We start from the raw sequence: 57671 nt of genomic DNA, 5'->3' as shown, positions 1-57671 counted from the left end.
CCGCACGGGGCCTGGCGCCAGTCGTAGCCGAGCCGGCGCTCCTCCGCGACATGGGCCGCCAGCCGGCTTTCCTGCTCCGCCGCGGGCAGGCCGCGCAGGTCGGACACGGACAGGGGCGACGGCACCTCCCGGCGGACCAGCTGGAGCGGGCGGGAGAAGCTTTCCAGGTCGAAGCCGGTGCGCAGCGCCGGGTGGGCCGCGACGGTCTCGGCCAGCGCCCGCTCCAGCGCCGGGATGTCCACCGGCAGGCGCAGGCGGAACAGGAAGAGGTCCTGGTACAGGGACTGGGCGGCGTCGAAATCGCCGTGGAACAGCATGCCGGCCTGGAGCCGGGTCAGCGGGTAGGCGTCCTCCGCCCAGGCGGGCAGCAGGGCGCGGTCGGCTTCCGCGACCAGGGAGAAGGGGCCGGCGGGCTCCTTGTCTGCCGTGCCGGCGGCGGGTCCGGCGGCGTCCAGCACGGCTGCCAGGCGGCGGACGGTCGGGTTGCCGAACAGCTGCGGCAGGCTGGCGGTGACGCCCTTGTCGCGGGCCAGCGCCACCAGCCGGATGCTCCGGATGCTGTCGCCGCCCAGGGCGAAGTAATCGTCGTCGATGCCGACCCGCTCGACGCCCAGCGCCGCGGCCCAGGCCTCGCACAGGATGCGCTGGGTTTCCGTCTCCGGCGGGGCGTAGGCGCCGGCCACGCCGGTGCGCGCGGCGTCGGGGTCGGGCAGGGCGGCGCGGTCGATCTTCCCGTTGACCGTCAGCGGGAAGGCATCCAGCGGGACGAACGCCTCCGGCACCATGTGGTCGGGCAGGTGGCCGCGCAGGAAACCGCGCAGCGCGTCGGCGCCGGGACGCGCTTCGCCGGGGCGCATCGCCAGATAGGCCACGAGGCGCCGGCCGGCGGCCCCCTGCGGCGCCAGCACCAGAGCCTGGGCCACCTGCGGGTGCCGGGACAGCGCGGATTCGATCTCGCCCGTCTCGATCCGGAACCCGCGCACCTTCACCTGGTGGTCGCGCCGGCCGCAATACTCGATGTCGCCGTCGGGCAGCCGCCGCGCGAGGTCGCCGGAGCGGTAGAGCCGGACGGTGCCGGCGGGCGAGGCACGCTCGACGAAGCGCTCGGCCGTCAGCTCCGGCCGGCCGAGATAGCCGCGGGCGACGCCGGCGCCGAGCACGCAGATCTCCCCGATCGCGCCGGGGGGCACGGGATGGCCGTGCTGGTCCAGGATCTCGATGCCCAGGTCGGGGATCGGCCGGCCGATCACGCTGTGGCCGCCGGCCTCGATGTCGGCGCTCCGGATCGGGCGGTAGGTGACATGCACCGTCGTCTCGGTGATGCCGTACATGTTGACCAGTTCGGGCATCCTGTCGCCGCGCCGGGCGACCCAGGGGGCGAGCATCGCCGGCTCCAGCGCCTCGCCGCCGAACACCACGGTGCGCAGCGCCAGGCCGGGCTTCGAGGGCCGCGCCGCGTCGGCGGCCATGAGCTGGGCGAAGGCCGACGGCGTCTGGTTCAGCACCGTGACCCGCTCCCGCTCCAGCAGGGTCAGGAAGGCGTCGGGATCGCGGGAGACCAGCCAGGGAACCATCACCAGGGTGCCGCCGTGGAGCAGCGCGCCCCAAGTCTCCCAAACCGAGAAGTCGAAGGCGAAGCTGTGGAACATGCACCACACGTCGCGCTCGCCGAAGCCGAACCAGGGCTGCGTCGCGGCGAACAGGCGCAGCACGTTGCGGTGGGTCACCACCACGCCCTTCGGCGTCCCGGTCGAGCCGGAGGTGTAGATGACGTAGGCCGCATCGTCCGGGCCGGCGGGGCGGGTCGCGGCGGCGTCGGGAACGTCCGACGGCCGGTCGATCAGGACCAGCGCGGGGGACTGGGGCAGCCGGCCGGCAAGCTCGGCGGTGGTCACGACGATCGCGGCGCCGCTGTCGGCGACCAGGAACGCCAGCCGCTCCTCCGGATAGGCCGGGTCGAGCGGCAGGTAGGCGCCGCCGGCCTCGACCACCGCCAGCATGGCGACGATCAGGTCGGCGGACTTCTCCAGGCAGATGCCCACGGGCCGGTCTGGTCCGGCCCCGGCCGCGCGCAGGCGGCGGGCCAGAGGGGCGGCGCGGGCCGCCAGCTCGGCATAGGTCAGGCGCGCTTTCCCGTCCACCACGGCGGTGCGGTCGGGAAAGCGCGCGGCAGTGGCGGCGAAGGCCTCGGCCAGGGAGTTGGCGGGCAGCGCCACGTCCTCGATGCCGGCCGGGACCAGGGGATCGGGCAGCAGGCCGATGGAGGCGACCAAGCGGGCCGCGTCGGCGGCCATGGCGTCCAGCACCTGGGCCAGGTGGCGGAACACGCCTTCCGCGGCTTCGGCCGGGATGCGCGCGGTGTCGACCGCGACCTTGACGGTCAGCGTCGCGCCGGGGACGACGATCAGGGTCAGCGGATAGTGGGTCTTCTCGATCAGGGTAGCGTCGCGGACGGCGATCTCGGGCACCGCCTCGCCCAGCCTGTCGCCGAGCGGGAAGTTCTCGAACGCGAACAGGCTTTCGAACAGCGGCTCGCCGCGCGGCACCGGCGACCAGCCCTGGATGTCGGTCAAGCCGCAATGGTCGAAGCGCTGGAGCTGGAGCTGCCGCTCCTGGACCTGCCGCAGCAGGTCGGCCACCGGCTTCGCCGCGTCGATCGCGATCCGCAGGGGCAGGGAATTGACGAACAGCCCGACCATCCGCTCGGACCCGGGCAGGTCGGCCGGGCGGCTGCTGAGCGTGACGCCGAAGGTCACGTCGTCGGTGCCGGCGTAGCGGCTCAGCACGATCGCCCAGGCGGATTCCACCACGCTCGCCTGGGTCACCCGGCAGCGCCGGGCGAGCTCGGCCACGGCCGCCGTCGCGGCCGCGTCCAGGGCGAACACCCTCTGCTCGATCCCGCCGGCCCCGCCGCGCTTCCCGGCGATGTCGATGCCGAGGGGGGTCGGACCTTCCAGCCCGGCCAGGTGGTCGCGCCAGAACGCCTCCGCCGCCGCGCGGTCCTGGCGGCCGAGCCAGGCGACGTAGTCGCCGTAGGCGGCGGGTGTCGGCAGGGCGGCCAGGGTGCCGTCCCGCTCGGAGCGGTAGAGGGCGAACAGCTCGCCCATCAGGATCGGCAGCGACCAGCCGTCCAGCAGCAGGTGATGGTGGCTCCACACCATGCGGAACAGGCCCGGACCCAGCCGGACCAGGGCGATCCGCATCAGCGGCGGGCGGTTGAAGGCGAAGCCCCGGCGGCGGTCCTCCTCCAGGAAGGCGTCCAGCCGCGCCCGCCGCGACGCCTCGTCCAGGCCGCTCCAGTCCTCCTGCGAGATCGCGAAGGGGACCTGGTCGAACACGACCTGCACCGGCTCCCGCTGGCCCTTGGTCACGAAGGCGGAGCGCAGGATGGCGTGGCGGTCGATCAGCCGGCGCCACGCCCGCTCGAAGGCGCCCGCGTCCAGGTCGCCCTCCAGGGTGACGCAGAGCTGCTCGAAATAGACCGCGGAGTCCGGCTCGTACAGGGCGTGGAACAGCAGGCCCTTCTGCAGCGGGGTCAGCGGATAGATGTCCGCGACCGCCGGCTTGGCGGCGGGCTTGCGGGCGGGGCCGGTCGAAGAGGCGGCGGAGGGATTCGCGGTCATCCGGTCAATCGTCGAAGCTGTCGGCCAGGTCGGCCATAAGGGCGTCAAGTTCGTGTTCGGCGAGGTCGATCTTGTCGAACCGGGCCGAGGCGGGTCCGGCGGCGGCGTCCACCAGGGCTTCCAGCCCCTCGGCCATGCCGGCGACGAGGCGATCGGCGGTATCGGCCGAAAGCCGGCCGGCGCCGTAGGCGAGGTCCAGGATCAGCGTCCCGCCTTGGACGCGGGCGTTGAAGGCGAGCGCGTGGCTGCGCGGCTGGCGCGGGTCGCGCTCCCCGCCATAGGCGGCGGCGAGCGGGGCGAAGCCGTCGAGCCCGGCCGTCCCGGCGTCGGTCTGGCCCAGGTAATTGAGCGCCACGGACGCCGGCGGCGCCGAGGACAGGCTCCCGTCCCCGGCGAGGTGGCGGAGCACGCCCCAGCCGAGTCCCCTGGACGGGCCGGTGGACGGGACGGCGGAGAGGGCGGCCCGGGCGGCGGCGAAGGCGGCGGCGGGGTCGGCCGTCCCGGCGATCTCCAGCCGAACCGGGTGCAGCACGGTGAACCAGCCGCAGGTGCCGGCCAGGTCGATGCCGGGCCAGGGGGAGTCGCGGCCGTGGCTCTCCAGGTCGATGACGGCGGCCCCGGCGCCGCACCACCGTCCCAGGGCCAGGGCCAGGGCGGCCAGCAGCGCCTCCGGCATCGGGCCGGCGGCGCCGTCGAGCAGGGTCCGGGTGCGGGCGACGCCGAGCGAGGTGCGGGCGACCCGCTCCCCGGCCACCGGGTCCGGCCCGGAGGGGTCGGGACCGTCGAACGGCAGCGGGACGGTTCCCGGCGCCGCCACCGAGCGCCAATGGTCAAGCTCGGCCCCGAACTCCCCGGCATGGGCGGCCAGCGCCTCCGACCAGCGGCGGAAGCTGGTGCCGCCAGGGGCGGGCGGGCGCGGAGAGCCGCCGGCCTCCGCCCGGTAGAGCGCGTGCAGGTCGGACAGCAGCACCCGCCAGGATACGGCGTCCACCGCCAGATGATGGGCGCACAGCAGCAGGATGCGCGGGCGCCGCGCCCCCATCTCGGCCAGCAGCCCGGCGATCAGGCAGCCGGAACCCAGGTCGAAGCCGGCCTGGAGGCGGTCGGCCGCCCGGGCCAGCAGGGTGTCGGGGTCGGCCTCGCCGGTCAGGTCCAGGCGTTCCAGCCGGGGCGGCTCGCCGGGGCCGTCGTAGAATTGGCGCCAGCCGCCGTCCGCGCGGGCGAAGCGCAGGCGCAGCGTGTCGTGGCGGGCGTGCAGGGCCCGGAGCGCCCGGCCGAAGGCGGCGGCGTCGAACCCGGCGTCCACCGCGAAGGCCAGCGACTGGTTCCAGTGGTGCGGCGCCGGCAGGTCCTGGTCGAAGAACCAGCGCTGGATCGGCGTCAGCGGGATCTCGGCGGTCGCCGGCTCGGGCTCCGCCGGGGCCGCGGCCAGGGGGATCGCCAGCGCGGCGAGGGCGGCGACGGTCTGGGCCTCCAGCACCTGTCGGGGGGAGATTTCCAGCCCGGCGGCCCGGGCGCGGGCGGCGATCTGGAGGCTGATGATGCTGTCGCCGCCCAGGTCGAAATAATTGTCGCGGCGGCCGATCGCCCGGCCGTTGAACACCTCGCGCCAGACCGCGGCCAGGATCTCCTCCGCGGCGCCGGCCGGGGCCTCGGCCCGGGAGGAGAGGGTGACGGGCTCGCGCTCATCGGCCCGGGCGAGCAGGGCGGCGCGGTCGATCTTGCCGTTGGGAGTCAGCGGCCACCAGTCGAGCACCAGCACGGCGGAGGGGACGGCATGGCCGGGCAGCCGCCCGGCGGCGTGGGCGCGGAGTTCCGCCGGGTCGGGAGCGGTGCCGGCACCCGTGACGAAGGCCAGCAGTTCGGGCGGCCCGGCGGCGGGGCGACGGACCAGCGCCAACGCGGAGGCTACGGCGGGATGGTCGGCCAGCACCGCCTCCACCTCCCCCAGCTCGATGCGGAACCCGCGCAGCTTCACCTGGTGGTCGCGCCGGCCGAGATAGCGGATGCGCCCCTCCGCATCCCACAGGGCGAGGTCGCCGGTCAGGTACAGCCGGGCGCCCGCGACCGGACTGAACGGGTCGGGACGGAAGCGGTCGGCGGTCAGGCAGGGCAGGTCGCGGTAGCCCCGCGCGACGCCGATGCCGCCGATCGCGATCTCGCCCGGCACGCCGGGGGGCACCGGGTCGCCGCGCGCGTCGAGCAGGTAGAGCGCGCAGCCGGCCATGGCACGGCCGAGCGCCGGCTCCCCGGGCAGGTCCGTGCAGGTCTCGACCGAGGCGCAGACGGTCGCCTCGGTCGGGCCGTAGGCGTTGACCACGTGGCCGACCCGGCTCCAGGCGCGCAGCAGGGCGCCGGGCGCCGCCTCGCCGGCCACCACCACGGCGCGGAGGTCCGGCAGGGCGGCGGGGTCCAGGGCGGCCAGGACGGAGGGCGGCAGGGTGACGTGGGTCGCCCGCGCCTCCGCCAGGTGGCGGCCGACGTCGAGCGCATCGCCGGCGGGCGGCAGGCAGAGCGTGGCGCCGGTCCCCAGCGCGTGGAAGATCTCCGCCACCGCCGCGTCGAAGCTGGGCGAGGCGAACTGATAGACCCGGTCGCCCGGCCCGATCCGGAAGGCATCGGCCTGGGCCGCGACGAGGTTGGCGATGCCGGCATGGGGCACCAGCACGCCCTTGGGCCGCCCGGTCGTGCCGGAGGTGTAGATGACATAGGCGAGGCCGGACGGATCGACCGCGGGGAGCGGCAGGCCGGCATCCGGTCCGGCGGGCGCGTCGAGGTCCAGGACGGGGCGGCCGCCGGCGAGGTCCGCGGGCACCGGGCCGCGCGCCAGGATCAGCCGGGCGTCGCCGTCCGACAGCATGTGCCCGACCCGGTCCGCCGGATAGGCGGGGTCGAGCGGCAGCCAGGCGCCGCCGGCCTTCAGGATCGCCAGCAGGGCGGTGATCAGGTCGGCGGAGCGCGGCAGCAGGGTCGCCACCACGGTTTCCGGCCCGACGCTCCGGGCGGCGAGATTGCGGGCGAGCCGGTCGGCGGCGGCGTCCAGGGCGCCATAGGTCACGACCGCGCCGGCGGTGTCCAGCGCCGGCGCGTCGGGCCGGCGGGCGGCGATCCGCTCGACCAGCCGGTGGGCGGGCTCCGGCTCGGCGGCGCCCTTGCCCACGGGGTTGGCGCGGGTGATCAGCCCGGCGGCCTCGGCCGGGGGCATGACCGCGAAACCGTCCACCGGGTCGTCCGGCCGCTCGGCCATCCGGGCCAGCAGGCCGGTCCAGCGGTCGAGCAGGGCCGACGCCTCCGCCACCCCGAAGCGCAGCCCGTCATAATTGATCTTCAGGATCAGCGCGTCGCCGGGGATCACGGCGGCGGTCAGCGGATAGTTGGTCCGCTCCACGAAGCGGATGTCGGAGAAGGCGATGCCGCCGGCCTGACGCTGGAGGGCCGCCGCCACGGGATAATTCTCGAACACGAACAGGCTGTCGAACGGCGCCTCGTCCGCCGGCAGCCCCGCCCAGCGCCGGACCTCGACCAGGCCCACGGCGTCGTGCTCCTGCACGGCGGCCAGCCGCCGCTGCACCTCCCCCAGCCAGCCGGAGAGCGGCAGGGCGCCGGGCACCGGGACCGCGCAGGGAAGGGTGTTGATGAACAATCCCACCATCCCGTCGGAGCCGGCGAGCTCCGGCGAGCGGCCGGACACGGTCAGCCCGAACATCGGGCGCGGGCCGGCGCCGTGGCGTTCCAGCAGGAGCGCCCAGGCGGCGGCGGCCACGACGTTGAGCGTGACCTGATGCCGTCGGGCCAGGACACGCAACGCCTCGGAGGCCGCCGGCCCCAGCGTGCGCTCGACCTCGCCGGGCAGTTCCTCGGCGGCGCCGGCGGGGCGCTGGAGGGCGAGGCGCGACGGTCCCTCGATCCCGGCCAGCTCCGCCTTCCAGAACCGCTCGTCGGCGGAGCCGTCGCGGCCGGCCAGGCGGGCGACATGGTCGCGGAACGGCCGCGCCGGGGCGGGCTCGGCGACGCGCCCCGCGATCCGGGCGGAATAGGATGCCAGCAGGTCGCCGAACAGGATCGGCAGCGACCAGCCGTCCACCAGCATGTGGTGGTGGGTCCAGACCCAGCGCCAGGCGGACTCCCCCGTACGGACCAGGGCGAAGCGCATCACCGGCGCCCGGCCGAGGTCGAGGCCCAGGCGTCGGTCGGCCGCCAGCAGCGCTTCCAGCCGAAGGTCCTGCTCGTCGTCCGGCAGGCCGCGCCAGTCCTCCCGCCGGACCGGCAGGGCGGCGCGGGCCAGCACGACCTGATGGGGCTCGGGCACGTCGCGCCAGACGAACAGGGTTCGAAGCGGCGGATGCCGGTCGATCACGTCCTGCCAGGCCTGGAGGAAGGCCGGCTCGTCCAGCTCGCCGGTCAGGCGGCCGGCGAGCTGCTCGACATAGACGCCGGCGTCCGGCCGCTCCACCGCGTGGAACAGCATGCCGAGCTGGAGCGGCGTCAGCGGATAGGCATCGGCGATCGGGGCCGGAACCGCGGCGGCAAGGGCCGCGAGGGCGGCGGCGTCCAGGCGGGCGAGCGGCAGGTCTTCCGGCTTCGGCGGCACGATGCGGCCGGCGGCGGCGCCGGCGACTTCCAGCAGGGCGGCCTTGAAGCGGACGGCCCAGCGCTCCGCCGTGGCGGCGTTGATCCCGGCGGCGAACAGCCAGGTCACTTCCAGCCGGCCGCCCGCGACCATTGCCACGAGATCGAGGGCGAAGGGGCGGCGGTTCTCCGGCGCGGAGACCGGCACCCCGGGTTCGCGGCGCAGCCGCCAGCCGGAACCGCCTGCGGCATCGGCGATGCGGCCGAGATAGTTGACGCTGACCTCCGGCCAGTCCGCCGGGTCGGCGGGCAGTCCGTCGGCGGCACCGGCCAGCGCCGCAGCGGCGTCATCGGATGTGGCCTCAAGTCCGAGCGGCAAGGCCAGGGTGCGGAACGCGGTGAACCAGCCGACCGTGCGGGACAGGTCGGCGTCCGGCACGTCGCGGCCGTGGCCCTCGACGACGACGGGGAGCAGGCCCCCGCCGAGGTCCGAGAGGGCGCGGGCCACGGCGGCGAGGACCAGGGCGTCCACCGGCTGGCGGGACGCGGCCGGGGCATCGACCGTGATCAGCGCCGTCTCGGCGGGATCGAACGCGGTGGAGATCCTGCCGGCGGTCCCGGTCAGGTCGGGAACGCCGCGGTCCATGGGCAGCCGGCACCGGCCGGCGGGGACCGGGGCCGCCGGGACCGGCCTGTCGCCGAGCGCGCGGGCATGGGCCGCGAAGCCGAAGGCGGTGGACGGCGGTTCCCCCGCCAGCGCGCCCGCAAGATCGTCGAGCAGGATGCGCCAGGAGACGCCGTCCACGATCAGGTGATGGACCGCGACCGCGAGAACGCCGCCGGTCCCCTCGCCGAACCAGGCGGCGCGCGCCAGCGGCCCCTCGCCGAGGTCCCAGCCTTCCTGGAGGGAGAGGGCGGCCCGGGGCAGTTCCGACCGGTCATGGACGGTCAGCGGCAGGGCCGCGGGGCCGGGCACCAGGGTCTGCACCCAGCCCGAGGGTTCCCGGCGGAAGCGCAGGCGGAACGCCTCGTGGGCGCCGGCCACCTGGTCGAGGGCGCGGGACAGGGCGGCGGGATCGACGGGACCGGCGGTCTCCAGCCACGCAATCTGGTTCCACCAGGACGGGCGCGCGAGGTCCAGGCCGAAGAACCAGCGCTGGATCGGGGTCAGGGGCACGGGGCCGTCGGACGTCCCGGCGACCGCTGCGGCGGCGGTTCCGGCCTCTACGGCGGCCAGGGCCAGTTCGCGCAGCGACGGCTGGAGGAAGACCTGCCGGGGGGTCAGCGTCAGGCCCCGCTTGCGGGCGCGGGCGACGACCTGGAGGGAGAGGATGCTGTCGCCGCCGAGCGCGAAGAAATTGTCGTCACGGCCGACCGCCGGCACGCCCAGCACGTCGGACCAGATCGCCGCCAGGGCGCGCTCCGCCGGAGTGGCCGGCGCCTCGCCCGCTTCCGAGCGCGAGCTTTCCGGCGCCGGCAGGGCGGCGCGGTCGATCTTGCCGTGATGGGTCAGCGGGAAGCGCTCCAGCACCACGAAGGCCGCCGGCACCATGTAGTCGGGCAGGGCCTCGGCCAGCGCCGCGCGCCATCCCGACACGTCGCCCCGGCCGCTCTCCGCCGCCACGTAGGCCACCAGCCGCGGGTCGCCGCCGGGACCGGGCAAGGCCAGCACCAGCGCCTCGCGTACCCCGGGCCGGCGCACCAAGGCCGCCTCGATCTCCCCCGGCTCGATCCGGAAGCCCCGCACCTTCACCTGCTGGTCGGCCCGGCCCAGATACTCCAGGCTGCCGTCGGCCAGGCGCCGCGCCAGGTCGCCCGAGCGGTACAGCCGCGAGCCCGGCAGGCCGAACGGGTCGGGCAGGAACCGCTCCGCCGTCAGGTCCGGACGGTTGCGGTAGCCCCGCGCCACCCCGCCGCCGCCCACGAAGATCTCGCCGACCACGCCGACCGGCACCGGCTCCAGCCGGTGGTCGAGCAGATGCACCTGGAGGTCCGAGAGCGGCCTTCCGATCTCGCTGCCCCGGCCGGCCTCGGCGTCCGCCGGCTCCAGCGCCCGGTAGGTCACGTGGACCGTGGTCTCGGTGATGCCGTACATGTTGACCAGCACCGCGGCGTCGCCCTGCGCCGCGTACCAGGGCGCCAGGCTCGCCAGCTCCAGCGCCTCGCCGCCGAACACCACCCGGCGCAGGGCAAACTTGCGCCCGGCGGCGGCCGGGATCAGCTGGCGGAAGGCGGACGGCGTCTGGTTCAGCACCGTGACGCCCTCGCGCTCCAGCAGGTCGGCCACGGCGTCCGGCGCCCGGCTGACCCAGTAGGGCACCACGACGAGCTTGCCGCCGTAGAGCAGGGCGCCCCAGATCTCCCAGACCGAGAAGTCGAAGGCGTAGGAGTGGAACAGGGTCCAGACATCGTCGGGGCCGAAGCCGAATTGCGGCTCGGTGGCGGCCATCAGGCGGGCGACGTTGCGGTGGCTGACCACGCAGCCCTTGGGCCTCCCGGTCGAGCCGGAGGTGTAGATCACGTAGGCCGCCTGCTCCGGGTCGATCGCCAGGGCGAGCGGCGCGGCGGGCAGGGCGGCGGCGTCCGCCTCGGCGTCGGCCAGATCGACCACGGGCAGGGCGCCGTCGCCCAGCGCGGCGGCGAGCGCCTTGCGGGCCGGCGCGTGGGTCAGCACCAGCTTCAGGCCGCCGTCCCCGGCCAGCCAGGACAGGCGGTCGGCCGGGTAGGCGGGATCGAGCGGGACGTAGCAGCCGCCGGCCTTGAGGATGGCGAGCAGGCCGACGATCAGCTCCGCGCCGCGCTCCAGGCACAGGCCGACCGGCGTCTCCGCCCCGACGCCCAGCCCGGCGAGGTGGCGGGCCAGCCGGTTGGACCGGGCATCCAGCTCGGCGTAGCTCAGCACCGCGCCCTCGAAGGACAGGGCGGGGCGGTCCGGATGGGCCGCCGCGGTCGCCTCGAACCAGCCGGCCAGGGTGCCGGTCGGCCGCACCTCGGCGCCCGCGTTGGCCTCCCGCACCAGCCAGTCGCGCTGCCCGGCGCCCAGCAGGTCGAGGGCGGCGACGGGCTCGTCGGGCCTGTCGGCCAAGGCCTCCATGACGCCGATATAGGCGCCGCCGAGATCCCCGATCTGCTCGGCCGAGTATTTGGCGTGGTCGTAGATCAGCGTCAGTTCCAGCTCGCCGCTGGTCGGGTGGCGGGCGAACTGGGCCAGGAACGGGAAGTCGGTTTCCTCGAAGATGGCGACGTCCAGGACCCGCAGTTCCGGCATGCCGAGGATGCCGGCATAGACATGGAAATGGATGAAATTGAAACCGGCCTCGTACAGGTCGATCCCGCCGGCCAGACGCTTGATGTCGGCGGTCGGCAGGCGCCGGTTGGTCAGCACCTCGGCCTCCTCGCGCAGCAGGTCCCGCACCAGGTCGCGCCAGGTGCCGGAACCCAGCTTCAGGCGCAGCGGCACCGTGTTGAGGAACAGCCCGGTGACCTCGGAGGCGCCGTCCAGCTCCGGCCTTCCGTGGGTGACATAGCCGGTCACCGCGTCGGGGCGCCCGGTCGCGAAGGCCAGCACCCGCAGGTGGGCCGCCAAGGCGAGGCTCTTGATCGGCGCGCCGAGCCGGTCGGCGCTCGCCGCCAGCCGGCCGGACAGGCTGGCCGGCAAGGCCACCAGATGGCGGCTGACCTTGCCGGCGGCATCGGCCGGGGGAGCCACCGCCAGCCGCGGCAGCCGGGGAACCTCCAGGCCGGCCACCCGTGCGGCCCAGAAGCGGCGCACGGCCTCGTCGGCGACCGCCGCCTTCTCCAGTGCCACGAAGCAGGCGGGAACGGCGGTGCCGCCGGCGCCGGCCTGGACCGGGCGGCCGAGATAGAGGCCGATCAGGCGGGTCAGCAGGGTCGCGACGCTCCAGCCGTCCAGGATCGCGTGATGGAAGCTGATGGTGACCTGGACGACGTCCTCCTCCAGCCGGTGCAGTCGGACGCGGAACAGGGGTGCCGCGGCGATGTCGAACCCGGTCCGCTTCTCCGCCGCCAGGAAGGCGGCGACACGGCTTTCCCGTTCGGCGGGATCGAGCGCCCTCAGGTCGTCCACCTCCAGCGGGACCCGAGCCCGCCCATGGACCACCTGGAGGGCCTCGCCGAAGCCGGTCCAGTGCAGGCTGGTGCGAAGCGCGGGATTGGCGTCGGCCAGGGATTCCAGCGCCCTGTCCCAGCCGTCGTCGCGCCAGGGCAGCTCGATGCGGTAGCTGAAGATGTCGTGGAAGATCGCCGTCCCGGCCTCCAGCTCGGCATGGAACAGCATCCCGGCCTGGAGCCTGGACATGGGAAAGGCATCGACGGCGCCGGCCGGCAGCAGGGCGCGGTCGGCCGGGGCGATCAGCGCGAAGGGTGCGGGAGCCTCGTCCCTGTCCAGGTCGGCCGGCCCGGTCTCGGCCGAAGCCGCGAGGCCGCGAAGCGTCTGGTGGCGGTAGAGGTCGCGCAGCCCGAAGCCGATGCCCTGCTTGCGGGCTCGTGCGACGACCTGGAGGGAGAGGATGCTGTCGCCGCCGAGCGCGAAGAAATTGTCGTCGCGGTTGACCGCCGGCACGCCCAGCACGTCGGACCAGATCGCCGCCAGGGCGCGCTCCGCCGCGGTGGCCGGCGCCTCGCCCGCTTCCGAGCGCGAGCTTTCCGGCGGCGGCAGGGCGGCGCGGTCGATCTTGCCGTGATGGGTCAGGGGGAAGCGCTCCAGCACCACGAAGGCCGCCGGCACCATGTAGTCGGGCAGGGCCTCGGCCAGCGCCGCGCGCCATCCCGCCACGTCGCCCCGGCCGTCCTCCGCCGCCACGTAGGCCACCAGCCGCGGGTCGCCGCCGGGACCGGGCAAGGCCAGCACCAGCGCCTCGCGTACCCCGGGCCGGCGCACCAAGGCCGCCTCGATCTCCCCCGGCTCGATCCGGAAGCCCCGGACCTTCACCTGCTGGTCGGCCCGGCCCAGATACTCCAGGCTGCCGTCGGCCAGGCGCCGCGCCAGGTCGCCCGAGCGGTACAGCCGCGAGCCCGGCGGGCCGAACGGGTCGGGAAGGAACCGCTCCGCCGTCAGGTCCGGACGGTTGCGGTAGCCCCGCGCCACCCCGCCGCCGCCCACGAAGATCTCGCCGACCACGCCGACCGGCACCGGCTCCAGCCGGTGGTCGAGCAGATGCACCTGGAGGTCCGAGAGCGGCCTTCCGATCTCGCTGCCCCGGCCGGCCTCGGCGTCCGCCGGCTCCAGCGCCCGGTAGGTCACGTGGACCGTGGTCTCGGTGATGCCGTACATGTTGACCAGCACCGCGGCGTCGCCCTGCGCCGCGTACCAGGGCGACAGGCTCGCCAGTTCCAGCGCCTCGCCGCCGAACACCACCCGGCGCAGGGCAAACTTGCGCCCGGCGGCGGCCGGGATCAGCTGGCGGAAGGCGGACGGCGTCTGGTTCAGCACCGTGACGCCCTCGCGCTCCAGCAGCTCGGCCACCGCGTCCGGCGCCCGGCTGACCCAGTAGGGCACCACGACGAGCTTGCCGCCGTAGAGCAGGGCGCCCCAGATCTCCCAGACCGAGAAGTCGAAGGCGTAGGAGTGGAACAGGGTCCAGACATCGTCCGGGCCGAAGCCGAACTGCGGCTCGGTGGCGGCCATCAGGCGGGCGACGTTGCGGTGGCTGACCACGCAGCCCTTGGGCCTTCCGGTCGAGCCGGAGGTGTAGATCACGTAGGCCGCCTGCTCCGGGTCGATCGCCAGGGCGAGCGGCGCGGCGGGCAGGGCGGCGGCGTCCGCCTCGGCGTCGGCCAGATCGACCACGGGCAGGGCGCCGTCGCCCAGCGCGGCGGCGAGCGCCTCGCGGGCCGGCGCGTGGGTCAGCACCAGCCTCAGGCCGCCGTCCCCGGCCAGCCAGGACAGGCGGTCGGCCGGATAGGCCGGGTCGAGCGGGACGTAGCAGCCGCCGGCCTTGAGGATGGCGAGCAGGCCGACGATCAGCTCCGCGCCGCGCTCCAGGCACAGGCCGACCGGCGTCTCCGCCCCGACGCCCAGCCCGGCGAGGTGGCGGGCCAGCCGGTTGGACCGGGCATCCAGCTCGGCGTAGCTCAGCACCGTGCCCTCGAAGGACAGGGCGGGGCGGTCCGGATGGGCCGCCGCGGTCGCCTCGAACCACCCGGCCAGGGTGCCGGTCGGACGCACCTCGGCGCCCGCGTTGGCCTGCCGCACCAGCCAGTCGCGGTCGGCCGGGGAGAGCCAGGGCAGGGTCGCGACCGGCCGGTCCGGCTGGTCCAGCGCGCTTTCCAGCAGACGGCGGAAGCGGCCGACCAGCGCCTCGGCGCCGGCCTGGTCGAAGTAGCTCTCGTTGAAGTCGAAATCGACCGCGATGTCGTCATGGTCGTCGAAGTCGCGCACGAAGACCTGGAGCGGCTGGTTCTGGTGGCCGCTCGACAGGACCACCGTCCGGTTCGTGCAGCCCGCGACCTGCTCGCCGTAATGGTGGCGCTCGTAGGACAGGCTGACCTCGTGCAGGCGGTTGCGCGCCGTTTCCTCCGGCAGGCCGGGCAGCCTGATCTCCCCGACCGGGAAGCGCTGATGCCGGTAGTCCCGGCGCAGCTGGGCGCGGATCTCGCCGACCAGGGCGCGCAGGCCGTGCAGCCCGTCGGGGCGCAGCCGCAGGGGCGAGACGCTGGCGAACAGCCCGATCGCCTGCTTCTCCACCGCGGTCCTGCGGTTGAGGATCGGCGCCGCGATCACCAGGTCGCGAGTCGCGCACTGGCGCGACAGGACGGTTCCGAGCGCCGCCAGGAGCACGTGGAACGGCGACGCCTTCTCCGCTTCGGCGAGATCGCGGATGCGACCGTATAGGGCGCCGTCCAGATGGATGGTGCGGCGCAGGGCGCGCGTGGTGAGGGGGCCGGCCTGCCGGAACAGCGGCTCGGGCAGGGCCGGGAACAGGCTTTCCCAATAGGCCCGACTCGCCTCGAACCCGGGCGAGGCGCGGTACCGCCGCTCCTCCGCGATCTGGTCGGCGACATGGCCGAGTTCCAGCGCCGGGAGCGTGCCGTCGGCCGTGAGCCGGTTGTAGGATCGCACCAGGTTGGCGTGGAACAGCGAGGTGCCCCAGCCGTCGGCGATGATGTGGTGGAACTTGCCGTACCAGAAGAACAGGTCGGGACCGCAGCGCAGCGCGGCGAATCGCGCCAGCGGGCCGGCAGGCCCGAACGGCAGCGGTTCCGCCATGTCGCCGTTCATGAAGCGCAGTGCCGCGCCTTCGGGGTCCCTCTCGCCGCTCAGGTCGATGAAGTCCACGGCCCCGGGAAACCTGTCCAGCACGCGCTGGCGCGGTCCGTCGTCGGTGTCGATCATGACCGTGCGGAAGGCCGCCGCGTTGTCCGCGACATGGCGGATCGCCGCGATCGAGCGGGCGCCGTCGGCCGGCCCGGCGATCCGGACCAGGGCGCCGATGTTGAACAGCGGGCTTTCCGGGTTGAATTTCTGCTCGACATAGATTTCGAGCTGGACGCGGGTCAGGGGCAGCATGGCCGCGTCGTCGGCCGGCCGCCTCTCGTCGCCGCCGTCGAGCATGCGACCAGGATCCGCATCATTCATGGCTAGCGCTCGCAAAGAAAATTAACCCGGATTAACAATCGCCGCGATCGGAAGCAAGAACACCCCGGCGCCCGGCAACGCCCTGAAAACTCAACCTGAAACAGAAAACATCCGCCTTCTTTTGATACTGTGATAATGACACTGTCATGCAGGGTTAACTATGTGCGACATTCTGTCATTCTATCGACAAGCATCTGTTCCTGTGTTACCACAACCAAAATTGCCGCACAATAGGATCATTCCCGAACTAGGGATATTGCCGGCATCGATGAAAATCCATGCATCATATCTTCGTATGCAACTTCCCAGGAGACGCTGAATGTTTGACGACGACTCCGTCGTTTTCACCGTCGTGATCAACGACGAGGAGCAGTATTCCATCTGGCCGGAGTTCAAGCCGGTGCCCCAGGGCTGGCGGGCGGTCGGCAAGACCGGCACCAAGGCCGAGTGCCTGGACCATATCCGCGAGGTATGGACCGACATGAGGCCGGCCAGCCTGCGGCGGCGCCTGGCCGAAGCCGGCGCCTGAACCCGCCGGTCATGGCGCCGGCCGCCCCGGCTGGGCGGCGGGCGCTCCCGGCCCGGCCTGGGGCGGAGCGCCCGCCGGCGCCGGGAGCGGCACCGCGATCCGCTTGTTGTCGTCCGGCGGCACCGCCAGGCGAAGCGGCGGCGGCTGGAGCTCGGTCAGCCCGCTCGGCTGGTTCAGCGCCCCGGGCAGCAGCACCGTTCCGCTGCCGGCGCCCGGTCCCGCTGCGGAGGCCCCGTCGATGTTGCCCAGGATCAGCGGCAGGCCGGAACTGCCGGAGCCGATGATCACGACCTTGGCGTTGGGCGACTGGGCGAGCTGGAGGGTCGCGTCGATTCCCTTCCATTGAAGGTAGGCCTGGGTGATGCCCTCGCCGATGATCTCCTGGAACTTGCGGATGCCGTTCGCCTCGATCTCGCGGCGCTGGGCCTCGCTGCGCTCCCGGTTCAGGCGGTGGACATATTCCAGCGACAGGTGGTACTGCTCGACCTTGCGGACGATGGAAGCCTGCACGTCGGCGGGCAGCTGGATCGACCGGATCAGGATGTCCTCCAGCTTGACATACTCGACGTCGATCAGCTTGTCCGGATTGAACTGGGTGATCAGGTTGTTGCGGACCTGGGCCTCGATCTTGTCCTGGATCTCCACACGCTTGGTATAGATCTCGTCCGGCATGTACGTGGCGAAGATGTCGCGCGCCTGGGACCCGATCTCCGGCAGCAGCAGGATGTCGGTGTAGCCTCTTCCCACGTATTTGTGCAGGATCGGGACATGTTCCGGCACGATCCGGTACCGGAACGCGATGTTGACCGTCATGTTCAGGCCGTCGCTGGACAGCACGTCGAAGTCGTGATGAACCTGGAGCAGGCGGGCGTCGTAGATGAACAGCTCGTCGAACGGCGCGATCAGGTGGATGCCTTCCTGCCAGACCGTCGTCGTGTCGGTGCCGCCGAAGAAGCGGCGCCACAGCACGCCGACATGACCCGACGGGATCGAGATGACCGACATGGGATAAAGCAGGCCGGCCAGGAAGGAGAGGATCAGCAGCATCATCGTCACCTTCATCAGGTGACGCCGGAAGAATGCCTTGATGTGCCCCCAGACGGAACTCACGCGTGGTCTCCTTGGTCAGGGGCGTGGCTGCCGGAGTCGTGCCCCTCGGGAGCGAAACGCCCTTCCTCCATGTGCAGGCGGCGGTCGGCCAGGCCGAAATAGCGGTCGTCGTGGGTGACCGCGACGACGGTCTTGCCCATGGCCTTGAACGCCGGCAGCAGCTCCTCGTAGAACTTGCGGCGGAAGATCGGGTCCTGGTCGGCCGCCCATTCGTCCAGGACGATGATCGGCCGGTCCTCCAGCAGCGCCACGATCAGCGCCAGGCGCTTCTTCTGGCCGGCCGAGAAGTCCAGGCTGTCGAAGTCGCGGCCGGTCATCGACACCTTGTGGTCGATCTCCATCTGCCGGAGCAGGGACGAGACGTCCGCCTCCGGCAGCCCGTATAGCCGGCGGAACAGATGGTAGTCGGTGAACACCGCCGAGATCAGGCTGCGGTAGGCCCCGTGGCGGCGCTGGTCGAGCTGCTTGCCGTCGAGCAGGATGCGGCCGCCGTCGGGCCGGTACAGCCCGGTGAACAGCTTCAGGAAGGTCGACTTGCCGGCGCCGTTGCCGCCGGTGATGAAGACCATCTCGCCCCTGTTCACGTCCACATTGAACGGGCCGACCGAGAACCGGGTGCCGTACCGGGGGTCCACGTAGGAGAAGGTGACGTCCTGGAACTCGATCCGGGCGAAGGACTCGACCTCGTCGTCCGTGGCCGTCGGGTCGATCCGCTCCGACAGGGTCTTGGACAGCCGCTCGATGTTGTCGGTCGCGGCGTTGGCCATGGTGATGGCCGGGATGGCCTGGACCAGGCTGGTGATCGGCCCGATCAGGAACAGCACCGCGGCGCTGGTCTTCAGGGCCACGTCGCTGAAGGTCGGGCTGAGGGCCGGCACCACGAACACCATCGCCGCCAGCATCAGGTAGAAGATCGACTGCGCGAACAGGAACTCGTTGCTGATGCCGATCTGCGTCTTGACCTTGGCCTCGGTGGAGGCGGACGAGACCTCGTCGAAATGCTCCTGCAGCTCCCGGCTGCGGCGGATGTTGAGCTTGACCTCCTTGTAGCCCGAGAGCAGGTCGGTCAGCCGCTCGAACAGCTGGTTCTCCAGCTGGAAGGACAGCTCGACCTCCCGCCGGAGCTGCCCGATCCGCGCCAGGTGGGTCGACGCCGCGATGGCGGTGATCGCGATCGTCAGCATGAAGGCGGTCGACGACAGGACGTAGATATAGGCGAGCGTGAACACCAGCAGGATGCCGGACTGGCAGCCGTTGACCAGCATCGGCACGCTGGACGAGATCGCCTGCGTCTCCTTCGTGATCATCGCGTAGATCTCGGAGCGGCCGATCCCCTCCAGCGCCGTCAGGTCGGTCTGGCGGATCAGCGAGATCAGCCGCTTGCGCAGGCGGTGGATGATCTCCTCGACCTCGCGGGTGGTGGTGCGGGAGACGTAGCGCTGCGCCAGCACCTGGATGCCCATGGTGGCGGCGAACAGGATCATGTCGGCGACCTGGGCGCCGCCGTCGTTGGCGAGGTCCGCGGACCGGTTGATGATCGCCAGGATCATGGCGTTGCCGAGACCGGCCAGCATCGCCATGACCGCGACCTTGTAGGGGGACGAGCGGCTTTCCCGGAGAACCAGCCTGATGAACGTCATTCAGCCCGGATCCCGGCAAGGGGCGCATCGGGCGGGGCCATCCCCGCCGCGACCGCGTTCGAGCAGACAAGATTGGTCACGACCGGGCAACCTCATCCGCCGGGGGCGACGTCGCGGAGCAGGGCGGCGATCCGCGCGATCACCGCGTCCCGGGCCGACGAGAGATAGAAATGGCCGCCGGGGAAAAGGGTGACGGAGCCGGCGCCGGCGCCGTGGTCCCGCCACTCGCCCAGCTCCTCCACCACCACATGGTCGTCCCGCTCCCCGCACAGCACGTGGATGGGCAGGGCCAGCGGCGGCGCCAGGGTCGGCCGGTAGGTCTCGCAGGCGCGGAAGTCGGCGCGCAGGATGGGAATCACCAACTCCAGCAGTTCCGGATGGGCCGCCACTTCCGCCGGGGTGCCGCCCAGGGCCACGATCCGGTCGATCAGCGCCCGGTCGTCCAGGTGCGACACCGGCTCCAGCAGCCGGGGACGGTGGGGCGGCTCGCGCCCCGACACGAAGAGGGCGCAGGGCTGGGGCACGTCCCGGCCGCGCAGCCGCTGGGCCAGCTCGTAGGCGACCATGGCGCCCATGCTGTGGCCGAACAGCGCGTAGCGGCCTCCCCCGACCTGGTCGAGGACGCGCCGCTCGACATGCGCGGCCAGGGCGCCGATGTCGGAGAAGGGTTCCTCCGCGATCCGGTCCTCGCGGCCGGGATACTGCACCGGAACGACCCGGAAAGGCGCCGCGGAGACCCAGGACCGGTATGCCGACGCGCCGGCGCCGGCATGGGCGAAGCAGAACAGGGTGATCCGACCCGTACCCGTCATGCGGCCCCCGGGCGGCCGAGGCCGCCGACACGCCTGACATACTGCTCCGCCAGGGCGACGGAATAATAGGCCCCCACCGCGGCGCCGAGCCCCATCATGAGGAACCCGCCGCCCACGAAGGCCGCCAGCCCGAGGCCCGTCACGCTGCCGAGGGCGCTGGCCGACGCCGTGACGGCGTCCGGCGCCGGCTGCGGCGCGACGTCCGGCCCGGCGGCGGGAAGGGCTCCGGTCGGGGCGGCCGGCGATTCGGCCAGGGACTCGGCCGGCGCCGCGTCGGCGGGCACCGCGTCGGGGAGCGGCGCCGGGGCCGGGAACATCGGGGCCGGGAACATCGGGGCCGACTCGCAGGGGATGCCGTAGGCCGCGGGGGCCGGGTCGGGAGGCCCGGCCGGGGAAGCCGGTCCGGAGAGCATCGAGTCGGCTTCGGACGGCGCGCCGGAGTCGGTTCCGCCGGACTCCGGGTCGTCGGACCGGGAGATCGAGCCGGCCGGGGGCTCGAAAGACCCAGCCATTCCACCGCGTTTTCTGGGTGCCATCACAAGCCTCGCATCTTTGTCGGAGGACCGGCTTCCATCGCCGCCGGTCGCCGCGGACCGGCGGAGGCGCTTCGCGACCAGCCGCCGGACATATAACCATACCACGCATGGATTAGCCATATTAGCTTACCTATCCAAACCGAATCGGGTAAGCTCCAGGCCGGAACAGGCGCAGCCGACTCCACCAAAAGCTTCACCTTTGGCTTAGATCATATGGTGTAACCAAAACGTGACCGAGATGAAAGCGCCTTGAACGGCACGTGGCGAAACAACCCAAATTGTCACTTTTACATAACAGTGGAACAGGCAAACTTACCTGGGAGTTTCGATCGCGAGTAAACGACTCGGCCGTACGTTACGGCGCATACGCGAATAAACCTTCATGCAGGTATTTTTCAGAACCTATAACTCTTATGCGCGAGTTTATGCTTGCAGTAACCCGAAAACCGTTTATACACTCTCGTCAGTTGCATTGGCGCAAGGTGTGGCCCATTGCTGTTGAGCGCTACCCGACGATCTGCGCCGAGGCGGTACCCAGGCCACGGAGAGAGTTATGAGCAACGAACGTATCACTGACGCCAACAAGCTGGTTTCGCGCTACGCCCTGTGGGCCGCCGGCGGCGGGCTGATCCCCGTCCCGACGCTGGACATCGCCGCGATCGTGGCGGTCCAGATCAAGATGGTCTCGGACCTGTCCAAGCTGTACGGCGTCCCCTTCAGCCAGGACCGCGCCAAGACCGTGGTCAGCGCGCTGATCGGCGGCGTCCTGCCCGGCGCCCTGGCGGGCGGCTCGCTGGCCGTCCTCGGCACCGTGATCAAGCTCATCCCGATCGTCGGCACCGCGGTCGGCATGGCCGTCAGCTCGGGCTTCGCCTACGCCCTGACCCAGGCGGTCGGCAAGGTCTTCGTCCTGCACTACGAGACCGGCGGATCGCTGCTGAACTTCGAGCCGGAGAAGGTGCGCAGCCACTTCGAGAAGGAGTTCAAGGGCGCCCAGGCCGCTCCGGAGACCCCGGTCGCCGCCTGAGCCCGACTTAGGGCCGCTTCGGCCGCCGTGGAACGATTTCCATGGCGGCCGACCCGGCCGGTTCGTCCTGCGCGGGCTTGACCCGGGTATCTCCCTGCATGGCGGCGCCGATGAAGCCTGCAAGCGATGACCGGGTCAAGCCCACAGCTGTCCGGCACGGTTGTTGCTAACTGCTCACAAGCCTGAATTCAAGGCGGAACTACCCCTTTTTCGTCATGGCCGGACTTGATCCGGCCATCTTTCACGGGAAGCATCGGAGCCTCCGTGCCTTGAGATCCGCGGGTCAAGCCCGCGGATGACGAACCGGAAGAGAAAACGATCGTTAGTAACGTTCCCAATGGTTGCTTAGCAATCGCCGTGCCGGAAGATCCGTTTCAGGGAACCAGGAATGCCGCCCCTTCTTTTCACGTTCCTCTACGTCTTCCTATCGATAGTCGTCGGCTTCGTCGGCAGCGGCCGCCGTTGCCGTTTCGTCGGCGCCTTCGTGCTCAGCCTGCTCTTCACGCCGCTGGTCACCTTCCTGGTTCTCTACATGACCGAGCCGGTCAAGCGGACAGCGGCCAAGGCACGCTGAGTCACCCGCACCGGCCGTCGCCTGCGGTGCCGCGCTCCATCTTTCGAACTCGAAGCTGTCCCGCGCGATGACCCGCCCGGGGATCCGCGACAGGGGCGTCCCCATCCGGTCCAGGGTGGCCATGTTGTCGATGTGCAGCCGCACCGGCGCCGCCGCGTTCCCCTCGTCCAGCCATAGCCTGCCGAACAGCCGCTTGGAATATCCTGGCGACCCCACCGCGGTCGCCAGGGTGGCCCCTTCCACCAGTTCGAGCGCCGTGAAGGTCGGCTCGGCCAGTTCGACCTCCACATCCACCAGATAGGATCCCTCGGCATCGGCCGGGACGGGCGCCCTGACATGCAGGGTGCGGACGCGCCAGGGATGGCCGATCCGCTGCTCTATGGCCGCGCTGACGGCATCCCGGATCGGAGTGGCCCTTGCGGGTTCCCGCGCCGGGTACCACCAGGCGGCGCCGGCCGCGATCAGGGCCGCGAAAGCCAATGCGTATCCCGCCGGTGATGCCATGCCCATCTCCCCACAAGTCCTATCCAGGATAGCAGGGCAGGAAGACACGTCCGGCAGTGGCAAAAGCGTTAATCTATGATCTTCGGTTGATCAGAAGCTTGCCTGAAGGCCGAAGAAATATTGCGGACGCTTCGTCGGGAGGTTGCCTGACGTGTAGTAGGCACGGGTCAGGGGTTGCGCCACGACCAGTTCGCCCGACAGCCACTGGGTCAGCAGGAAACGGGCGCCGCCGACCACCGACGCCGCGTCGTCCATCGGCTTCTCCCCCGGCAGCAGGTCGCGCCGCCAGGTGCGGCCGAAATCGTACCCGGCGAAGAGCTGGTAGCCCTGGAAATAGGGAAGGCCGACGGCGCCGTTGTATTGCAGCTCCGTCTTGGTCGCCACGCCGTGGTCGCCCATGATGATGGTGTTGTTGTAGCCGCGCCCGTACTCCTTGCCGCCGACGCTGAACTGCTCGGGTCCCAGCAGGGGGTCGAAGGCATACTGCCCGGTCACGCCCAGCACCAGGGCCAGCCCGCTGGCGCCGAGCGGCTGGGTGCGGGTGATCTCGGCATTGACCTTCCGGTAGTCGCTGACGCCATTCCGCCGGGTCGAGTACTCGGCGCCGGTCTTGCGCGCGCCGAAGATGTCGAGTCCCTGGCTGAATTTCGCGCTGAAGGCCGTCAGCCCGTGCAGCCCGTCGACGAAATCGAACCGGCCGCCGACCCGCAGGCTGCGCGTGCGCGAGTTGGACAGGATGAAGGTCTGGCTGCCGAAGAACGGGGCGGTCAGCGGGGTCGCCTGGGCCAGGCTGTTCAGATAGTCGAACTGCGCCGACACGGTCAGGTTCTCGACCGACGACCGGATCACCGGGTAGGACAGGCTGGCGGTGAACAGCGAGCCGAAGCTTTCGCCCTGCTGGTCCTTCAGGTTGGCGCCGGGCTTGGCCAGCGTCCTGCTGTAGTAGGTGGACAGCTTGAGGCCGTCGGACGTCAGCGGCTGGTCGTAGCCGATCCCGAGGATCCTGACTTCCTCCGGATCGATCATGGTGATGTGGCTGAGCGACAGCCGCTCATTGAAGCCCAGCGCGCCGGCGGCGGAGCCGCTGGCCATCAGCTCGATGATGCCGGTCGGCCGCGAGCCCCGGTTGTCCATGCCGACGCTGCCGCCGAAGGTCTTGCGGGCCAACTCGACCGTGGCGAGGCCGCCCGGCTCCTTCGGCGGGGTGATCGAGCGGATGCTGATGCCCGGGATGTCGCCGAGCAGCAGGGCGTAGCGGTTCAGCACCGCGATGGTCAGCGGCCGGACGTTGGCGACCCGGTTGGCGGTGCGGTGGAGCAGGTCGTCCGCCGGCACCTCCTTGCCGTCGAGCATCACCACCACCCGCGACGCCCAGATCTCGTTGACCTGGAGCCGGGCGGCGCCGTCGACGACCGACTGGGCGGGGATCTTCACCTCGGGCGGGACGTAGCCGTCGGCCTCGTACCGGCCGCGGATCTTGCCGGCGATGGTATAGAGGTCGGCGAGCGAGATCTCCTTGCCGATCGAGTCCGCATAGAGCGGCGCCAGCTGGTCCGCCGGATATGTGGAGACGCCGGCCAAGTCCAGCCGGTCGAGGCGGAACCGGATCCGCTCCGCGCCGGGCGGCGGCTTGTCCTGGTCCAGTCCGGGCGGCACCTCGATGCCGATCCGCTCCAGCGTGGCGGGGGCGCGGCGGCTGAGCTCCACGGTGACGGTGATGCTCTGGTCCGACTCGATCCGGCTTTCCAGATGGACAACCGACAGGCCCAGCTCCCGCTTCAGGCGGTCGCGGGCGCTCTCGAACACGGCGCGGGACAAGGGGCGGTCGGCCGTCACGTCGGCGATGATCCGGTCGAGCACGGGATCGGGCCCGGCCGGGGCGCCGTCGATCGTGATGACCGTGCGGTCGACGGCGAACTGGTCGATCCGCAGCTTGACGGTACCGTTGTTGATCCTCTGCGGCGGGACGCTGACCTTGGGCCTGAAATAGCCCAGCGCCTCGTACCGCTCGGCCACGGCCGCGGCGGCCTCGAACACCTGGAGCAGGGACACCGTCCTGCCGGCGAGCGGCTGCGCGATCTCGTCGATCGCCGCCTGCCCGACCGGGGCGGGCTGCTCCAGCTCGAAGGTGCGGAAGGCGAAACGGATCGCGCCGGCGTTGCCCGGCGGCTGGGTCTGGTCGAGCAGCACCGGCACCTCGGGATCGGTCGAGGTCACCGGCAGGTCGGGCCGGGCGAACTTGTCGTTGATCCTGTCGATGTCGGTCTCGCGCAGCAGCGCCGGGTTGCCGGTCAGGGAGGCGGGCGGGCCGACCTGGGCGAGCGCGGGAGCCGCCGCGGAAAGCGCCGAAGCCGCGACGAGCAGCGGCAGCAGGGCGGCGCCGCGAAGCGCTCCGCCCCGATGCCGCGACCGCCGGGAGGACATTCTTTCGTCTTGAGGATAGGTCATGGTGAACAGCGCCCGCTCCAAAGCCCGGATTGGGTGTATTTGTACTAATTCCGATTATCCGGGGGAACAGGTTTTTCCCGTCATCGACGATTGTCCGGAAAGTTATTCTAGTAATCACCTTGCGAACGGGAAGCCGTCCTGCCGGCCGGCGGCGGACATGGTGCGGCGCAGAAATCGTTAACCAATATCCGGCAGAATTCCGCGAGCGAAACCGCAGGGCCGGCCGCGCGGACGCCGGGACCCGGCCGAATCGAGGACCGCCCGGAGCGGCGGGATGGGGCACCGGTACGCGGCGCCAGGACGGAGCGGATGGACAATACTCGGCAGACCGGACAGAAGCAGGAATCGCTGTGGACCCTTGCGGCCGCCCTGATCCTGATGGGCGGCATCTTCGCCGTGGCGACGGCGCTGGACCGGTCGGGCGCCGGGACCGCGGGGCAGTCCCGCGGCACCGTCGTCCACGACCAGTCCTTCGCGGCGGCGCTGTCCCGTTTCCCGGAAGAGATGAGCCGGAACCGGCCGGAGCTGTTCGGCAGCTTCGCCGACGGCGACGTCCGCATCCGGAGCTGCCTGGGCTTCCTGACGGCGACGGCGCGTCCCGACCGGCTGCGCCACTTCGGCGGACTCGCCGACTCGCACCATTACGACGACTGCCTGCCGCTCCGCGCAGCGTATCTGGGCCGCAGCCCGCGCAACTTCCTCGGGCCGGACCAGCGGCTAGGGCAGATCCTGGGCGACCGGCTCGACCCCTCGCGGCTCAAGGACTTGCTGCCGGCCTGGATCAGGCCGGCGCGCAGGCTCCGCGATGCCGGCGCCGACCGGATCGAGATCCTGCCCCACGGCATCGTCCTCCACCGGGACGGCCGGGCGGCGACGGTCGAGGTGCTGGCGTCCGCCGACATCACGGGGCGCGGGATCGAGGATCTGGTGATCCGGGTGACCGGTTCCGGCCCGGTGCGCCACGCGCTCCTGGAACAGGACCGGAGCGGCGCGCTGGTCCCCATGGACCGCCAAGCGGTCATCGCCCACGCCGGCCTGGGCAACCAGACGGACTGACCGCCCTCGAAGCCGACAGGGCGCGGGAACTTTCCTTTGACATTGCAACCGCGCCAATGACCATATCGAGCCGATCCGATGCATCCTATTGGTATGGTGGCCGAGAGACAGCATGACAGAGTGGCTTCCCGTCCTGACGCCCGGGCGGCACGGCGGCGCCCGCAGGCAGACAAAGCACAGGGTGCTGACCGAGGCGATCATCGCCGACATCGACGCAGGCCGGCTGACCCGCGGCCAGCAACTGCCGGCCCACCGGGAACTGGCGCTGCGGCTCGGCCTCAGCGCCCGGACGGTCAGCGCCAGCTACAAGGAGGTCGAGCGCCGGGGCTACCTGCGCAGCGAGGCCGGCCGCGGCACCTTCGTCAAGGGCAGGATCGCCGAGGGGGGCGGCTGCAGGCTGGACATGCGGCCGAGCGGGTCTTTCGACCTGTCGGTCGTCCGGGCCGTCTTCACCGAACGGCACGACGCCGCCTCGCGCACCCTGCTGGCCGCGATGTCGCAAGCCGACAACACCCCCTGGATGCAACCCTGCCGCCCGGTCGCCGGGTTGGAGACCCACCGGGCCGTGGGGTCCGCCTGGCTGGCCGGACTGGGCCTGCCCGACGTGGCGCCCGACCGCATCCTGATCACCAACGGCACCACCCACGGCATCTTCCTGGCGCTCGCCACGGTGGTCCGGAGCGACGACCTGGTCGTGACCGAGGCGCTGACCGACCACGGAGTCATCGGCCTGTCCAACGTCCTGGGGTTCACCCTGTGCGGGCTGCCGACCGACCGCGAGGGCATCCTGCCCGAGGCGTTCGAGGAAGCCTGCCGGACCGCCAAGGTCAAGGCGCTGGTCTGCACGCCGACCTTCACCAACCCGACCGGCGCCCTGATGGGCGCCGCCCGCCGCCGGCGCCTGGCCGAGGTCGCGCGGGCCAACAACGTCTATATCATCGAGGACGAGGTCTATCGCCCGCTGATCGAGGACGACCTGCCGTCGGTCAGTTCGTTCGCGCCCGAATTGGGTTTCTTCTGCACCAGCTTCACCAAGTCGGTGATGACGGGATTGCGAACCGGCTACCTGGTCGTCCCGCCGCATTTCGCCATCCGGACCGCCAGCGTGCTCCGCGTCACCTGCTGGAGCGCGGTGCCGGCCGTCGCGGAGATGGCGGCGCGATGGGTCGAGGACGGGATCGCCGACCAGCTGCTCGAGGTTCAGCGGAGCGAAATCCGCAGACGGCAGGAACTGGTCGGCGCGATCCTGGGAGCCCATGTCGTGGGCGGCCACCCGCTGGCGCTCAGCGCCTGGCTGCGCGTGCCGGGCTACTGGACGGAGGAGGGGCTGGTCCGGGCGCTGCGCGAGCGCGGCGTCGCCGCCACCTCGTCCGAGCCGTTCGTGGTCGAGGCGGGCGAGCCGCCGAACGCGCTGCGCATCTGCATCGGCGGCACCCTGACGCTGGAAGCCCTGCGCGAGGCGCTGGAGATCATCGCCGGCACCTTCGCCCAGTATCCTGGCATCAACGACGCCTGTTTCATCGCCTGACCCGCAGGACCGCGCTCGAGAGCTGAACCGGGACCATGACCGACCTGAGCCCCGCCGCACCCCCGGACCCCCGCCGACACCGCGGCGGCAACCCGCCGACCGGATCCCGGCAGCGGTTCGAGGCGATCCATGGCGAGATCCGCGACCGGATCTGCCTGCTGCGCTATCCGCCCGGCCACACGCTGGGCGAGCACGACCTGGCGCGGGAGTTCGGGACCAGCCGGACCCCGATCCGCCGGGTGCTGCAGCGGCTGGAGCACGAAGGGCTGGTCGAGAGCCGGCACGGCGTCGGCACCATCGTCACCCTGATCGAGTTCGATGAACTGGAGGAGATCGACGCCCTGCGCATGAAGCTGGCGGAGATCGGCGGCGAGCTGTCGCCGCTGGCGCGCGGCCCCGACGACGTCGCCCGCATGAGGACGCTGCTGGAGCGCTGCCGCGGCATCCGGTCCAAGGTCGACCTGGAGGAGCTGGGCCGCCTCCACATCGCGGTCCAGCAGGAACTGTCCCGCTCCATCGGCAACCGGCCGCTCCGGGAGACCGGCGACCGCCTGTTCTTCCAGACCGCGCGGATGTGGCTCCAGCTGCTGCCGCGGATGGACTGGACGGCGGAGGTCGACGCGTTCGCGGGCGAGATCGCCGACCTGATCCGGGCGATGGAGCTGAACGACCTCGCCAGTCTCCACCTTGTCCGCCGGAACCACATTTCGATGAGCCGGAGACGCATGAAGGGATACTTCGGTCAGGAAGCCCTTGCGGGAGCGGCATCCCTCCACCGGCCGGACAAGGGGATTATATAAAATGCGTTCTTAAACCGGGCGCTCCGGTCCGCTATCGTCCTTGATCAGAAGGACTGTTCAGCGGTCAGATCGAAGCCGATCGGAAGCGACCAAATGCGGATCCCGACTGACAACACGGAATACAGGGGGGGCGGGCGCAACGGCCCCTGGCCCGCAAACCCGGGCAACAGGTCGCGGCTGCGGTCCAAGCGGGGCCGCCGTGCCGTCGCCGCCCCGATGCGTCCGGGCATCCCCTGCCGGTTCCGCCCGGCCACCGTGGCACGCCACGGGCAACGAAGCGTCCCCTGCGCCCCACCGTGAGGACGGCGTCGCGCTGACGCGACCCTGACGGCGCAGAAGATCCATCCCCGGGCATGCCTGCCGTGCCCGCGCGCGCCGCCATCCGTCATCACCGTCATGTCGAACCGGGCTCCGCACCGCGGGTGCCCGCCCGGTCGAACATTGGGCGAGTCAAAAGAATGCCGAATACCTTGTCCAGCAGGGCCGCGCTGCGATTCAACATCGCCTTCGTGTCGTGGTGCGCCCTTTTCCTGGTCCTGGGCGCCGCCGGGCTTGCCGCCCTGGCGTCCGTCGACCGCCTTCCCGCGCCGCCGATCACGGCGACCAACTGCATCGACGAGAAGTTCAAGTTCCTCCACGAGACGACCATCCGGGAACCCGACCTGCTGGCCGTCGGCTCCTCGGTCACCTGGAGAAACCTGGATTTCAGGGTCCTCAAGGCCCGCTACGGCGACGCCGTCGCGCCGCTCAACGCGGCTCCCTGCTATCTTCACGTCGACGAGACGGCATTCCTGACCGGCTTCCTGCTGGACAACATGCCGAGCGTGAAGACGGTGCTGTCGGTCTTCTCCATGCGCGATTTCGAAACCTGCGCCGCCGGCGAGAACGCCTTCTTCCGTCCCGAGGACGCCCGCGACTATGTGTTCGGCGACAGTCCGGGGTGGCACCTCTACTTCAAGAATCTCCGGCCGGGAGCGTTCCTGCGCGACGCCCTGACCCTGGCCGACATGCGGTCCGGGGAGAACATCCACGCGCCGCTGGTGATGGACGCCTACGGGTCCGGCCCCCTGCTGCTGCCGGAGCCGGACATCCGAGAGAACGTGTCGGTCGATCCCGCCTGCCTCCGCCACCTGGGGAACCTCGGCAAGGACCTGGCCCGGCGCGGCGTCCATTTCGTGGTCGTCCTGCTGCCGCCCATGCCGGGCTGGATCGCCGCATACGATCCCGGCGGGTTCCGGGACGGGGCCTTCCGCGCCGAGGTTTCCCGGCACCTGGACCCGACCGGAGCCCTGCTGATCGACGCCGCCAAGGGCCTGTCGCTGACGGACAAGGACTTCACGGACCATGCCCATCTGCAATGGACGTCGGTGCCGACCTTCATGGACCACCTGATCTCCCAGATGGACCGATCGCAGCTCGACCTCGCCGGCGGGGGCAGACACCATGCTCTTTAACTCCTGGGTCTTCATCGGCGCCTTCCTGCCGGTGACGCTGGGCGTCTATCGCCTGCTGGCGCTCCGGCCCGACCCGCGCCTCCCGCTGCTGTGGCTGACGCTGGCCTCGCTCTTCTTCTATGGCTGGTGGAACCCGTCGCACGTCCCGCTGCTGCTGGCCAGCGTGCTGTTCAACCACGCGGCGGGAGCGAAGCTCGCCGCGCTGTCGCGGGCGCCGGCCGGATCGACGCGCCCGCTGCTGGCGCTGGGCGTGACGGTCAACCTGCTGCTGATCGGGTACTTCAAATATTCGGTCTTCATGCTGGACAATGTCGGGGCGCTCGCCGGCATCGATTTCGGCATCCGGGCAATGGTCCTGCCGCTCGGGATCTCGTTCTTCACCTTCCAGCAGATCGCCTATCTGGTGGACGCGGCGGAGGGCGGATCGGCCGACTACGGCCTGGCGGACTATTGCCTGTTCGTCGCCTTCTTCCCGCAGCTCATCGCCGGGCCGATCGTCCATCACAAGGACCTGATGCCCCAGTTCGGCCGTCCGGAGAACCTGCGCTTCAGCCACGAGGGCTTCGCCCTGGGACTGGCTTTCTTCACGGTCGGGCTGTGGAAGAAGGTCGTGCTGGCCGACCAGCTCGCCACATACGCGGCTCCCGTGTTCGGCGCCGCCGCGACCCACGCACTGACCGCGGCGGAGGCCTGGACGGGAGCGCTGGCCTATTCCCTCCAGCTCTATTTCGACTTCTCCGGCTACTCCGACATGGCGGTCGGGCTTGGCCTGCTGTTCGGCGTCAGGCTTCCCTTCAACTTCAACTCGCCGTACCAGGCGACCGACATCATCGACTTCTGGCGGCGCTGGCACATCACCCTGTCGGAGTTCCTGCGCGACTACCTCTATATCCGGCTGGGCGGCAACCGGCACGGCAAGGCGCGCCGCTACCTGAACCTGTTCCTCACCATGGTGCTGGGCGGGCTGTGGCACGGGGCCGGCTGGACCTTCATCGCGTGGGGCGCCCTGCACGGCGTCTACCTGATCGTGAACCACGGCTGGCGAGCCCTGCGCTCCCGCATGGGCCTGAGGAAGGGGGGCCTGAGGAAGGGGGGCCTGAGGGAGGGGGGCCTGGGCAGCGGGACCCGGGGCGGGATCTGGTTCGGCCGGGGCCTGACGTTCCTGTGCGTCACCGTCGCCTGGGTGTTCTTCCGGGCGACCTCGCTGGACGGCGCCTTCGCCATGCTGCACGCCATGACCGGCGCCAACGGCTGGACGGCCGGGCCCGTGGAGCTCGGGTCCGTGGCCGACCTGTTCGCCTACCGGCACGAGATCCTGATCGCGTCGCTGCTGGCCGTCTGCATGCTGGCGCCCAACTCGCAGGCGTGGCTGCTCGGCGCGGCGGGGGCCGAGCGGAAGGGACTGCTGCCCCGCTGGCGGTTCACGCCGCTGTGGGCCGGCGTCGCGGCCTGCTGCTTCCTGTTCACCCTGACCCGCCTGACCTCGGTCAGCGAGTTCATCTACTTCAACTTCTAGAGCGGTCCCCGATCAGGTTGAACCGCTCCGGTCCTCGCAGCCGGCCGTCCCACTCGGCCCACCCTGTTGCGCCAGGGGCGCACCCTACGGCTTGATGCGGGCCGACGATCGTAGTTGCGCCCCTGGCGCAACGCATCGGATCGGCCGTCTCGGGCGGATCGACCTGATCGGGTACAGCTCCAGATCGCGGAGGGGCGGCGGCGGCGAACCGCTGTCGCCGGGCCTGCCGACCTCGGCCACCGCCGCGATCATGCTGGCCGCGTTCCAGCGATACGGCCTGCGGCCGGGGCGACCCGACCGTGTCCTTCACCCATCCGATCTCGCTGGGGCTCCTGACGACGGCGCTCCTGCCCCTGCCGGCCCCGGTCCTTCTCCGCGGCGGGCGCAGATAGTGCTGGATCGGCCGGGCCGGACTGCGGATCATCTCCGGCGGGTCATGCAGCCGACGACGTGGCTCTTCTGAGGGGAGGCAGCGATCATGTTCAAGAAGATACTGGTGCCGTTGACGGGCGCCGGCACCGACCGGCGGTCCGCCACCCTGGCCTTCACGGTAGCCGACCGGGTCCGCGGCCATGTCGTGGGCCTGTGCGTGACGCCCCACGCGGAGGTGGCGTCCCCGGTCGAGACGGCCTCGATCCCGGCCGCGCTGGGCCGCAAGCTGCGCGAGATCGCCGAGACGCGGCAGTCCGAGCTGGTGGCCTCGGCCCGGCGGCTGTTCGACGACCTGGGCCGGCGCTTCGGCGGTCCCGGCATCGAAGGGCCGACCTCGTCCTGGCGCGCCGAGGTCGGCTCCCTGGCCGAGATCGTCCCCGAGGAGGCCCGTCTGGCCGACCTGACCGTCTTCGCCCCCGACGGCGGGGGAGCCGACCTGATTGGCGCTGCGCTCGAAGCCACGCTGTTCGGTTCGGGCCGTCCGATCCTGCTGGCGCCGGCGATGGAACCCGGGGCGGAACCGACCTCGTTCGGGACGTCCGTCGCCGTCGCGTGGGACGGCGGCCTGCCGGCGTCGCGCGCCGTGGCCTCGGCGCTGCCGCTGCTCGCGGCGGCGGAGCGCGTGGTCATCCTGTCCGGCGAGAAACCCTCCGCCCGTCGCGCGGGCGATCCCGACCGGCTGGCGGAAAGCCTGCGCTGGCACGGCGTGAACGCCGAATGCCTGCGGGTCACCGACGACGGACGCCCCCTGGCGCTGGCGCTGGTGGCAGGGGCCGCGGAATGCGGCTGCGACCTGATGGTGATGGGGGGCTACGGCCATAGCCGTTTCCGCGAGACGGTACTGGGCGGCGTGACGCGCGACATCCTGTCGACCCCGCCCGACCTGCCCATCCTGATGGCGCATTGAGACGGTCCGACGGAATCGGAAAACCGGATCGCGAATTTCCCAGGGTCCCGGGCTATTCTTCCGGGACCCTTTCCGTTGAAGGCTCTTCCCCACCGAATGGCGGCCTTCCGATCCAACCTCCCCGGCCAGATCTACCCCCCGCAAGGACCGATGAAGTTACCCTGGCGCAGCCCCTGCCCTCGGATCGCGGCGAAGAACCCCGCGAGGCGGTTCCATCGACTTCTTTTCGGCTGCACATTGGCGCGAGCGGATACTTGCGCCTTGAAATAACGGTGCTCTTTTAAAAATACTCGCAACTTCCAAATACATATATCCGCCAGCTCCAATCCAATATACCGGCCCTTCAGGTTAGCTCCACCATGCACATCCAGGCGAACATAAACCAGCGCCCGAGGAATTATGCCCAAAACCGGAAAGAAAAATCATTGGATCTCGACAAGAGCCTGTACGGACGGGGCCTCGCCTGGTGCCGGTCCCCGGAACGACGGACATCGCAAAGACAGCCACTGCACCAAGGGAGATGAGATGCCGCTGACCCGCCGCGCCCTGATCGCCGCCACGGCAGCAGCCGCCGCCGCAGGCATCATGGCACCCCTGGCGTCGGCCGACCTGTTCTCCGTCGAAAGGTCGGCCTACAGCACCTAAACCCGCTACGGCACGGTGATGGCTCCGGTCGACGAGTCGCCGCGGGAAGACATCGAGAAGGAGCGGCTGGAGGTGCTTCTCCGCGAGGATGCGGCCCCCGGCGACCGGCTGGAGCTGGAATACTGGGGTACCGTGACCCCCTTCGCCTACGACCGCGACCGGACCGGCCCGCCTTGCGCCGCCTGGGCGGCGGCGACTGGATGCCGGACCCGGGGCCGGACCGTGGACGCCTTCTTCGAGGTTTTGTCCGGGCACTTCGCCTTCGCCCGGGAGGCGGGGATGAAGATCGGCGGTTTCCAGGCCGGCATATCCTACACTCCCTGCGTCCTGGCCCTGCGTCCTGGATCGTGGCCAGTCCGTGGTCGCCTTCAAGCCGGGAAGGCTCCGCACCGCGCCGGCGACCATGTGCGCTCCCCGGTCGATTTCGACAGGGCCGAAAGCCGGAACACCGCGGACATCCTCCTGCTCGGCCTCGCGCCGAGCTTCTGAACCGCTCCCGGTCTCCGCCCGATCATTCCCGTTGCCGAAAACCCACAATAGAGCTAAGTTTAAGCAGCAGCAACCTATACCTGAATATTGTGGTATTCAATAAACCGGCCCTCCGGCCCGCACTCTATCTCAGGGTGCGGCCGACGGGCGGATGTTGCCTTGTTCTCGGTCATTTTCCCGTCCAGGGGAGGGTCATAGTGCAACTTCTTTCCAAGAGAACACCGGCCGCCGCGCTGGTCGCGGCGCTGGCCGTCCTGCTCGGGATGGCGCCGGCCGCGGCGGCCGAAGCGGTACCGCCGAAGCGGGTCTTCGCCAACCCGCCGGTGCTCGGCGAGGCGGCGGCGCCGCCCATCGCCTCCCTGCTGAAGCTGCCGGCTCCCGGTCCGCGCCGCGGCAGCGAGCGGCTGTACGACCTCACCATCAAGTATGTCGACAGCACCCTGTACAATCCCGCGACCGGGCTCGGACAGCCGGTGCATCTGCGCACATATGTCGGCACCGACACCAGCCCCGACCGGCCCTTCATCGCGCCGACCATCGAGGCGGCGCCGGGCGACACGGTGCGGGTCAACCTGAAGAACCGGCTGCCGGCGGACCCCGACTGCTTCGACGCGACGATTCCGACCAACACGCCGCACTGCTTCAACGGCACCAACCTGCACTCGCACGGCCTGTGGGTCAGCCCGACCGGCAACAGCGACAACGTGCTGGTCAAGCTGCTTCCCGGCGTCGATTTCCAGTACGAATACAATATCCCGCCCGACCATCCCTCGGGCACCTTCTGGTACCATCCGCACCTGCACGGCTCGACCGCGCTGCAGGTTTCCAGCGGCATGGCCGGCGCGCTGATCGTGCGCGGCGACCGCAAGCCGACCGAAACGGTCAACGGCGACCTGGACACCCTGCTGGTCAAGCCCGACGGCGGCGCCATGCCCGAGCAGCTCCTGGTCTTCCAGCAGATCCAGTACGCCTGCACGGGCGCCGACGGGAAGATCAAGGTCGATGCCGACGGCAACGTCGACTGGACCTGCCTGCCCGGCGAAGTCGGCGTCATAGAAAGTTACGATCAGTTCGGGCCGGGCACCTGGGCGGCGTCCGGCCGCTGGACCAGCATCAACGGCGTGGTCCTGCCCGAGTTCCGCGGGCCGATGGCCGGGCAGGCGGAGCGCTGGCGGCTGGTCCATGCCGGCGTGCGCGAGACCATCACGGTCCAGTTCCGCAAGGTGTCGCGCGATGTCGGCCCGGTGGCTTCGCTTCGCCTGAAGGCGTCCGACAGCGACAGGTTCGTCGAGGAGAGCTGCGGCGGCGCCCCGGTGCCCTACCAGATCGTCGCGTCCGACGGCCTGACCATGGCCCAGGCGCAGACGGTGACCGCGACCACCCTCCAGCCGGGCTACCGCAACGACCTGCTGGTGGTCTTCCCCGAACCGGGCCGCTACTGCATCAGCGAGGTCGCGACCTCCGCCGCCGGCAACGTCAGCGAGGCCGCGTCGGGCCGCGAGATCCTGGGCTTCGTCGAGGTCTCGGACCGGCCGAAGGACAAGGCCCCGGTGACCGACGTGACCAAGGCGCTGACCGAGCAGCTGGTCGCCGCCGCGCAGAAGGTCTATGCCGGCAAGGTGCGGGACGAGGTGATCGCCGGCCTGAAGGACGGGCTGAAGCTGACCCGGTTCGTGCCCCATCCGACGATCGAGGACTCGGAGGTCCAGGGCGGCCAGAAGCTGGTGTTCTTCATCAACACCTACCCGAACGACCCGACGACCTTCGAGGTCGGCCAGGACTTCGACGTGGTCCCGGACGCCAACGGCAACCTGGTGCCCGAGGGCGCCTCGCCCTACGATCCGACCCGGATCGACCGCAAGCTGCCGCTGGGCGGCGTGCAGGAATGGGAGCTTCGCTCCTATTTCGTCAGCCACCCGTTCCACATCCACGTCAACCCGTTCCAGATCGTCAAGATCCTGGACCCGAACGGCAAGGACGTCAGCGTACCCGGCGCGGTCGACGATTCCGGCCAGAGCGTGGCCGACCCGCAGTATCCCGGCCTGAAGGGTGTCTGGAAGGACACGCTCTGGGTCAAGAGCCTGATCACGTCGGGCCTGACCAACCCGCCGGCGGGTGAATACAAGATCTTCATCCGCACCCGGTACCGCCGCTACATCGGCGAGTTCGTCCTGCACTGCCATATCCTGGACCACGAGGACCAGGGCATGATGCAGAACATCAGCATCGTCCTCCCGGACGGCCAGGGCGGCACCGCCCACGGCCACGGACACGGACAAAGCCACGCGGCCGCCAAGCCGTGAGGCCGTAGCGCTCCGACCCCGGCGGCCAAGCCGCCGGGGATTTGGCGGAAAGCCGCATTCCAAGCGCCCTCCGCGGAAGGAAACCTCATCGATTGCAAGGTCGATTCATGCCCGTAGGGGCTGTATCGCCGTGGAACAATCTTACCGACTTGTGGAATCGGTCTTCAGCCTGACCGCCAGCCAGGACGTTGACAGGCGGGCGCACGCTCAGGGATAAGCTATACCTCGACGGGGAAAGCGGAACCGATCATGGAAGGTCATGGGGGATTGTCCAAGTGCAAAGGCTGACCCTCCGCCGCATAAGGATCCGTGGCTTCAAGTCGTTGGCGGAACTCGACCTGGATTTCCCCGATGACCTGCTGATCCTGATCGGCGCCAACGGGGCCGGCAAGACCACGGTGCTCCAGGCGCTGGCCTTCATACCCTATTTCACCAAGGGTCAACCGGAAGCCTTCTTCGCGGATCGAGGCTGGAAACCGGCCGATCTCCGCTCGCGGGTCAAGACGGGCCTCGGCCAGGGCACCATCAGCTATCGCCTGTTCCTGGAGGGTGATGACGGGCTGAAAGTGTTCTGGCACTTCAACTACAATCTCTTGTCGGAAAAAACCGTCTTTGAAAAATTGTGGTTGCTTCCGCCTGGAAGGGCCGCTCCGGAAGCCGTGATCGAATTCTCACAGAAAGGCCTATTCGTCGGGGCCGAAAAGACTTTGGCGATCGCACCGGACGGTTCCGTGCTGTCCATTGTTCTGGACGAAGCACTGGCCGGCGAGGTCGGAGAAGCGGTCAGGAGGCTTCGATCATGGGGCTCCGGCATTTTCTCGCTGGAACTTCTGAATCCCGATGCGATGAGGAGAGGAGCGCGGGGAAACCCGTCCGATATCGGACCTCGGGGCGAACGGCTGGCGGGCTTTCTCGCCTCCCTTCCATCCGCCCGCAAGGCCAGGCTGGTGGAAAGATTGACGCCGTATTTTCGCCTTCAGGGTCTGGAGACGACGCGAAGGCGCGCCGGATGGATCGACATGCGCATCGCGGAGTCGTTCGAGGATTTCGGCTGGATGGGCGTTGCCCATATGAGCGACGGCTTCATGCGACTGCTGGGGCTGGCCGCCATTCCCGAATTCGGCCCTTCGGCGAGCATGGTGCTGCTGGACGAGGTTGAGAACGGCATCGAGCCCCATATCCTGCCTGACTTCATCAGCATGATCGCTCGAGAATCCAACGTGCAACTGGTCCTGACATCCCACTCGCCATCGCTCGTCAACCAGTTCGAACCCGGGCAGATCGGGTTCCTCGCGCGGCGGCCGGACGGGGCCGCGGTGGCCGCACCCTTCTCCAGTCTGGAGCCCCTGGTCAACGGCCTTCGTTATCTCGGGGCAGGGGAGGTCTGGACGATCACGGACATGAACCGCATCAACGAAATGGTAGTCGAGGCGAGCCACAATGGACCCCGCGGAAGCAACCCTCCCACCGGAGCGGCCGAGGTCATGGCGTTCATGGGCTTGGGGACATGAGGGTACTGGTCGTCGGCGAGGGCCCCCATGACGTGGGTCTTCGAAATGTCTGGTGCGAACGGACCGCCAGGCATGTCGATCATCCGGGATGGCTGCAGGTCTATATCCGGAAGCTCGCCCGGCCAGGCGAGCCCTGGGAGATCGTTGCGATTCAATCCAGGCAGATCGTCCTGACGGGCGGTCAGCGGCGGAGCCATATGCCGCTGCCGGAAGGACATGGCGCGAAAGCTCTGGCAGCCCGTTTGAAAGCTGAGATCGACGGCTTCGACATGGTGATCTTCATGGCCGACGCGGACAGCGCCGACGACCGCGAATGGGACAGGCATTACGGCTGGATAAGGAATGGCTTCGACCGGATAGCCGATGGCCCCGCGGCCGTCGCCTGCCTTCCGAAATGCTCGTCCGAAAGCTGGCTGCTTTCCGATGCCGAGGCTTGGATGCAGACCGGACTTGATGATCCCCGCGATCTGCCGCCCCGACCGGAGGAACTGTCGGGCCACCGGCATGATCCGGCCAGCAACCATCCCCACAGGCTGTTCACGCGGATTTGCCGAAGCGCGGGTGTGGAAGACTGTCGGGAAACGAGAGTCGAGGTCGCCGGCAGAAGTGACATGGACACCGTAGCCCGGAAGTGTCCGAAAAGCTTCGTCGCCTTCCGCAGGGACCTCGCCCAGTCCTCTCCCTCAGGGCGCCTGCCCTGAAGGCGCGTCGATTTATCGGACCGGGCCGTTCAACCCGGCTGGATATCCCTGCCGGTCCGGGGCACCGGCAAGAGGAATAGACGCCCCTGCCTCAATCCAGGAAGTTGCCGTGCTGCTCGATGTGCTTCGCCAGGCCGAGCGTATGGTCGCGGACGAGCTGTTCGGCGGCGGCGGGGTCGCGGCGTTCCAGGGCGTCGATGATGTTCTTGTGGTCGACGATGGAGCGCTCCGCCCGGTTGTCCTGGCCGATCGTCAGCTTGCGGATCGCCCGCATGTGGATGAACAGGTTGTCCGTGATCTCCTGGATCAGCTGGCAGCCGCTCATGCGGATGATCGCCTTGTGGAAGGCGATGTTGGCGTCGCTGTATTCGTTGACGTGCTCGGTCGGCTTCTTGCCCTCGAAGTCGCTGAACAGCTCGCGCAGCGACCGGATCTCCGCGTCGGATGCCTTCTCGGCGGCGATGCGGGCCGCCATGCTTTCCAGCGCCGCCCAGACCGTGACCATCTCCAGGATCTCGCGCTTGGTCTTGCGGATCACGAAGATGCCGCGGCGCGGCTGGGAACGGACGAAGCCTTCCTGCTCCAGCAGGGTCATGGCCTCGCGGATCGGAGTGCGGCTGACGCCCAGCTTCTCGCTGACCTGACGTTCGTCCAGCCGGATCTCCGTCTTGTGGTCGTAGATATCCATCTCCGTGATCGCCTGCTTCAAGGCATGATAGACCTGAGTGCGAAAACTGGTGCTGGTATCCAGCGGCTGGACGTTCAACGTCGGACCAGTCATTGACTGTCACCCTCTGATTTTCTGGTTTGGCCAAGCCACCCGGCGTCCCTGGAACGCTCGCCCCGCACGCAGGCTGGATTTGGCCGACCGCATTACTAATACATTATACTTATCAGGGCTCCCCTTCTACCGTTTCATACGCCTTACCGCAACGCTCCCACAATGGGCGCATTGACCCAGGGGCGCCTTGGGCGTCCGATAGTTCCGGGTCCCCGGCATGGCGCGGTCGGCAACCGGAATGTTGTTGACACACAGTATAATGTATACCAAGATCCAGGGAACGACGCGGGGCTGACTCCATCCGCGCAACAAAGATCATCAGAAAAAGATCGAGGGCCACGGAAAAACGGGCCGGTAACCTCAAGGGCCAACAAAACAACGGGGAGAGACGCTCATGAAGATTTGCATTTTCGGTTCGGGCGCCATCGGCGGTTACATGGGCGTGCGCCTGCACCAGGGCGGCGCCGACGTCAGCCTGGTCGCGCGCGGCGCGCACCTCGCGGCCATGAAGCAGAACGGCGTCAAGCTGATCACGGACGAGGGCGAGGACACCGTCCACCCCACCTGCAGCGACGATCCGGCAGCACTGGGTCCCCAGGATTACGTGATCATCGCGCTGAAGGCCCATTCCGTCACCGGCGCGATCCCCTCGATCAAGCCGCTGCTGGGGCCGGACACGGCGATCGTGACCGCAGTCAACGGCATCCCCTACTGGTACTTCCACAAGCACGGCGGCGACTACGAGGGCCGGGTGGTCGAAAGCGTCGATCCCGGCGGCCTGCAGTGGAAGGAATTCGGGCCGGAGCGGGCGATCGGCTGCGTCGTGTATCCCGCGACCGAAGTGGTCGAGCCGGGCGTCATCAAGCATGTCTACGGCGACAAGTTCAGCCTGGGCGAGCCGGACGGCAGCTCCTCCGACCGCATCGTGAAGCTCTCCGAGGCGCTGACCGCCGGCGGGCTGCGGGCTCCGGTCCTGGACAAGATCCGCGACGAGATCTGGCTGAAGCTGTGGGGCAACCTGTGCTTCAACCCGATCAGCGCGCTTACCCACGCGACGCTGGACGTCATCACGTCCGATCCCGAGACTCGCGCCGTCGCCCGTGCGATGATGCTCGAGGCGAAGGAGATCGGCGACCGGCTGGGCGTGCATTTCCGGGTCGACGTGGAGCGGCGGATCAACGGCGCGGGCGCCGTCGGCGCGCACAAGACATCCATGCTCCAGGACCTCGAGCGCGACCGCCCGATGGAGATCGATCCGCTGCTGACCGTCGTCCAGGAGATGGGACGGATGGTCGGGGTGCCTACGCCGACCATCGATGTCGTGCTGGCGCTGGTCAAGCAGCGCGGCGAGATCGCGGGTTGCTACACCAGGACCACCCGGCCGGAACCGGCGGAACAGCCGGCGGTGGCGGCACAGTAAGGCCCGGCACGGCGAGGCCCGGCGCAAGGGCCCCGCTCCGTCGCGAAACTGGAGGAAATGTCATGAGGGTAGAAGACGTTCTCCGCTCGAAGAACCATCGCATCGTGACCGTCCGAACCGGAGAGACGGTGGAAACCGCCGCCAAGCTGATGAAGGCGGAAAACATCGGCGCGCTGGTCGTCAAGGATGTCTGCCGGACCGAGGGAAACACCGTCGTCGGCATGTTCTCGGAACGGGACATCGTCCGCGCCATGCTGGAGCACGGCGGCAAGGTCATGCAGATGAAGGTGTCGGACCTGATGAGCCGCAACCTGATCACCTGCGCGCCGACGGACGGCCTGCACCATGTGCTGAAGCTGATGCAGGACAACCATATACGGCACGTCCCGGTGCTCGACGGCTTCACCCTGGTCGGGCTGGTCGGCGTGCGCGACTTCATCGGCATCCGCCTGGGCGAGCTGGAGCGGGAAGACAAGGCTCCCGCCCCCGAACTCGCCCCGCAGGAACTGGCGCATTGACATGGTCCGGGAGGCGGAACCGACCGTTCCGCCTCCCGGCCGCCTTTCCGCGATCGTGACCCTTTTCCCGCAGACCCCCGGCCCGGTGCAGCGATGACCACCCTGATCTTCACCCATCCCGATTTTCGCCTGCACGACACCGGCATGGGGCATCCCGAATGCCCGGCCCGGATCGACACCGTCTGGGACGTGCTGGGCTCCGGAGACTTCCGCCAGCTCGACCAGCGAGAGGCGCCCGAGGCGACCGTCGAGCAGCTGGCCCATGTCCACGAGCGCGCCTACGTGGACGCGGTGCTGGCGGCCGTGCCCAGCCAGGGCCGGGTCCACCTGGACCCCGACACCGTCCTGTCCGCCACGTCCCGCTCGGCCATCCTGCGCGCGGCGGGAGCCGTCTGCGCGGCGGTGGACGCCGTGGTGGGGGAGAAGGCCGCCGACAACGCCTTCTGCGCGGTCAGGCCATGCGGCCACCATGCGGAACCGGCCCGCGCCATGGGCTTCTGCGTGTTCAACAACGTCGCTGTCGGCGCCGAGCACGCCCGCAAGCGGCACGGCATCAAGCGGGTCGCGGTGGTCGATTTCGACGTCCACCACGGCAACGGCACCCAGGCCATGTTCGAGGACGAGCCCGACCTGTTCTTCGCCTCGACCCATGAATGGCCGTTCTATCCGGGCACCGGGGCGCGCGAGGAGCGGGGCCGCCACGACAACGTGGTCAACGTGCCGCTGGCCGCCTTCACCGGGTCCGCGGAATTCCGGCGCGGCATGAAGGACTTCGTGCTGCCGGCGGTGGAGGCCTTCAAGCCCGACCTGCTGATGATCTCCGCCGGTTTCGACGCCCACCGGCGCGACCCGCTGGCCCACATCAACCTGGAGGCCGGCGACTTCGCCTGGGCCACCCGCGAACTGATGGCGGTGGCCCGGCGCCATTGCGAGGGCCGGGTCGTCTCGGTGCTCGAAGGCGGCTATTCCATGGACGGGCTGGCCGAAAGCCTGGCGGCGCATCTGCGCGAGCTGATGGCCGCGTAAGCCGCCCGCCCGTCTCTCCCTTCAGGATTTCGTCCCCCGCGGCCCTTGTGCCGGCCGCGGCAAGGCCCCCTTTGCGCCCGGCTCTTGCCCGCGGCGCGGAGGCAATAACAAGCATCGCGGAGGAGCAGCACCCCATGAAGATAGCAATCCCGAAGGAGCGGCGCGCCTCTGAGCGGCGGGTCGCCGCCTCCCCGGACACGGTCAAGAAATACAAGGCTCTCGGCGCCGAGGTGGTGGTCGAGACCGGTGCCGGCGACGGCGCCTCCATCCCCGACCAGGCCTTCGCCGATGCCGGCGCCGAGATCGCGCCGGACGCGGCCGCGACCTATGCCGACGCCGACATCGTGCTGAAGGTCCAGCGCCCGCTGGAAGACGAGCTTCCGCTGATGAAGCGCGGCGCCGTCCTGGCCGGCATCCTCAATCCCCACGGCTCCCGCGACCTGCTGCCGGCCTATGCCGAGGCGGGCGTGACCGCGCTGGCGATGGAGCTGGTGCCCCGGATCACCCGGGCGCAGTCCATGGACGTGCTGTCCAGCCAGGCGAACCTGGCGGGATACCGCGCCGTGCTGGACGCGGCCTACGAGTTCGGCCGCGCCTTCCCCATGATGATGACGGCGGCCGGCACGGTGCCGCCGGCCCGCGCGCTGATCATGGGCGTCGGGGTCGCCGGGCTCCAGGCCATCGCGACCGCGCGGCGGCTGGGCGCCGTGGTGTCGGCGACCGACGTGCGGCCGGCGGTGAAGGAACAGGTCCAGTCCCTGGGCGGCAGTTTCGTCGCGGTCGAGGACGAGGAATTCAAGCAGGCCGAGACCTCCGGCGGCTACGCCAAGGAGATGAGCAAGGAATACCAGGCCAAGCAGGCCGCCCTGATCGCCGATACGATCAGGAAGCAGGACATCATCGTCACGACGGCCCTGATCCCCGGCCACCCGGCCCCGCGGCTGGTGACCGACGCCATGGTCGCCAGCATGAAGCCCGGATCGGTGATCGTGGACCTGGCGGTGGAGTCCGGCGGCAACGTCGAGGGTTCCGTCCCCGGCGAGATCGTCGTGAAGCACGGCGTCAAGATCGTCGGCCACACCAACGTGCCGGGCCGGATCGCGGTCGATGCGTCCATGCTCTATGCCAAGAACCTGCTGGCGCTGCTGAACCTGTGCTTCGACGCCGAGAAGAAGTTCGCCCTGCCGTGGGACGACGAGATCGTCAAGGCGATCGCCCTGACCCGCGACGGCGCGGTGATCCATCCGACCTTCGCGACAGCCCCGGCCACCCCCCAACCCGCAAACGCCGGAGCGTGAGCCCATGGCCGAGCATAATTTCTTCATCACCGGCCTGACGGTCTTCGCGCTGGCCTGCTTCGTGGGCTACTACGTGGTATGGCGGGTGACGCCGGCGCTGCACTCGCCGCTGATGAGCGTCACCAACGCGGTGTCCTCCGTGATCATCGTCGGCGCGCTGATCGCGACCGGCAGCACGGCCGGCTTCACCTTCTCCACGATGCTTGGCTTCCTCGCCGTCATCCTGGCCTCGGTCAACATCTTCGGCGGCTTCATTGTCACCCAGCGCATGCTGGCGATGTACAAGAAGAAGCAGAAGAAGACAACCTGACAACGGAGCCCTGAACCAACATGGCCACACTAGCCCCGCTGGCATACCTGGTCGCCGCCATCTGCTTCATCATGGCGCTGCGCGGCCTCTCCAGTCCCGAGACCTCCCGCCAGGGCAACAATTTCGGCATCGCCGGCATGGTGATCGCCATCGTCACCACGCTGATGCTGCCGGGATTGATCTCCGGCCTGTCGATCACCCTGATCCTGGTCGGATTGGCGATCGGCGGCACCATCGGCGCCGTCATCGCGCGCCGGATCGAGATGACGGCCCTGCCGCAGCTCGTCGCCGCCTTCCACTCCCTGGTCGGCCTGTCGGCGGTGTTCGTCGCGATCGCGGCGTTCTACGCGCCGGAAGCCTACGGCATCGGCACCTCGGGCGCCATCCGCACCGGCAGCCTGATCGAGATGGCGCTGGGCGTCGCGATCGGAGCCATCACCTTCACCGGCTCGCTGGTCGCCTTCGCCAAGCTCCAGGGCCTGGTCAGCGGCAAGCCGCTGGTCTTCAACATGCAGCACATGCTGAACGCCGGCCTCGGCATCGTGCTGGTGCTGTGCATCACCTGGCTGTGCGTCTCCAACTCGACCGCGGCGCTCTGGATCATCGTGCTGCTGGCGCTGGCCCTGGGCTTCCTGCTGATCCTGCCGATCGGCGGCGCCGACATGCCGGTGGTGGTGTCGATGCTGAACAGCTATTCCGGGTGGGCGGCGGCCGGCATCGGCTTCACGCTGGAGAACAACCTGCTGATCATCACCGGCGCGCTGGTCGGGTCTTCCGGCGCCATCCTGTCCTACATCATGTGCAAGGGCATGAACCGGTCGATCTTCAACGTCATCCTGGGCGGCTTCGGCGGCGACAGCGCCGCGGCGGCGGCCGGCGGGCCGGCGGGCGACCGCACGGTCAAGGCCGGCTCGGCGGAGGACGCGGCCTTCATCATGAAGAACGCCTCGTCCGTGGTGATCGTGCCGGGCTACGGCATGGCGGTGGCGCAGGCGCAGCACGCGCTGCGCGAGATGGCCGACCTGCTGAAGCAGGAGGGCGTCGAGGTCCGCTACGCGATCCACCCCGTCGCCGGCCGCATGCCCGGCCACATGAACGTGCTGCTGGCCGAGGCCAACGTCCCCTACGACGAGGTGCTGGAACTGGAGGAGATCAACCGCGACTTCGGCCAGACCGACGTGGCCTTCGTGATCGGCGCCAACGACGTGACCAACCCCGCCGCCAAGACCGACCCGACCTCGGCGATCTACGGCATGCCGATCCTGGACGTGGAAAAGGCCAAGACGGTGGTCTTCATCAAGCGGTCCATGGCCTCGGGCTACGCCGGCGTCGACAACGAGCTGTTCTTCCGCCCCAACACCATGATGCTGTTCGGCGACGCCAAGAAGGTGGCGGAGGAGATCGTCAAGGCGGTCGCCTGACCCGCGGCTGTCCGGAACCTGGAACCGTACCCGATCAGGTCGATCCGCCCGAGACGGCTGATCCGATGCGTTGCGCCATGGGCGCAACCTACGATCGTCGGCCCGCATCATCTCCGCCCTGCATCGAGCCGTAGGTTGCGCCCATGGCGCAACACAGTGCGGAGAGTGGAACGGCAGGCTGCGAGGACCGGAGCGGTTCAACCTGATCGGGCACACCTCCAACCCCTCGGCAAAAGGCAGGCTTGGGATCTAAAGTGCCCCAGCCTGCTTTGCCCAGGCGTCCGGCGGCGGCATGATGCTTCCAGAAGCTGTCACCACAGGCTCGCGATTGATGTTTCGGCGCTTGTGCAGTAGGCGCCAGTCACCGCACGGAAGACTTCCACGCCCTCCGCCTCGGCGGAGGTACGGACGGCATCCCGCAGGAATTCGTCCGCCACCGCGTCAGCTTCACGTCCCAGCATTTCCGTCAGGAGTTTCCTCCACCCGGCCAGGCGCAGGCCGCTGACGGTCACGGAAGGCAGGGGCGTGATCAGCACGTCGACATCGCCGTCCTCAACCCAGGACCACCGGTCCCAACCCGTCAGTGCGACACCGCCGCCGAAGCGCCGATGCCGGTCTGCGAGCGGACCTCCTGGTCCTCGAACGCGGCCCGCTCCTTGTCCGCCGACGGGCTGCGGTCCAGCTTGGACACCACGACGGTGACCAGGAAGGCCAGCGTCATGGAGAACAGGGCAGGGTGCTCGTAGGGGAAGATCGGCGCCGGGTTCTCCAGCACGACGACCCACACCGCCTTGGACAGCACGACGCAGACCACCGCCGAGATCAGTCCGGTCAGGCCGCCCAGCAGCGCGCCGCGGGTGGTCAGGCCCTTCCAGTACATGGACAGGATCAGCACCGGGAAGTTGGCCGAGGCAGCGATGCCGAAGGTCAGGCCGACCAGGAACGCGACGTTCTGCTTCTCGAACAGGATGCCCAGCACCACGGCCAGCACGCCCAGGACCAGCGAGGCGATCCTGGAGACCCGCATCTCCTCCGTCTCGGACGCCTTGCCCTTGCGGATCACGCGGGCATAGATGTCGTGGGAGATCGCGGAGGCTCCCGCCAGCGCCAGGCCGGACACCACCGCCAGGATGGTCGCGAACGCCACCGCCGACAGGAAGCCCAGGAACAGGTCGCCGCCCAGCGCCTTGGACAGGTGCATCACCGGCATGTTGCCGCCGCCGATGATCTTGCCGCCGATCACGCCGCCCTCGAAGAACTGCGGGTCGGTGCCGACGATGGTGATCGCGGACAGGCCCAGGATGCCGACCACCAGGAAGAAGAAGCCGATGAAGCCGGAGGCGTAGAACACGCTCTTGCGCGCTTCCTTCGCGTTGGGGACGGTGAAGAAGCGCAGCACGCGCGGTGGTTTAACCATCTGTTTTATTTGATTAATTTTTCAAAATCCCGTTCTAACAGATAATCACACGGCTTTCGCGCCTTGACGGCGCTGGGTTTTTACTGCCTCATTCTCGCAACGAAATCGCGTTTTTACTTGAGGGAGGAATGGGGTGCCCAGGCCAAGGAAGCTTAACTATGTCACAGTTCCAAACATTGCTGAGGATCGCTGCGTGATCTTCATGAGGGGCGCGCGCTGGCATGCGCGGCTGCGACTCGACTCCGGCGCCACCAAAACCGAAACGACGAAGACCGCGGAACTGGAGAAGGCACAGCAGACTGCATTCGCCATGTGGCACTCGTTCAGTGGGGAGATAAGGGCGGGTGGTGCCCCGCGGAAGAAAACGTTCGGCCCTCTGGCGCAGGACTTCCTGCGGTACGAGAAGACGCAGGGTCGATCGAAGCACATGCTGTACCGCTGGGATATGAAAATTAGAGTGCTGACCCGACACTTCGGCACCAAAAAACCATCGCAGATCACAAAAGATGCCTGGACATCCTACATTGTTGATCGGATCGACAGCGGCAAGGGCATTCGGGGCGGCCCCTTGTCAAGGGAAACGCTCGAAGCCGAGATGCAGACGATGTCGTCGATTTTGAAGTACGCGCATGAGAAGAAACTGATCAACTATGTCCCAACTCTCAAGTTACCTAAGACCGCACCGAAACCGGCCTCCCGTCCTTTCCTGAACGGGCTCGAACTGCAACAACTCCTACACACGCTTGAACAGCGGGTTGCCGATGCACGCGGTGCCGAGATCCGCTATGCCCGCCAGATGTTGCTCCACTACTGCGCCATCCTGGCGGCAACCGGCATGAGGACGAATGACGCCCTGCTGCTCCGATGGGGCGACCTCGATTACGAGATGACGCCCAGTGCTCTGCGGATCATCACCCTCTATCTCCGCGGCAAGGACCAGCCCCGGACCAGCATCGCCCTCTTGGATGCGATCAAGTGGATCGATTCCTGGCGGGAGATCTGCCGGGCAACCGGTCCCGGCGACCTCGTCTTCAGCCGGGGCAAGAACATCCCATGGAATGCTCGTGAGCGAATGAAAAAGGCGCTGAAGCAGGCTGGGCTGTTAGAGGATCGGTTCGGTCGAACACGTACCCCATACTCGCTTCGCCACTCGTTCGCGATGGCGATGCTGCAACATCCCGAATGCCGCGTCGATGTGCTTGCGAAAGTGATGGGCACATCCGTCAAGATGATAGAAAAACACTACGGCAGCCACGCCACCATCGTCCGTGACGCCGATTTGCTGCATCGCATCCGAACACCCGATCCGCTGACCGACCCAGAGACAATGGCAAAGCTACGGATCGAGGCGAATGAGTATTTCGCACATCAGGACGAGATCCTGGTCAAGCTGGCGGAGGAGCCAGAAGCGGATGACGATGATGAGGATGAGGAACCGCCTGTGCGTGCCGATAGCGCCTTAGTGGCCGCCCGTTCCCGTTTCTCGCTGCGGCGGAACCAACTGGCGCTCAACAAAGATGCGGTCAAAAATGCGTAGACGGGCAGCATGGTAATCGTGACCGACTTCTTAATCAACTGGAGCGAGAAAGATCCGGATCTTTCGTCGTGGGCGAGGCCGGTGTGACTTCCATTATACCCCACTCCAGCCTCAACTTTCTCCCTTCAGCAATCGACTGACCCGCAGAAACCAGATCTCCAAAGGAGTATACCTGCACGATAAAGAAGGTTGGTTGCACCTCTTCTATCATTGCGACATGTTTAGCTGCAACATAGTAGCGGAATGAAGCATGCCAAGCGCACAACTGAGCCTCTATCTCGATCTAGAGCAAGGTGAATTAGCTGATCTCGAAGTCGTTGCGAAGGCAGCCCTCGCATTTTCTGCCGCACTAAGAGAAGCGATTTATGTAATAGATCCTTCAACCGGAATAAAGATCGAGCTTGTAAGCGGTACTGAAGGAAGTCTAAGTCTCAACTCTCTGATTTCAGCAGTTAAAAATCAGAACAGCAAAATTACAAACCGCTCACTAGGAGCGTTGATGTTGCTCGCTGCCGGCTGGTTTGGACCTGAAGTTGCTGCATGGGGTCTTGGTAAGACCATGGATTTTCTACTTGAACAGGTGCAAGGCGAGAAAACGTACACCAAGGAGGAGGTTGAAGAGATCATTGAACTTGCCACTAAAGCATCTAAAAATGAAGTGGCCAAGGAGCGGGTGGGCGACATTTTCAAGGAACTAGCCAAGGATTCCGCAGTTAAGGGAGTTGGCGTGACACCAAAACCGGGCAAAAAGCCCGATCACATTATATCAAGGAATGAATTCCCTGTTCGATCAGGGGAACCATTGGAGAGTGCTGTCACAGACCTTCGTCGGACTAGCACCACTGAAGAAAAGGTTCGGCTTATCAGCCCTGTTCTTGTCTCCGGCCCACGACGATGGAGGTTTTCTGGACGGACGGGCGAGTTTGGCGCTCCGATTAGGGATGTTGCTTTTCTAGAATCCATGGCGAATGGTGCGCTCGCAGTACCACTAGCGAGCGGAATTGAAATGGACGTAATGCTCGAAACAACTGAAGTAAGGAAAAAAGGAGTCTGGGAGATAATAGAGCGAAATATTATTAGCGTAATTAAAGTCTATCCGCCTGTTCGGCAAGCAAGTTTGTCGTTACCGCCCCCGCCGATACCAAAGAAGAAGCCCACAAACGATAAAAAGGATAATTGAGGCTACAGTGGATGCAGTGGACCCCATTCCCTGCTTGATGAAGCTCAAGCAGATCCAACCGATTATCACGCATGATAGCGGTATTACCCAACCCACTAATTTCTCAACAAGCCACGGGTTCATGTTTGATGTCCCCCGTGCCGCATGTGGCACATGACGAACTATTTAGATCGTTTTCCCGTGAAGGAAAACTATCCTGATGGGTAATATATAGCATGAGATCGCCCACAGCAAGGATTTACGATGAAAAGCACTCAACCATAAGGTGGATTTATTAAATCAAAGATAATTCTCGCGATGTTCGATCAGCAAGCACGTGTCGGCTGGACCAAGGCTTTCCGGTTCGGCGTCCTGGCGGTCTCACTCTGGCGGTTTTCCGTAACATCCCTTATCGGTCGCCTCGAACCGGCGCTTTCCCCTGTGATCTCAACGGGCTCCCGGCAGAGTAGAAGTTATTCCGGCCGATCCGGGCGCCGGGCAGGGGGCTTGACACAAGATCTGGTGCTGCCGGTGGTTGAACCGGCCGGCGACCGATCTTTTTTCCACGCCGGGCCGGGCGGTAAATACCGCCAGGATCAGGACCACCGCGGGCAGTCAGGAGGACCGGAGCGATGCCGGATCTCCCGCCCCTGCCGCACTGGCCCGACTGCCCGGTGGTCGAGGTCTGCTATCAGATCCACGAGGTGGTCTACGAGCGGTACCGCCGCGATCCCACGCGGGAGAACCGACGCGCCTGGGTGGCCGCCCTCCAGGCGGTCAGCGGAGCGATCCGCGACTGGCGCCGCCGGCAGGACGCCCCGCCGTGGCCGCAGGCCCCACCGGATAAGTAGGGCAGGGGTCGGCGCAATCCTGGGTCCATGTGGCTGCTCAATCGCATCCCCTGGCCGACCCCGCTCCTGACCGCGGAGGAGAGACCGTGACCGGAAGACCGAAACCCGAGATCCTGGCCCAGCACATCGGGCGGGACTTCAGGGCGACCGAGATCCTGCGCGCCCAGGGCGTGTTCGTCCTCGCCCTCGACGGTGTGCCGGTCGGGCTGCGGCGCCGGAACACGCTGGTCGATTATCCCGGCCCCAAATACTCTAGGACAGTATTCACCAACGCCGGCCACTGCTACGGGCTGGCGCGCAAGCTCAACAAGCTGTTCAAGTGGAACCGCTTCACCGTGCTCCACTACCCGGTCGCCGGGGAGGAAGGCGTTTTTCTCAGCGAGGGCGATTACTATTACGTCTACGGGGTCGAGCCCCCGCCGGGGTTCAACGGCTAGACTTTGTACTAAATGCTGGGTTTGTAATCCTAAATAGGGTCCCGCACCCCGTGCAGTAGGCGTCGATCGATCTGAAGATCAGGTTCTGCCCGGTGATCTCGGACCGCGTCGCGCACTGCGGGCAGGAATAGTGGATCGGCCCAAGCTGGAGTCGGCCGTGCGGCACCTGGGGCTGGGTCACCACCGGCCCGCGCTTGGTCTTGGCGCGCGGTTTCTTCGGCGGCACCGCGCCGGGAAACTGGATGACGGTCGGCTCCTGATCATCGGCCATCAGTGCCCCTCGATCACGAGCACGTGGTTGACCAGCCGGCAGGCCGGGTTCTCGGCGACGGAGTATTTGCGGCACCAGACCGCCGCGGTGTGGGCGCTGCCCAACAGCGCCATGCTGGTGAAGCTCATGAACAGCCACGCCACCAGGACCAGCTTGGCCGTCAGGACCCAGACGCTGAGGTCCTCGGTCCGCTTCCTCATGGCAACCCCCGCACCAGGGTATGGAGCAGGCTGCCGGCCATCACGGCCGCCGGGCCGAGGACGACGATGCTCGCCATCAGGGCCAGGATGTAGCGGGCCTCGCTCATCGCGGCACCACCTTTCCGTCAACCACCCGGTGTTTGGCGGCACTGACCAGCCCGAGGTGCTCGACGATCGCCTCGCCCTCACGGAGATTGACCTCGGCAAAGCTCCGCTTGCCGGTGAGCACGGCGACGATGACGCCGGAGGCGACATGGTAAATGACGTAGCGGGGTATCATCGCTTGAACATCTCCCACAGAACCTTGACGTTGCCGCTGTCGAACATGAAGAAATTGTCGTTATTATCGATAAAAATCGTCTGATCGATCAGCAGCGTGTAGAGCTTGCCGGGCACAGTTGACGGCAAGATAAACTTCTGGTGGTAGTCCCGCGAATAGCTGGTGGTGAACCACTGGGACGGGTTGATCGGCATCTGCTGGGCCAGATGGGACTCGACGTGCAGATCCGAACTGGCAATCCAGACCCAGTTGTCGGGATCTTCCATGTCGATGATCTCGCACAGGATCGAGCAACTGACCTGCCCCGGCCCGCGGAAAAACGGATAGGACTCCGCCTGCTGGACGATCACCTCGATGATCATGGCGGAGCCGTCGCCCTCGAAGTCCAGGGTCAGCAGATTGGTAGACCAGTCGCTGACCGGCACGATAGCGCCGCTGCCGGGGTCCTTGCCCCGCTGTGCCCAGGTGCCCACGGTCTCGATGATCGTCCGGTCCGTCACGGCGTCGGCCGCGATGTGGATGGTATCGACACTGGCCGGGCCGACGCTGGCGCCGGTGGGGATCGCGGACGCACTGACCAGGGTCGAGTACTTGGTGTCGCTCGCCGCGTAGGTCCGCACCACGCGCACCCAGTAGAACCGCTCGACGGTGGCGATCCGGTCCTCGTCGATGAACTTCACGTCCGTCGTCGAGCCCAGCTTGGTCGCCGTGGCGAAATTGTCCGTGGTGCTGCTCCAGACCTCGACGCGGGTGTAGTCCGCCGGGTTCTCCCAGGTCAGCAGCACCGACTGGACGCCGCCGACGGCGGTCAGGTTGGCGACCGGCTGGACCGTGACCGTGTAGTTAAATGACATTTATCGTAACCTCCTCGGTCACGTAATCGGGATGCTCGAACCGCAGGCGATGCGGGGCCTTGAGGTTCGAGGTGAACGAGAACGTCCCGCTGACATGGGTGTAGACCTGCTCCGTGATGCCGGCGGCGGTAGTCATGTCCTTGACCAACGTCACGGTGGTTCCCACCGGGAAGTTGATGGCGGCCGATCCCGTCAGGGTCGCCGGGCTGCCGGCTGCCGGGCTGAGGGTGGAGAACGCCACCGACAGGGGGTCCCAGGGGGTGTTGAAGTAAGACTTCGAGCCGTAACCGTTACCGCTCTCTCCGCCCCCTGTGCCGGGCGGTGGATCACCATCGGAGTTGTCCACCAAGTAGCTGCCGGAATCTACCCCCTCATCGACCTCGATGTAGGACAGCGCCGGGTTGACGGTCTTGTGGATCAGGGCCTCCTCGGGTGTGATGTGTAGGATGTAGAGGATCTTGCCCGACGTGTCGGCCGTTTCGAAGAAGGCCCAGTACTTAAGCCCGCCATCGACCTCTTTTACGACGATGAAGCTCTGGACAAGGATGTCGTGGGTCGAGGGCGAGATCGGCTTGTCGGTGCCCAGCATCTTCATGTCCGGGTCATCGACCTGAAGCTCGATCAGGATCTGATCGGCCTCCGCCTCGCTGCCGTTGTAGACGAAGCGGATCGGAAGCCGATCGCTACTGCCTGCCACGGGATCGTCGGCCGGCGTGAAGAAGGCGAAATAGGTGTTTGTCATCGCATGGCTCCGAGCACGACCATGTTGGCCTGATTAAATCTTACAGTTGAGTCCTGAGCCAGCCACCACACCACGCACGTGTGAGTTCCCGCCGGACACAGCGTGTCACCACTCAGAGCGATGGCGTCATTCCACGCACCTCCCCATCGATCGACGAGATAATTCGTTCCGTCGCTCTTATAGATCTGCCCGCGCACGGTCCAGTTGCGGTTACCGCCGGGGAAGGACTGGCTGAGGCTGACCAGCATGATCAGGCGTCCGGGTTGTTTCATCACGATCGGGAACTGGAGGACCTGCTGGAACGTCCCGTTGCCCACCCTGGCGGTGGTGGTGGTTGCCGACCTCGGCACCAGAACCGCTTCGCTGGCGATCTTCAGGGTATCGACGCTGAGGTCACGAATGTACGCGCCATTGAGCCCGGACATGCCGAAGATCTCGGTACCGTCGTAGGCGTTCAGCCAGAACCCATAGTCCTGGAGCGATTTGTGCCCGATCCAGACGCGGTTGCGGCCGGTCCGGGGATCGTTCATCGTCAGCCGGCCGCCCTCGCGACCATCGAGGACCACCACGCCGTTGTTGGCGCTCAGGAAGGTGTCGGTCCGCAAATTGCCGGCCGCGAGCTTGTCCGCCGTCAGCAAGCTGATATGGGCACTGCCAATCGCGGCGGCCCCGATGAAAGTGGAGGCATTCGACTGGGTGATCTGGGACAGGGTCGCGAAGCTGCCGAACACCGGCTTGCCGCCGACCACGTCCCAGTTGACGCTGTCCATGATGGCGAGATCGCCCAGGCCGTTGACGCCGGCCGCGCTGACCGGCATCGGGCCGGGGGACCAGGGTGACAGTTCCGTCTGCGCAGCGGTCGCCTCGCCGAAGTAGGCCCGCGTCGCGATGCCGTAGGGGTTGGTTCCCGTATTGCACTGGCACCAGAAACGGATCGACGCCGTCACACTGTTGGCCGGAGCCGTCGCGAAGACCGAGGACTGACCAAGCTGATTCAGCCTGACAAACTGGCTGGTATTGGTGATCTGGTTGCCGTGGAAACTGCCGGTCAACCCGCCCGTCGCGTTGAAGAAGTAGATCGAGATGTGGACGTAGGCCGCCCGATATATTCCCATCAGGGCATGGGCCTCGTACCGCCTCCCGGCGATCACGGGATACCTGAAGCCGGACTGGCCGTCGTTGGCGATCGTGAAGGCCGTACCGCTCGTCGCCGCCGTCGGAATGCTCCAGAAGAGGACGCCGGCCCCTGGAATGGTGTTGTTGGCATCGGGATTGATCCCCAGCGTGACCACCCGGCCGGTCGAGTTGTCGGAGGTCTTCCATCCATCGGTGGAGCCGAGGACCGGGTCGGCGTTGTACAGCATGTTGATGCCGCGACCGGCGACGATCTCCGCGCCACCCACCGTGTCCTTGGTCGCCAGCCCGCCGAGGCCCGAGACCTTGGCGGCCGGAACGCCGGTGCCGCTCGACAGCACCAGGGCTCCGTCAGTGCCCCGGATCTCGATGCCGTAGTTGGTTGTGCCGCTGAGCAGGCCCATCTTGACGACATCGGTCGTGCCGTTCTTGACCTTGATCGTCTTGCTCGGGCCGTCGAGAACTAGATTGGAACCGCCGATGAACAGCGTTTCGGTATCGATGGTCCCCGATTGCACCTGATCGGCGCTGATCACGCCGGTGAACGACAGCACGGGCGGCGTGCTGGAGGTATCGACGATGAAGGGGATCACCGGGTTGGTCAGGCCCGCCGTCGGCTTCGCCAAGGCGAACTTGTCGGCGTTGACCACGAAGGCACTGACGGGCGTCCCCGTCCGCGAATTGCTCGCTAGGCCGAAGCCGCTGACATGCCCGTTGTTATCAATTTTAACCGTGTACTGGGCTTCCAGGCCGTCGATGCTGGAGGCCGACTCCTGGATCGCCGTCGTGTGCCCATCGACCTCGGTCTGGATCGTCGTCACCTGCGACGCCAGGGTCGAGACCGCGTTGATCCGCGCTGTCGTTTCGGTCTGGATCGCGGCGGCGTTGCCGGAGATCCGGGTGTCATCGGTTAGCTGCCACGCCGAACCGCTGTAGCGGTAAACCTTGTTCGAATCATCGGTATCGAACCACAGGTCACCCGCGTTCATGCCCGAAGTGGGGGCCGCCGCCTGCCGGTAGGTTTTGGAGCCGGTCTGGGCCGAGATGGTATCGACCCGCTGGCTCAGTGTCTCGATTGCGGTCTGCCGGGTCGTCTCTTCTGTGCTGATCCTGGTCTCCAGGATCGGGATAAGCTCGACCCTGTCGTAGAGGGCCGGGACCAGATTGGTTTTGTCGATCAGTTCCTCGACCAGATCCGCGTGGGAGATCTTGATCGTCGCGACCGTCTGCTCGCTGCTCTGCGTGACGCCATCGACCCCGAAGGCATCGAAGCAGGCATACCTTATATAATAGGTCTGGCCCGGAGCGGCATCGAGGACGATGAAGGTGTCCGGTCCCTGGTAGCGGAGCGACGCGGCGTCGCGCACGAAGTTGGTCGCCGTGCCGACCCAAACCAAAATCCCCTCGAAATCCAGGTCGGACGGCGGCGTGTAGCGCAACGAAATCGAGCGGAAGTTACCGGCCAGCGACACAGCCGTGGGCAGGCCGGGCGGCGGGTTGGTTGCCGTCAGTGTCGTCGCGGCCGACAGGGCTCCGAGCTTGTTCCGGACTCGGACGCTCACGACGAACGAGCGTTTCAGGCTATCGCGCTGATTATCATCGAAAAGATACGTGTAGGTGTTGTCGCGCGTCTCGACCGACCGCCGCAGGGCGTTGGTCGTGGCGTCGCGGATCTCGACGATATAGCGATCAAACAACACCGGGCCGATGCTGGTGTTGTCCCACGCGAAGGTCACATCCCTGGTATTGAACACGCCGGGAGCCCCAGCGGCCGAACCGACCACCTTGAGGTTGACGACCGCCGGGTTGGCCCGGCCGGAGTAGCCGGCGATCTGGTGGCCCAGGATCGTGACGAAGTTGCCGTAAACACCCAACGAATTGCGCGCCCTGACCCGGACATCGATCACGAGGCCGACCGGTAGGTTGTCGATCGAGTAGCTGGTCGAGGTCGAGGTCGCGCTGTAGGTCCAGTTGGCATCGCCGGCCAACTTCCACTGGATCTCGAAACTGTCCACGAAGACATCGCCCGGCGCCGTCCAGGTCACCAGCGCGCGGGAGATCAGGCCGCCGTCGCTGCCCTCGATGACCTGGGAGTTCGACGAATCAACGCTGAGGTTGGTGACTTCGGGGACGTTCCTCCAGTCCGGAAGCTGGCTGTTGGGTGCCGGATCGACCGTCTGCTCCTCGGAGGTCTGCCAGTCATACGCCTCGGGCGATGTCTCCCGGAGCGTGAGATCGACACCGATGCCGGCCTCGCCATCGACGGCCAAGCGCCATTCCGTGACCTCGAATGCCTTGTTAATCCAGCCTTGCCTCTCGCGCGTGACCATCACCACGTCGCCGACCTGGAGCCTGAAGGCAGTGAGTTTGCACTGGGCGGAGACGACGATCGGCTGCCTGGATTTGAGCAAATCCATTTTTGCCAGACGCTGGGCCGCGCTGGCCGAGGTCGTGAACGGCAGATCCAGTTCGCGGAACGTGCGGTGGCCGCCATCCTGGGCCATGAAGGTGTCCGACGCCACGACCGGGTAGTCGGTCGGCTGGAACAGGTTCGTCGGGTCGGTGTAAATGCCCTTGACGGCGTTGAACGAGTCGCGCCGGGAGGTCCGGGTCTGGATCTGGACGGAGCCGCGGAAATCGTTGTCGGTCAGCGTGACGCTGGGCGTCCGGTAGGCACCGACCAGCAGACGCCACTTGCCGCCGGCATAGGCGAGGTTACCGCCGCACGCCGTGAGCATCGCCTCCGCGGTATTCTTCGGACTATTGGCCGCGGAGAGTTCGATCGTGCCGTTCAGCACGTAGCGCCTTTCGCTCGACCCGTCGGCGAGGGGAACCAGTTCGTCACAAATGTTCGCCTGAGCGGACCAACTGGTATCCAGAAGTTCATCCGCCAGCGCCCCGATACCGCCGTCCTTTGACTTAGTCAGCAGATAGTCCCGAATGCACAGCGCGGCATTATCAGAGTAACGAGTCACGCCGTCACGGGGATCGAATACTTTCTTGCCCTTGACGATCGCCGTGATATTCGGGATACCCGATTGAAATATACTTTGCTGCCACTCCATAGTCACGACTATGTACGCGGTATTATTCCCCACGCAATCGGCGGTCCAGCGGTCCTCCTCGGGCAGATAGGCGGTCTCGTTGATCAGTCCCTGGTCAGCGACCTGACCGGGAGCCCCACGGTATTTGCGGACGCGGACCATGCCGCGTTCCCAAGTCGAGGACAAAGGATTGTTTCCGCCCCAGTCACCTTTAAAGTAATATGTGCCGGAGTTAACAATACCGTCCGGGCCGAGATCCAGCTTTTCATCGTTGAGATAGATGTCGCCGATCTCTTCCACTTCATGGCAAGCGAGCGGAATGACGAGATTTAACCATTTGTTCTTGTTAACGCCGGTGGGTTTGCCGTCCGGACCGAGATCGCCGTGGACATTGATGAAGACGATCGGCCCGCCGACGCGCATCTGGCCGTAGACAACCTGCCGCGGCGCCACCGCCTGCCGAACCGTGTGGGTTCTATCTTGCGCGAGGCTGCTGAAATCCGTCGCGTCGGGCGCCAGCAACATTGACGCGCCCGCCATGGCGGCCGACAGCGCGGCCGAGGCTGCCATCGCGCCCCAGTAGAAGGTCGTACCGGCGATCACGGTTCCGACGGAATAGGACACAGCACCGGCGACGGCGCCAATCGCGACAGGCGGCAT

Annotated in this window: 37 protein-coding genes and 2 pseudogenes (1 of these 39 running past the window's edge); 22 read left to right on the top strand and 17 right to left on the bottom strand. The window is 68.1% G+C overall.

All coding sequences use genetic code 11. The annotated features are described in order from the left end of the window. Both IGS68_RS31775 and IGS68_RS31770 read right to left on the bottom strand, forming a co-directional pair. A protein-coding gene (locus IGS68_RS31775) for a non-ribosomal peptide synthetase (RefSeq protein WP_201083303.1) crosses the window boundary here: on the bottom strand, positions 1 to 3623 show its 5' portion. The gene continues 7345 nt to the left of window position 1, outside the view; 3623 of the gene's 10968 nt are visible here — the first part of the coding sequence; the start codon lies at positions 3621 to 3623; the stop codon falls past the left edge of the window. A 4-nt stretch (positions 3624 to 3627) separates the two neighbouring features. Then, positions 3628 to 15765, bottom strand: a complete 12138-nt coding sequence (locus tag IGS68_RS31770) for a non-ribosomal peptide synthetase (RefSeq protein WP_206379361.1) — start codon at positions 15763 to 15765, stop codon at positions 3628 to 3630. Between the two features lie 343 nt (positions 15766 to 16108). Here IGS68_RS31770 and IGS68_RS31765 point away from each other — a divergent pair, with 343 nt between their 5' ends. Beyond that, complete coding sequence (locus IGS68_RS31765) at positions 16109 to 16318, top strand: MbtH family protein (RefSeq protein WP_201083301.1); 210 nt, start codon at positions 16109 to 16111, stop codon at positions 16316 to 16318. A 9-nt stretch (positions 16319 to 16327) separates the two neighbouring features. Here IGS68_RS31765 and IGS68_RS31760 read toward each other — a convergent pair whose 3' ends face one another. The 4 genes from IGS68_RS31760 to IGS68_RS31745 form a co-directional block, all read right to left on the bottom strand. Next, positions 16328 to 17428, bottom strand: coding sequence for a prohibitin family protein (locus IGS68_RS31760; protein ID WP_201083299.1), 1101 nt, complete (start codon positions 17426 to 17428; stop codon positions 16328 to 16330). Next, positions 17425 to 19068, bottom strand: a complete 1644-nt coding sequence (locus IGS68_RS31755) for a cyclic peptide export ABC transporter (RefSeq protein ID WP_201083297.1) — start codon at positions 19066 to 19068, stop codon at positions 17425 to 17427. Before IGS68_RS31755 ends, IGS68_RS31760 begins: the two co-directional genes overlap by 4 nt. Positions 19069 to 19160: 92 nt before the next feature. Next, complete coding sequence (locus tag IGS68_RS31750; RefSeq protein ID WP_201083295.1) at positions 19161 to 19880, bottom strand: thioesterase II family protein; 720 nt, start codon at positions 19878 to 19880, stop codon at positions 19161 to 19163. Then, on the bottom strand, positions 19877 to 20392 hold the full coding sequence (locus IGS68_RS31745; protein ID WP_201083293.1) for a hypothetical protein: 516 nt from the start codon (positions 20390 to 20392) through the stop codon (positions 19877 to 19879). Before IGS68_RS31745 ends, IGS68_RS31750 begins: the two co-directional genes overlap by 4 nt. A 541-nt stretch (positions 20393 to 20933) precedes the next feature. On the opposite strand from IGS68_RS31745, the gene IGS68_RS31740 reads away from it, so the two are divergent. Next, positions 20934 to 21443, top strand: coding sequence for a YcjF family protein (locus tag IGS68_RS31740; RefSeq protein ID WP_256445802.1), 510 nt, complete (start codon positions 20934 to 20936; stop codon positions 21441 to 21443). A gap of 424 nt (positions 21444 to 21867) precedes the next feature. Here the strand turns inward: IGS68_RS31740 and IGS68_RS31735 are convergent, their stop codons facing one another. After that, positions 21868 to 22521: a hypothetical protein gene (locus IGS68_RS31735; protein ID WP_201083289.1), complete on the bottom strand. Its 654-nt coding sequence runs from the start codon at positions 22519 to 22521 to the stop codon at positions 21868 to 21870. A 90-nt stretch (positions 22522 to 22611) separates the two neighbouring features. Next, a complete protein-coding gene (locus tag IGS68_RS31730; RefSeq protein ID WP_201083287.1) occupies positions 22612 to 24969 on the bottom strand; it encodes a ShlB/FhaC/HecB family hemolysin secretion/activation protein in 2358 nt (785 codons plus the stop codon). Between the two features lie 309 nt (positions 24970 to 25278). Between IGS68_RS31730 and IGS68_RS31725 the strand changes: the two genes are divergently transcribed. The 10 genes from IGS68_RS31725 to IGS68_RS31680 all read left to right on the top strand — a co-directional run bounded on the left by IGS68_RS31725 (position 25279) and on the right by IGS68_RS31680 (position 38311). Further along, positions 25279 to 26025 carry a hypothetical protein gene (locus IGS68_RS31725; RefSeq protein WP_201083284.1) on the top strand — a complete coding sequence of 249 codons (747 nt, stop codon included), beginning with the start codon at positions 25279 to 25281 and terminating at the stop codon, positions 26023 to 26025. 112 nt (positions 26026 to 26137) lie between these two features. Then, entirely contained in the window at positions 26138 to 27553 is a 1416-nt protein-coding gene (ehuR, locus tag IGS68_RS31720) for a MocR-like ectoine utilization transcription factor EhuR (RefSeq protein WP_201083282.1), read from the top strand. 35 nt (positions 27554 to 27588) lie between these two features. Continuing rightward, complete coding sequence (locus IGS68_RS31715; protein ID WP_201083280.1) at positions 27589 to 28353, top strand: GntR family transcriptional regulator; 765 nt, start codon at positions 27589 to 27591, stop codon at positions 28351 to 28353. Positions 28354 to 28811: 458 nt separating this feature from the next. Further along, entirely contained in the window at positions 28812 to 29807 is a 996-nt protein-coding gene (locus IGS68_RS31710) for a hypothetical protein (RefSeq protein ID WP_201083278.1), read from the top strand. After that, positions 29797 to 31323 (top strand): MBOAT family O-acyltransferase, encoded by a 1527-nt coding sequence (locus IGS68_RS31705; protein ID WP_201083275.1) that lies wholly within the window; start codon positions 29797 to 29799, stop codon positions 31321 to 31323. Before IGS68_RS31710 ends, IGS68_RS31705 begins: the two co-directional genes overlap by 11 nt. Before the next feature lie 478 nt (positions 31324 to 31801). Next, entirely contained in the window at positions 31802 to 32662 is an 861-nt protein-coding gene (locus IGS68_RS31700) for a universal stress protein (RefSeq protein WP_201083273.1), read from the top strand. A gap of 663 nt (positions 32663 to 33325) precedes the next feature. Next, positions 33326 to 33796 carry a hypothetical protein gene (locus tag IGS68_RS31695; RefSeq protein ID WP_201083271.1) on the top strand — a complete coding sequence of 157 codons (471 nt, stop codon included), beginning with the start codon at positions 33326 to 33328 and terminating at the stop codon, positions 33794 to 33796. Between the two features lie 197 nt (positions 33797 to 33993). Continuing rightward, the gene (locus tag IGS68_RS31690; RefSeq protein ID WP_247881504.1) at positions 33994 to 36099 is read left to right on the top strand and encodes a multicopper oxidase family protein; all 2106 of its coding nucleotides are present in this window, start codon (positions 33994 to 33996) and stop codon (positions 36097 to 36099) included. Between the two features lie 275 nt (positions 36100 to 36374). After that, positions 36375 to 37610, top strand: a complete 1236-nt coding sequence (locus tag IGS68_RS31685; RefSeq protein WP_201083269.1) for an AAA family ATPase — start codon at positions 36375 to 36377, stop codon at positions 37608 to 37610. After that, the gene (locus IGS68_RS31680) at positions 37607 to 38311 is read left to right on the top strand and encodes a hypothetical protein (protein WP_201083268.1); all 705 of its coding nucleotides are present in this window, start codon (positions 37607 to 37609) and stop codon (positions 38309 to 38311) included. The genes IGS68_RS31685 and IGS68_RS31680 overlap by 4 nt, the downstream gene beginning before the upstream one ends. A gap of 91 nt (positions 38312 to 38402) precedes the next feature. On the opposite strand, the gene IGS68_RS31675 is transcribed toward IGS68_RS31680, so the two are convergent. Continuing rightward, complete coding sequence (locus tag IGS68_RS31675; protein ID WP_201083266.1) at positions 38403 to 39092, bottom strand: GntR family transcriptional regulator; 690 nt, start codon at positions 39090 to 39092, stop codon at positions 38403 to 38405. 394 nt (positions 39093 to 39486) lie between these two features. Between IGS68_RS31675 and IGS68_RS31670 the strand changes: the two genes are divergently transcribed. The 6 genes and pseudogenes from IGS68_RS31670 (at position 39487) to IGS68_RS31645 (ending at position 45085) form a co-directional block, all read left to right on the top strand. Next, entirely contained in the window at positions 39487 to 40512 is a 1026-nt protein-coding gene (locus tag IGS68_RS31670; protein WP_201083263.1) for a 2-dehydropantoate 2-reductase, read from the top strand. A 62-nt stretch (positions 40513 to 40574) separates the two neighbouring features. Next, complete coding sequence (locus tag IGS68_RS31665; RefSeq protein WP_201083261.1) at positions 40575 to 41030, top strand: CBS domain-containing protein; 456 nt, start codon at positions 40575 to 40577, stop codon at positions 41028 to 41030. A gap of 93 nt (positions 41031 to 41123) precedes the next feature. Beyond that, positions 41124 to 42056 (top strand): histone deacetylase family protein, encoded by a 933-nt coding sequence (locus tag IGS68_RS31660; protein ID WP_201083259.1) that lies wholly within the window; start codon positions 41124 to 41126, stop codon positions 42054 to 42056. A gap of 134 nt (positions 42057 to 42190) precedes the next feature. Then, positions 42191 to 43354: a Re/Si-specific NAD(P)(+) transhydrogenase subunit alpha gene (locus IGS68_RS31655; protein ID WP_201083257.1), complete on the top strand. Its 1164-nt coding sequence runs from the start codon at positions 42191 to 42193 to the stop codon at positions 43352 to 43354. A gap of 34 nt (positions 43355 to 43388) precedes the next feature. After that, positions 43389 to 43664 (top strand): annotated as a pseudogene (locus IGS68_RS31650) (proton-translocating transhydrogenase family protein); the annotation flags it as partial. A gap of 20 nt (positions 43665 to 43684) precedes the next feature. Then, a complete protein-coding gene (locus IGS68_RS31645) occupies positions 43685 to 45085 on the top strand; it encodes an NAD(P)(+) transhydrogenase (Re/Si-specific) subunit beta (RefSeq protein WP_201083253.1) in 1401 nt (466 codons plus the stop codon). 311 nt (positions 45086 to 45396) lie between these two features. On the opposite strand, the gene IGS68_RS31640 is transcribed toward IGS68_RS31645, so the two are convergent. Further along, entirely contained in the window at positions 45397 to 45621 is a 225-nt protein-coding gene (locus tag IGS68_RS31640) for a hypothetical protein (RefSeq protein ID WP_201083251.1), read from the bottom strand. A 44-nt stretch (positions 45622 to 45665) separates the two neighbouring features. Continuing rightward, positions 45666 to 46493: pseudogene (locus IGS68_RS31635) on the bottom strand (sodium:solute symporter family transporter); the annotation flags it as partial. Between the two features lie 211 nt (positions 46494 to 46704). Between IGS68_RS31635 and IGS68_RS31630 the strand changes: the two are divergent. The 4 genes from IGS68_RS31630 (at position 46705) to IGS68_RS31615 (ending at position 50486) form a co-directional block, all read left to right on the top strand. Beyond that, positions 46705 to 48039 (top strand): tyrosine-type recombinase/integrase, encoded by a 1335-nt coding sequence (locus IGS68_RS31630; protein ID WP_247881519.1) that lies wholly within the window; start codon positions 46705 to 46707, stop codon positions 48037 to 48039. A 250-nt stretch (positions 48040 to 48289) separates the two neighbouring features. After that, complete coding sequence (locus tag IGS68_RS31625; protein WP_201083246.1) at positions 48290 to 49219, top strand: hypothetical protein; 930 nt, start codon at positions 48290 to 48292, stop codon at positions 49217 to 49219. A gap of 611 nt (positions 49220 to 49830) precedes the next feature. After that, complete coding sequence (locus IGS68_RS31620) at positions 49831 to 50049, top strand: hypothetical protein (RefSeq protein ID WP_201083244.1); 219 nt, start codon at positions 49831 to 49833, stop codon at positions 50047 to 50049. Between the two features lie 86 nt (positions 50050 to 50135). Further along, a complete protein-coding gene (locus IGS68_RS31615) occupies positions 50136 to 50486 on the top strand; it encodes a hypothetical protein (protein WP_201083242.1) in 351 nt (116 codons plus the stop codon). On the opposite strand, the gene IGS68_RS31610 is transcribed toward IGS68_RS31615, so the two are convergent. From IGS68_RS31610 to IGS68_RS31585, 6 genes are all read right to left on the bottom strand, one after another. Then, positions 50476 to 50757: a hypothetical protein gene (locus tag IGS68_RS31610; RefSeq protein ID WP_201083240.1), complete on the bottom strand. Its 282-nt coding sequence runs from the start codon at positions 50755 to 50757 to the stop codon at positions 50476 to 50478. The two genes, IGS68_RS31615 and IGS68_RS31610, sit on opposite strands and share 11 nt — an antisense overlap. Further along, the gene (locus IGS68_RS31605) at positions 50757 to 50957 is read right to left on the bottom strand and encodes a hypothetical protein (RefSeq protein WP_201083238.1); all 201 of its coding nucleotides are present in this window, start codon (positions 50955 to 50957) and stop codon (positions 50757 to 50759) included. Before IGS68_RS31605 ends, IGS68_RS31610 begins: the two co-directional genes overlap by 1 nt. A 103-nt stretch (positions 50958 to 51060) precedes the next feature. Continuing rightward, the gene (locus IGS68_RS31600) at positions 51061 to 51237 is read right to left on the bottom strand and encodes a hypothetical protein (RefSeq protein ID WP_201083236.1); all 177 of its coding nucleotides are present in this window, start codon (positions 51235 to 51237) and stop codon (positions 51061 to 51063) included. Next, on the bottom strand, positions 51234 to 52091 hold the full coding sequence (locus tag IGS68_RS31595) for a hypothetical protein (protein WP_201083234.1): 858 nt from the start codon (positions 52089 to 52091) through the stop codon (positions 51234 to 51236). Before IGS68_RS31595 ends, IGS68_RS31600 begins: the two co-directional genes overlap by 4 nt. After that, a complete protein-coding gene (locus IGS68_RS31590; protein ID WP_201083232.1) occupies positions 52081 to 52833 on the bottom strand; it encodes a hypothetical protein in 753 nt (250 codons plus the stop codon). The genes IGS68_RS31595 and IGS68_RS31590 overlap by 11 nt, the downstream gene beginning before the upstream one ends. After that, positions 52830 to 57671 (bottom strand): phage tail protein, encoded by a 4842-nt coding sequence (locus IGS68_RS31585; protein WP_201083230.1) that lies wholly within the window; start codon positions 57669 to 57671, stop codon positions 52830 to 52832. The genes IGS68_RS31590 and IGS68_RS31585 overlap by 4 nt, the downstream gene beginning before the upstream one ends.

The sequence above is a fragment of the Skermanella sp. TT6 genome (assembly GCF_016653635.2).
Taxonomy (GTDB): domain Bacteria; phylum Pseudomonadota; class Alphaproteobacteria; order Azospirillales; family Azospirillaceae; genus Skermanella; species Skermanella cutis.
This window is presented reverse-complemented; position numbering and strand designations above follow the sequence as displayed.

Coding starts and splice junctions, on each gene's coding strand:
- IGS68_RS31620 (WP_201083244.1), top strand. CDS start 49,831: ATGCCGGATCTCCCGCCCCTGCCGCACTGGCCCGACTGCCCGGTGGTC.
- IGS68_RS31735 (WP_201083289.1), bottom strand. CDS start 22,521: ATGGCATCACCGGCGGGATACGCATTGGCTTTCGCGGCCCTGATCGCG.
- IGS68_RS31725 (WP_201083284.1), top strand. CDS start 25,279: ATGGACAATACTCGGCAGACCGGACAGAAGCAGGAATCGCTGTGGACC.
- IGS68_RS31585 (WP_201083230.1), bottom strand. CDS start 57,671: ATGCCGCCTGTCGCGATTGGCGCCGTCGCCGGTGCTGTGTCCTATTCC.
- ehuR (WP_201083282.1), top strand. CDS start 26,138: ATGACAGAGTGGCTTCCCGTCCTGACGCCCGGGCGGCACGGCGGCGCC.
- IGS68_RS31670 (WP_201083263.1), top strand. CDS start 39,487: ATGAAGATTTGCATTTTCGGTTCGGGCGCCATCGGCGGTTACATGGGC.
- IGS68_RS31610 (WP_201083240.1), bottom strand. CDS start 50,757: ATGGCCGATGATCAGGAGCCGACCGTCATCCAGTTTCCCGGCGCGGTG.
- IGS68_RS31765 (WP_201083301.1), top strand. CDS start 16,109: ATGTTTGACGACGACTCCGTCGTTTTCACCGTCGTGATCAACGACGAG.
- IGS68_RS31655 (WP_201083257.1), top strand. CDS start 42,191: ATGAAGATAGCAATCCCGAAGGAGCGGCGCGCCTCTGAGCGGCGGGTC.
- IGS68_RS31600 (WP_201083236.1), bottom strand. CDS start 51,237: ATGATACCCCGCTACGTCATTTACCATGTCGCCTCCGGCGTCATCGTC.
- IGS68_RS31665 (WP_201083261.1), top strand. CDS start 40,575: ATGAGGGTAGAAGACGTTCTCCGCTCGAAGAACCATCGCATCGTGACC.
- IGS68_RS31710 (WP_201083278.1), top strand. CDS start 28,812: ATGCCGAATACCTTGTCCAGCAGGGCCGCGCTGCGATTCAACATCGCC.
- IGS68_RS31715 (WP_201083280.1), top strand. CDS start 27,589: ATGACCGACCTGAGCCCCGCCGCACCCCCGGACCCCCGCCGACACCGC.
- IGS68_RS31680 (WP_201083268.1), top strand. CDS start 37,607: ATGAGGGTACTGGTCGTCGGCGAGGGCCCCCATGACGTGGGTCTTCGA.
- IGS68_RS31595 (WP_201083234.1), bottom strand. CDS start 52,091: ATGTCATTTAACTACACGGTCACGGTCCAGCCGGTCGCCAACCTGACC.
- IGS68_RS31705 (WP_201083275.1), top strand. CDS start 29,797: ATGCTCTTTAACTCCTGGGTCTTCATCGGCGCCTTCCTGCCGGTGACG.
- IGS68_RS31695 (WP_201083271.1), top strand. CDS start 33,326: ATGGCTCCGGTCGACGAGTCGCCGCGGGAAGACATCGAGAAGGAGCGG.
- IGS68_RS31730 (WP_201083287.1), bottom strand. CDS start 24,969: ATGACCTATCCTCAAGACGAAAGAATGTCCTCCCGGCGGTCGCGGCAT.
- IGS68_RS31605 (WP_201083238.1), bottom strand. CDS start 50,957: ATGAGGAAGCGGACCGAGGACCTCAGCGTCTGGGTCCTGACGGCCAAG.
- IGS68_RS31625 (WP_201083246.1), top strand. CDS start 48,290: ATGCCAAGCGCACAACTGAGCCTCTATCTCGATCTAGAGCAAGGTGAA.
- IGS68_RS31745 (WP_201083293.1), bottom strand. CDS start 20,392: ATGGCTGGGTCTTTCGAGCCCCCGGCCGGCTCGATCTCCCGGTCCGAC.
- IGS68_RS31755 (WP_201083297.1), bottom strand. CDS start 19,068: ATGACGTTCATCAGGCTGGTTCTCCGGGAAAGCCGCTCGTCCCCCTAC.
- IGS68_RS31630 (WP_247881519.1), top strand. CDS start 46,705: ATGAGGGGCGCGCGCTGGCATGCGCGGCTGCGACTCGACTCCGGCGCC.
- IGS68_RS31700 (WP_201083273.1), top strand. CDS start 31,802: ATGTTCAAGAAGATACTGGTGCCGTTGACGGGCGCCGGCACCGACCGG.
- IGS68_RS31770 (WP_206379361.1), bottom strand. CDS start 15,765: ATGCTCGACGGCGGCGACGAGAGGCGGCCGGCCGACGACGCGGCCATG.
- IGS68_RS31590 (WP_201083232.1), bottom strand. CDS start 52,833: ATGACAAACACCTATTTCGCCTTCTTCACGCCGGCCGACGATCCCGTG.
- IGS68_RS31675 (WP_201083266.1), bottom strand. CDS start 39,092: ATGACTGGTCCGACGTTGAACGTCCAGCCGCTGGATACCAGCACCAGT.
- IGS68_RS31750 (WP_201083295.1), bottom strand. CDS start 19,880: ATGACGGGTACGGGTCGGATCACCCTGTTCTGCTTCGCCCATGCCGGC.
- IGS68_RS31660 (WP_201083259.1), top strand. CDS start 41,124: ATGACCACCCTGATCTTCACCCATCCCGATTTTCGCCTGCACGACACC.
- IGS68_RS31645 (WP_201083253.1), top strand. CDS start 43,685: ATGGCCACACTAGCCCCGCTGGCATACCTGGTCGCCGCCATCTGCTTC.